The sequence below is a fragment of the Modicisalibacter sp. 'Wilcox' genome, assembly GCF_010993675.1.
Taxonomy (GTDB): Bacteria; Pseudomonadota; Gammaproteobacteria; order Pseudomonadales; family Halomonadaceae; genus Modicisalibacter; species Modicisalibacter tunisiensis.
The window spans coordinates 1-57,671 of sequence record NZ_WNXF01000011.1 but is presented as its reverse complement, the minus strand read 5'-3'; the positions used below and the strand labels follow the sequence as shown (position 1 = coordinate 57,671).

At 69.1% G+C, this 57,671-nt stretch carries 46 protein-coding genes and 2 tRNA genes (1 of these 48 running past the window's edge); 10 read left to right on the top strand and 38 right to left on the bottom strand.

The genetic code is table 11. The features are described from left to right. Window positions 1-539: the start of a patatin-like phospholipase family protein gene (locus tag G7A98_RS11230; RefSeq protein ID WP_163649766.1), read on the bottom strand. The gene continues 616 nt to the left of window position 1, outside the view; the window shows 539 of its 1,155 coding nt (coding positions 1-539); it begins with the start codon at window positions 537-539; the stop codon falls past the left edge of the window. Between the two features lie 282 nt (window positions 540-821). On the opposite strand from G7A98_RS11230, the gene G7A98_RS11225 reads away from it, so the two are divergent. Genes G7A98_RS11225 through G7A98_RS11215 form a run of 3 tightly spaced genes read left to right on the top strand, consistent with a single transcriptional unit; the run spans window position 822 to window position 3,794 of the window. Then, window positions 822-1,775: an HlyD family efflux transporter periplasmic adaptor subunit gene (locus G7A98_RS11225; protein WP_205596260.1), complete on the top strand. Its 954-nt coding sequence runs from the start codon at window positions 822-824 to the stop codon at window positions 1,773-1,775. After that, complete coding sequence (locus G7A98_RS11220; RefSeq protein ID WP_205596259.1) at window positions 1,765-2,706, top strand: ABC transporter ATP-binding protein; 942 nt, start codon at window positions 1,765-1,767, stop codon at window positions 2,704-2,706. Before G7A98_RS11225 ends, G7A98_RS11220 begins: the two co-directional genes overlap by 11 nt. Beyond that, window positions 2,703-3,794 (top strand): ABC transporter permease, encoded by a 1,092-nt coding sequence (locus G7A98_RS11215; RefSeq protein WP_163649764.1) that lies wholly within the window; start codon window positions 2,703-2,705, stop codon window positions 3,792-3,794. Before G7A98_RS11220 ends, G7A98_RS11215 begins: the two co-directional genes overlap by 4 nt. Window positions 3,795-3,976: 182 nt before the next feature. Here G7A98_RS11215 and G7A98_RS11210 read toward each other — a convergent pair whose 3' ends face one another. The 13 genes from G7A98_RS11210 to ccmA form a co-directional block, all read right to left on the bottom strand. After that, window positions 3,977-4,243, bottom strand: a complete 267-nt coding sequence (locus G7A98_RS11210; protein ID WP_163649763.1) for a YheU family protein — start codon at window positions 4,241-4,243, stop codon at window positions 3,977-3,979. Continuing rightward, window positions 4,240-6,291, bottom strand: a complete 2,052-nt coding sequence (gene ligA, locus G7A98_RS11205; RefSeq protein ID WP_163649762.1) for an NAD-dependent DNA ligase LigA — start codon at window positions 6,289-6,291, stop codon at window positions 4,240-4,242. Before ligA ends, G7A98_RS11210 begins: the two co-directional genes overlap by 4 nt. Window positions 6,292-6,435: 144 nt before the next feature. Further along, the gene (locus G7A98_RS11200) at window positions 6,436-7,683 is read right to left on the bottom strand and encodes a cell division protein ZipA C-terminal FtsZ-binding domain-containing protein (RefSeq protein WP_163649761.1); all 1,248 of its coding nucleotides are present in this window, start codon (window positions 7,681-7,683) and stop codon (window positions 6,436-6,438) included. Between the two features lie 187 nt (window positions 7,684-7,870). Continuing rightward, entirely contained in the window at window positions 7,871-11,365 is a 3,495-nt protein-coding gene (smc, locus tag G7A98_RS11195) for a chromosome segregation protein SMC (protein ID WP_163649760.1), read from the bottom strand. Between the two features lie 93 nt (window positions 11,366-11,458). After that, window positions 11,459-12,697, bottom strand: a complete 1,239-nt coding sequence (gene ccmI / locus G7A98_RS11190; protein WP_163649759.1) for a c-type cytochrome biogenesis protein CcmI — start codon at window positions 12,695-12,697, stop codon at window positions 11,459-11,461. Further along, window positions 12,694-13,167, bottom strand: a complete 474-nt coding sequence (locus G7A98_RS11185; RefSeq protein ID WP_163649758.1) for a cytochrome c-type biogenesis protein — start codon at window positions 13,165-13,167, stop codon at window positions 12,694-12,696. The genes ccmI and G7A98_RS11185 overlap by 4 nt, the downstream gene beginning before the upstream one ends. Next, complete coding sequence (locus tag G7A98_RS11180) at window positions 13,152-13,685, bottom strand: DsbE family thiol:disulfide interchange protein (RefSeq protein WP_163649757.1); 534 nt, start codon at window positions 13,683-13,685, stop codon at window positions 13,152-13,154. Before G7A98_RS11180 ends, G7A98_RS11185 begins: the two co-directional genes overlap by 16 nt. Beyond that, a complete protein-coding gene (locus G7A98_RS11175) occupies window positions 13,682-15,664 on the bottom strand; it encodes a heme lyase CcmF/NrfE family subunit (protein WP_163649756.1) in 1,983 nt (660 codons plus the stop codon). The genes G7A98_RS11180 and G7A98_RS11175 overlap by 4 nt, the downstream gene beginning before the upstream one ends. Window positions 15,665-15,678: 14 nt before the next feature. Then, a complete protein-coding gene (gene ccmE / locus G7A98_RS11170; protein WP_163649755.1) occupies window positions 15,679-16,134 on the bottom strand; it encodes a cytochrome c maturation protein CcmE in 456 nt (151 codons plus the stop codon). Further along, window positions 16,131-16,358, bottom strand: coding sequence for a heme exporter protein CcmD (gene ccmD / locus G7A98_RS11165; protein WP_163649754.1), 228 nt, complete (start codon window positions 16,356-16,358; stop codon window positions 16,131-16,133). The genes ccmE and ccmD overlap by 4 nt, the downstream gene beginning before the upstream one ends. A 237-nt stretch (window positions 16,359-16,595) precedes the next feature. Beyond that, window positions 16,596-17,327 (bottom strand): heme ABC transporter permease, encoded by a 732-nt coding sequence (locus G7A98_RS11160; protein ID WP_163649753.1) that lies wholly within the window; start codon window positions 17,325-17,327, stop codon window positions 16,596-16,598. Window positions 17,328-17,339: 12 nt separating this feature from the next. Then, entirely contained in the window at window positions 17,340-18,038 is a 699-nt protein-coding gene (gene ccmB, locus G7A98_RS11155; protein ID WP_163649752.1) for a heme exporter protein CcmB, read from the bottom strand. Beyond that, window positions 18,038-18,670, bottom strand: a complete 633-nt coding sequence (ccmA, locus tag G7A98_RS11150; RefSeq protein WP_163649751.1) for a cytochrome c biogenesis heme-transporting ATPase CcmA — start codon at window positions 18,668-18,670, stop codon at window positions 18,038-18,040. Before ccmA ends, ccmB begins: the two co-directional genes overlap by 1 nt. Before the next feature lie 173 nt (window positions 18,671-18,843). Between ccmA and G7A98_RS11145 the strand changes: the two genes are divergently transcribed. The 3 genes from G7A98_RS11145 (at window position 18,844) to G7A98_RS11135 (ending at window position 21,051) form a co-directional block, all read left to right on the top strand. Continuing rightward, window positions 18,844-19,317, top strand: coding sequence for a LexA family transcriptional regulator (locus G7A98_RS11145; protein WP_163649750.1), 474 nt, complete (start codon window positions 18,844-18,846; stop codon window positions 19,315-19,317). Then, the gene (locus G7A98_RS11140) at window positions 19,317-19,937 is read left to right on the top strand and encodes a YigZ family protein (protein WP_163649749.1); all 621 of its coding nucleotides are present in this window, start codon (window positions 19,317-19,319) and stop codon (window positions 19,935-19,937) included. The genes G7A98_RS11145 and G7A98_RS11140 overlap by 1 nt, the downstream gene beginning before the upstream one ends. A 136-nt stretch (window positions 19,938-20,073) precedes the next feature. After that, window positions 20,074-21,051, top strand: coding sequence for a tRNA-dihydrouridine synthase (locus G7A98_RS11135; RefSeq protein WP_163649833.1), 978 nt, complete (start codon window positions 20,074-20,076; stop codon window positions 21,049-21,051). A 210-nt stretch (window positions 21,052-21,261) separates the two neighbouring features. Here G7A98_RS11135 and G7A98_RS11130 read toward each other — a convergent pair. From G7A98_RS11130 to G7A98_RS11095, 8 genes are all read right to left on the bottom strand, one after another. Then, window positions 21,262-21,338, bottom strand: a tRNA-Arg gene (locus tag G7A98_RS11130). Between the two features lie 24 nt (window positions 21,339-21,362). Continuing rightward, a tRNA-Ser gene (locus tag G7A98_RS11125) sits at window positions 21,363-21,455 on the bottom strand. A 177-nt stretch (window positions 21,456-21,632) separates the two neighbouring features. Beyond that, window positions 21,633-21,830: a carbon storage regulator CsrA gene (csrA, locus tag G7A98_RS11120; protein ID WP_163649748.1), complete on the bottom strand. Its 198-nt coding sequence runs from the start codon at window positions 21,828-21,830 to the stop codon at window positions 21,633-21,635. Window positions 21,831-22,043: 213 nt separating this feature from the next. Then, complete coding sequence (locus G7A98_RS11115) at window positions 22,044-23,294, bottom strand: aspartate kinase (protein WP_163649747.1); 1,251 nt, start codon at window positions 23,292-23,294, stop codon at window positions 22,044-22,046. Between the two features lie 114 nt (window positions 23,295-23,408). After that, window positions 23,409-26,018, bottom strand: a complete 2,610-nt coding sequence (alaS, locus tag G7A98_RS11110) for an alanine--tRNA ligase (RefSeq protein WP_163649746.1) — start codon at window positions 26,016-26,018, stop codon at window positions 23,409-23,411. A gap of 282 nt (window positions 26,019-26,300) precedes the next feature. Then, a complete protein-coding gene (locus tag G7A98_RS11105) occupies window positions 26,301-26,759 on the bottom strand; it encodes a regulatory protein RecX (RefSeq protein WP_163649745.1) in 459 nt (152 codons plus the stop codon). 9 nt (window positions 26,760-26,768) lie between these two features. Then, a complete protein-coding gene (gene recA, locus G7A98_RS11100; RefSeq protein WP_163649744.1) occupies window positions 26,769-27,836 on the bottom strand; it encodes a recombinase RecA in 1,068 nt (355 codons plus the stop codon). Between the two features lie 120 nt (window positions 27,837-27,956). Further along, window positions 27,957-28,481, bottom strand: a complete 525-nt coding sequence (locus tag G7A98_RS11095; protein WP_163649832.1) for a CinA family protein — start codon at window positions 28,479-28,481, stop codon at window positions 27,957-27,959. Between the two features lie 179 nt (window positions 28,482-28,660). Between G7A98_RS11095 and mutS the strand changes: the two genes are divergently transcribed. Both mutS and fdxA read left to right on the top strand, forming a co-directional pair. After that, window positions 28,661-31,249 carry a DNA mismatch repair protein MutS gene (gene mutS / locus G7A98_RS11090; protein WP_163649743.1) on the top strand — a complete coding sequence of 863 codons (2,589 nt, stop codon included), beginning with the start codon at window positions 28,661-28,663 and terminating at the stop codon, window positions 31,247-31,249. Window positions 31,250-31,442: 193 nt separating this feature from the next. Then, a complete protein-coding gene (gene fdxA / locus G7A98_RS11085) occupies window positions 31,443-31,766 on the top strand; it encodes a ferredoxin FdxA (protein WP_163649742.1) in 324 nt (107 codons plus the stop codon). Window positions 31,767-32,254: 488 nt separating this feature from the next. On the opposite strand, the gene eno is transcribed toward fdxA, so the two are convergent. From eno to pilM, 13 genes are all read right to left on the bottom strand, one after another. Next, complete coding sequence (gene eno, locus G7A98_RS11080; RefSeq protein ID WP_163649741.1) at window positions 32,255-33,550, bottom strand: phosphopyruvate hydratase; 1,296 nt, start codon at window positions 33,548-33,550, stop codon at window positions 32,255-32,257. Between the two features lie 77 nt (window positions 33,551-33,627). Beyond that, window positions 33,628-34,482: a 3-deoxy-8-phosphooctulonate synthase gene (gene kdsA / locus G7A98_RS11075; protein ID WP_163649740.1), complete on the bottom strand. Its 855-nt coding sequence runs from the start codon at window positions 34,480-34,482 to the stop codon at window positions 33,628-33,630. 7 nt (window positions 34,483-34,489) lie between these two features. After that, on the bottom strand, window positions 34,490-36,145 hold the full coding sequence (locus G7A98_RS11070; RefSeq protein ID WP_163649739.1) for a CTP synthase: 1,656 nt from the start codon (window positions 36,143-36,145) through the stop codon (window positions 34,490-34,492). A 124-nt stretch (window positions 36,146-36,269) separates the two neighbouring features. Continuing rightward, window positions 36,270-36,818, bottom strand: a complete 549-nt coding sequence (locus G7A98_RS11065) for a cupin domain-containing protein (protein ID WP_163649738.1) — start codon at window positions 36,816-36,818, stop codon at window positions 36,270-36,272. A gap of 141 nt (window positions 36,819-36,959) precedes the next feature. Beyond that, the gene (locus G7A98_RS11060) at window positions 36,960-38,378 is read right to left on the bottom strand and encodes an FAD-dependent oxidoreductase (RefSeq protein ID WP_163649737.1); all 1,419 of its coding nucleotides are present in this window, start codon (window positions 38,376-38,378) and stop codon (window positions 36,960-36,962) included. 38 nt (window positions 38,379-38,416) lie between these two features. Continuing rightward, window positions 38,417-42,868, bottom strand: coding sequence for a glutamate synthase large subunit (gltB, locus tag G7A98_RS11055; protein ID WP_163649736.1), 4,452 nt, complete (start codon window positions 42,866-42,868; stop codon window positions 38,417-38,419). Window positions 42,869-43,279: 411 nt separating this feature from the next. Next, complete coding sequence (gene aroB, locus G7A98_RS11050) at window positions 43,280-44,389, bottom strand: 3-dehydroquinate synthase (protein ID WP_163649735.1); 1,110 nt, start codon at window positions 44,387-44,389, stop codon at window positions 43,280-43,282. Between the two features lie 4 nt (window positions 44,390-44,393). After that, window positions 44,394-44,936: a shikimate kinase AroK gene (aroK, locus tag G7A98_RS11045; protein WP_163649734.1), complete on the bottom strand. Its 543-nt coding sequence runs from the start codon at window positions 44,934-44,936 to the stop codon at window positions 44,394-44,396. Next, the gene (locus G7A98_RS11040; protein ID WP_163649733.1) at window positions 44,936-46,969 is read right to left on the bottom strand and encodes a type IV pilus secretin PilQ family protein; all 2,034 of its coding nucleotides are present in this window, start codon (window positions 46,967-46,969) and stop codon (window positions 44,936-44,938) included. The genes aroK and G7A98_RS11040 overlap by 1 nt, the downstream gene beginning before the upstream one ends. Next, window positions 46,966-47,556: a pilus assembly protein PilP gene (locus G7A98_RS11035; protein WP_163649732.1), complete on the bottom strand. Its 591-nt coding sequence runs from the start codon at window positions 47,554-47,556 to the stop codon at window positions 46,966-46,968. The genes G7A98_RS11040 and G7A98_RS11035 overlap by 4 nt, the downstream gene beginning before the upstream one ends. Beyond that, window positions 47,553-48,197, bottom strand: a complete 645-nt coding sequence (pilO, locus tag G7A98_RS11030; protein ID WP_163649731.1) for a type 4a pilus biogenesis protein PilO — start codon at window positions 48,195-48,197, stop codon at window positions 47,553-47,555. The genes G7A98_RS11035 and pilO overlap by 4 nt, the downstream gene beginning before the upstream one ends. Continuing rightward, window positions 48,194-48,775 (bottom strand): PilN domain-containing protein, encoded by a 582-nt coding sequence (locus tag G7A98_RS11025; RefSeq protein ID WP_163649730.1) that lies wholly within the window; start codon window positions 48,773-48,775, stop codon window positions 48,194-48,196. The genes pilO and G7A98_RS11025 overlap by 4 nt, the downstream gene beginning before the upstream one ends. Further along, window positions 48,772-49,872: a type IV pilus assembly protein PilM gene (gene pilM, locus G7A98_RS11020; protein ID WP_163649729.1), complete on the bottom strand. Its 1,101-nt coding sequence runs from the start codon at window positions 49,870-49,872 to the stop codon at window positions 48,772-48,774. Before pilM ends, G7A98_RS11025 begins: the two co-directional genes overlap by 4 nt. Window positions 49,873-50,061: 189 nt before the next feature. Here pilM and G7A98_RS11015 point away from each other — a divergent pair, with 189 nt between their 5' ends. Together G7A98_RS11015 and G7A98_RS11010 are read left to right on the top strand one after the other, a co-directional pair. Further along, the gene (locus G7A98_RS11015; protein ID WP_163649728.1) at window positions 50,062-52,593 is read left to right on the top strand and encodes a penicillin-binding protein 1A; all 2,532 of its coding nucleotides are present in this window, start codon (window positions 50,062-50,064) and stop codon (window positions 52,591-52,593) included. Between the two features lie 105 nt (window positions 52,594-52,698). Continuing rightward, a complete protein-coding gene (locus G7A98_RS11010; RefSeq protein WP_163649727.1) occupies window positions 52,699-53,469 on the top strand; it encodes a DUF481 domain-containing protein in 771 nt (256 codons plus the stop codon). Between the two features lie 62 nt (window positions 53,470-53,531). On the opposite strand, the gene G7A98_RS11005 is transcribed toward G7A98_RS11010, so the two are convergent. The 3 genes from G7A98_RS11005 to G7A98_RS10995 form a co-directional block, all read right to left on the bottom strand. Then, window positions 53,532-54,800, bottom strand: coding sequence for a malic enzyme-like NAD(P)-binding protein (locus tag G7A98_RS11005; RefSeq protein ID WP_163649726.1), 1,269 nt, complete (start codon window positions 54,798-54,800; stop codon window positions 53,532-53,534). A gap of 189 nt (window positions 54,801-54,989) precedes the next feature. Next, complete coding sequence (locus G7A98_RS11000) at window positions 54,990-56,153, bottom strand: toxic anion resistance protein (protein ID WP_163649725.1); 1,164 nt, start codon at window positions 56,151-56,153, stop codon at window positions 54,990-54,992. Between the two features lie 43 nt (window positions 56,154-56,196). After that, window positions 56,197-57,141: a cobyrinic acid a,c-diamide synthase gene (locus G7A98_RS10995; RefSeq protein WP_163649724.1), complete on the bottom strand. Its 945-nt coding sequence runs from the start codon at window positions 57,139-57,141 to the stop codon at window positions 56,197-56,199. Window positions 57,142-57,671 lie beyond the last annotated feature (530 nt).

Sequence of the window (57,671 nt, the reverse complement as noted above, 5' to 3'; positions counted from 1 at the left end):
ATCACGTGGCGGGCCGAGAGCGGCTCGTCGTGACTGTCGAAGTAGCGCATCGTGCCGCGGCTGATGTTGACCGCACCGACGCTCAGCCGCTTGCCGTCCTGAAGGTTGCGGGTACCGAGCCGCTCGAAGTCGACCAGCGTCTCCAGGGTCCGCTCGAGCGGGGCGACGTCGTAGAAGCTCGGCGGCGTGCCCCACCAGTTGTGGGTCAGCGGGAGCTCCCAGAGCGGACGCGGATGAAAGAATCCCGGCACACCGGTGGTCAGCGCCAGGAACTTGGCCAACTCGGTCTCGTAGTGCTCGAGCGCCGCGCCGCGGCTCGACGACGGCTGGGCGACACGGGTCCAGAAGTCCTCCAGCCGGGCGAGCACGTCGCGACGGTGGTTGCCGGCGATCAGCGCGGCGTTGATGGCCCCGATCGAGGTGCCCACCACCCAGTCGGGCTCGATGTCGGCTTCGCTGAGCGCCTGATAGACACCCGCCTGATAGGCCCCCAGGGCACCACCGCCCTGCAGGACCAGGATGTTCATGGGTCGTGCCATTTCACCCCCTGCAGCCCTTGGCGAGAGACTCTCGGCTCGAGAGACACCTCGAATCGACCCCGCGACTCGCGATGCGTTCCGTCACGGCGACGGTTTCTGCCCTTCACTCTAGGAAGTCGTGTATTGCGCTGCAACATGCAAGCCCGGTGCCGGGCCCGGCCTTCCCGCGTGATTGGCGTCAAGACCGCGGGGGCGCGGCTGGGGTAGAGTCGCCCCATGCACACGCCCATTGCTCGTCGTTCCTGTCCGCTTTCCCGCCACCGGCCGCGCACGAGCCGGGACGTGTGGCGCCTCGTCCGGGTCGGCCTCACCCTGCTTCTCCTTGCCGGCTGCGGCGAGGCGACACCGGGTGTGCCCGGCACCCTGGAATGGGATCGCATCACCCGGGTGGCGGAAGTCTCGGAGCCCGTGCAGCGCTGGCTGGTGACGGAAGGCGAGCGGGTGACGGCCGGCCAGCCACTGCTGACGCTGGACCCGCGGCGCCTGGACGCCCGCCTGGCGCAGGCCCGCGGTCAGCTCGACGAGGCGCGTGCCGCCCTGGCGGAAGCCCGGCAGGGCCCGCGCCGCGAGACGATCGCCGCGGCCCGGGCGGATCTCGCCCGCGCCAGGGCCGCACAGACACTGGCCGAGAGCGACTATCAGCGCAGTCAGCGCCTGTTCCAGCGCCGGGCGCTGGCCTCGGCCGAGCTGGATCAGGCGCTGGCGCTACGCGACCAGCGCCGGGCCGAGGCCGACGCCCTTGCCGCCCGGCTCGAGGAGCTGCTCCGCGGCGAGCGGCCGGAACGCATCGCCGCCGCCGCCGCCGCGGTGGACGCCGCGCAGGCTCATGTCGACGACATGCAGATCGACCGTGACCGCCTAGTGGTCACCGCGCCCCGCGACGGCCGGGTCGACGACCTGCCCTTTCGCCCCGGCGACCAGCCGCCGGCGGGCGCCCCCCTGGTCAGCCTGCTGGTGGGCGAGGCCCCCTACGCGCGCTTCTACGTGCCCGCCGACCGGCGCGCGACGCTCGCCGTGGGCGACCCGGTCACGGTGCACGTCACGGGCATCGCGCGCCCCTTCGCCGCCCGCGTGGAGCGCCTGGCCCGCGAGCCGGCCTTCACGCCCTACTATGCCCTGGCGGGCGACGACGCCAGCCGCCTGGTCTACCTTGCCCGGGCGCGCCTGACCGATACGGCGGCAGAGCGGCTGGTGGCGGGCCTGCCGGTCCGCGTGGAGCTCGACGGTGAGCGCTGAGACGGTGATCCGCACCCGCGGCCTGAGCAAGCGCTTCGGCGCGACCCTGGCCGTCGACGATCTATCGCTGGAGGTGACGCGCGGCGAGGTCTACGGCTTCCTGGGGCCCAACGGTTCCGGCAAGTCGACCACGCTGCGCATGCTCTGCGGCCTGCTGACCCCCAGTGCCGGCGAGATCACGGTCCTCGGCCACGCCCTGCCCGGTGCGGCGGAACGGCTCAAGCGAGAGCTGGGCTACATGACCCAGCGCTTTGCGCTGTATCGCGACCTGACGGTGCTCGAGAACCTGCGCTTCCTGGCGGCGCTGCACGACCTGCCGACGGCGGGCCTCGGACGGCGTCTCGATGCCCTGATGGCACGCTACACGCTGGGCGAGCTGCGCCACCGCCTGGCCGGCACCCTGAGCGGCGGCCAGCAGCAGCGCCTGGCGCTGGCCGCCACGGTCATGCACGCCCCGGCGCTGCTGCTGCTCGACGAGCCCACCAGCGCCGTCGACCCGCAGTCGCGGCGCGACTTCTGGGAGGCGCTGTTCGAGCTGGCCGACGCCGGCACCACGCTGCTGGTCTCGACCCATTACATGGACGAGGCGGAACGCTGCACGCGGCTGGCGATTCTCGATCACGGCCGCCTGGTCGCCGACGGCAGCCCCCGGGCGCTGATGGAGGCCCTGCCGGAAAGCCCGCTGCGCGTGGTCACCGACCGGCCGCGCCAGGCCCAGCAACGGCTGCTGGCACTGCCCGAGGTGATCGCGGTGGCGCAGATCGGCACCGCCCTGCGCGTGCTGGTGGTGCCCGGCACCGCCCCCGAGACCCTGACCCGGGCGCTGAAGCAGGCCGGCCTGAGCGCGAGCGCCCGGGCCGACACGCCGAGCCTCGAGGACGTGTTCGTCGCCGCCACCCGCCGCGCACCGGCCACTGGGGCGGCGCCGTGAGCCTGCGCCGCCTTCTCGCAGTGATCGTCAAGGAGCTGCGCCAGCTGCGCCGCGACCGGCTGACCTTCGCGATGATCGTGGGGATTCCGGTGATGCAGCTGATTCTGTTCGGCTACGCCATCAACCTCGATGTGCGCGGGCTGGATGCGGCGGTCGTCGATCAGGCCGGCACGGCCCACTCCCGCGAAATCATCGACGCGATCGGCGCCAGCCAGGTGCTCGACCTGCGCTACCGGGTCGCCACGCCCCGGGCCGCCGAGGCGCTGCTGCGCGCGGGGCGCATCAGCGCCGCCCTGGTGGTGCCCGCCGATCTCGAGGTGCGCCTGGCCCGCGGCGACCGGCCGGCGCTGCAGCTGGTGGTGGACGGGGCCGACCAGGTGGTGCAGGCCGCCGCCCGCCAGCTGGCCCGTTTCCCGGTGGCCGGCGACGCCGGCTGGACGCGGCGGGTCGATCCCGTGGAAGTGGTCAACTACTACAATCCGGAACGGCGGGCGCCGATCAACACCGTGCCGGGGCTGATCGGCGTCATCCTGACCATGACGCTGGTGATGTTCACCGCCATCGCCCTGGTCCGCGAGCGCGAGAACGGCAACCTGGAACTGCTGATCGCCACGCCCCTGTCACGCTGGGAACTGACCCTGGGCAAGGTCGTGCCCTTCATCGCCATCGGTCTCGTGCAGGTCACCCTGGTGCTGCTGCTCGGCGGCGTGCTGTTCGCGGTGCCGATCCGCGGCTCGCTGGGCGATCTCTACCTGGCGGCGCTGGTGTTCATCGTCGCCAACCTGGCGCTGGGCATCTTCCTGTCGACGCTGGCGCGCAGCCAGTTCCAGGCCATGCAGCTGGCGGTGTTCACCTTCCTGCCGCAGATACTGCTCTCGGGCTTCATGTTCCCCTTCGCCGGCATGCCCCGGGCGGCCCGCTGGGTAGCCGAGCTGCTGCCGCTGACCCACTTCCTGCGGCTGATTCGCGGCATCATGCTGCGCGGCGCCGGCCTCGCCGAACTGTGGCCGTCGCTGGCGGCGCTCGGCGTGTTCACCCTGCTGATGCTGGGGCTGACCGTGTCACGGCTGCGCAAGCGGCTGGATTGAACGGCAGCCGGCAAGGAGCGAGGGTCGGTCTGGTGGCGGGAGCGACGTCAGTCGCGATGTCTTGTCCCCGGGCCACCACCATCGGGGATGAATCCCCTCCCACAGCCCCTCCATCAAGCCAGCCGACAGGGTCAGGCTGCCGGTGGGAGCGACTTCAGTCGCGATATAGCCCGCCGCCGAGTCTAGCCTTCCTCGTCGTCGGCCAGGTCGCGGCCGAAGCGACGCCACTGGGCCAGCGTCATCACCTCGGTGGTCTCGGTGCGCAGGTCGTGGGCGATGACCAGCTCGCCGCGCTCCAGCTGGCGCCGGAGCTCGACCACCCAGCCGCGCATGCCCTCGCCGGTGTCGGTGGTGTCGTAGCCCTGCCGGGTGACGAACGCCTCGAGCAGGGCGTCCAGCGTCTCGCCCGGCAGCAGGCGATGGGGCACTTCGACGAAACGTCCGCTCATGGTTCCTCCCCGTTTTCCCAGGCGGCGAGGCGCGTCAGAAAGGTCGCCTCGTCGAGCACCTCGACGCCCAGTTCCTCGGCCTTCCTGAGCTTGCTACCGGCGGCCTCGCCGGCCACCAGCGCCGCGGTCTTCTTCGACACGCTGCCGGCGACCTTCGCGCCCAGCGCCTGCAGGCGCGCCTTGCCCTCGTCGCGGGTCATGCTCTCCAGGGTGCCGGTAAGCACCCAGGTCTGCCCGGCCAGCGGCGTGGGCCGGGCCTCGACCTCGGCCTCCTCCCAGTGCACGCCGGCGTCGATCAGCGCCTGGATCGTCTCGCGATTGTGGGGCTGGCGGAAGAAGGTGTGCACATGGGCGGCGACGATGGGACCGACGTCCTCGACCGCCTCCAGTGACTCGCGGTCCGCCGCCATCAGCGCTTCGAGGGTGCCGAAGTGGCGGGCCAGGCCGGCGGCGGTGGCCTCGCCCACCTCGCGGATGCCCAGCGCGAAGATGAAGCGCGGCAGCGTCGTCGCCTTGGCCTTCTCCAGGGCGGCGACCAGGTTCTCCGAGGATTTCCGGCCCATGCGCGGCAGTTCGGCCAGCGCCTCGGCCTCGAGGTCGAACAGGGCCGCCGGGGTCTCGACCCAGTCGCGCTCGACCAGCGCCTCGATCAGCTTCTCGCCCAGGCCCTCGATGTCCAGCGCGCGGCGCGAGGCGAAATGCTTGAGCGCCTCCTTGCGCTGGGCGGCGCAGTAGAGCCCGCCCGAACAGCGCGCCACGGCCTCGCCGTCGAACCGCTCGATCTGCGAGTCGCACACCGGGCAGCGCTCGGGGAAGACGATCTCCCGGGCGTCGGCGGGATGCTCGCTCTCGATCACCCGCACCACCTGGGGAATCACGTCGCCGGCGCGGCGGATGGCCACGGTGTCCCCGATCCTCACGCCCAGGCGGGCGATCTCGTCGGCATTGTGCAGGGTGGCGTTGGACACCGTGACCCCGGCCACGCTGACCGGCTCGAGGCGCGCCACCGGGGTGATGGCCCCGGTGCGGCCGACCTGGAACTCGACGTCGTTGAGCCGCGTGGTCTGCTCCTGGGCGGGGAACTTGAAGGCGATCGCCCAGCGCGGGGCGCGGGCGACGAAGCCCAGTTCGCGCTGCCGGCGCAGGTCGTCGACCTTGATCACCGCGCCGTCGATGTCGTAGCCCAGCCCGTCGCGCAGCTCGCCGAGCCGTCGGCAGTAGTCGATGACGCCGCCGGCGCCCCGGACCACCTCGAGCCGGTCGTTGACCCGGAAGCCCCAGTCACGCAGCTGCGCCATCTGCTCGCTGTGGGTGGGAGTCTCGATATCGGCGAGGCTGACTGCCTGCTGCACGAGCTGGTAGGCGGTGAACTCCAGCGGCCGGGTGGCGGTGATGCGCGGGTCGAGCTGGCGCAGGCTGCCGGCGGCGGCGTTGCGCGGATTGGCGAATACCTTGTCGCCCGCTTCCCGCGCCCGGTCGTTCATCGCCTCGAAGGCATCGTGGCGCATGGTGACCTCGCCGCGCACTTCCAGCCGCTCGGGCCAGCCCCGGCCACGCAGCTTCAGCGGGATCGACCTGAGTGTGCGCAGGTTGGAGGTGATGCCCTCGCCGGTGCGGCCGTCGCCGCGGGTGACCCCGGTGGTCAGCTCGCCGTGTTCGTAGACCAGCGACACCGCCGCGCCGTCGAGCTTGGGCTCGCAGCAGAACGCCAGGTCGTCGGCGTCGGCCTCCAGGCGGTCGGCGGCTCGCCTGACGAAGGCCGCCAGCTCCGCCTCGTCGAAGGCGTTGTCCAGCGACAGCATGGGCACCGCATGACGGACCTCCGGAAAGCCCTCGGCGGGCCTGGCCCCGACCCGCTGGGTGGGCGAATCGGGGGTCACCAGCTCGGGGTGCGCGGCCTCGATCGCCTGCAGGCGGCGCAGCTTGCGATCATAGTCGGCATCGGTCAGCTCCGGCGCGTCGAGCACGTAGTAACGGTAGTTGGCGTCGTCGAGTTCGGTGCGCAGGCGCGCCGCCTCGTCAAGGATATGCTGGTCAGGCTGGGTCATGCGTTCCTGGGTCCCGGTCGAAGCCGAAGGGCTAGAAGCCCCATCGTGAAGGGGGTCTATCAGCAACGAGCCCCGTGATCGCTCACAGGGCTCGTGGCCTTTCTTTCAACTTGCAGCTTAACGCTCAGGTTACAGCTTAACCGCTCAGGTGGCCTGGGAACGATGCAGCCGGTGGCGGCGCTCGAACTCCTGCACCTGCTGGCGGGCGAACTCCACGGTCTGGGCGGTCATCACGCTGTGGTTCTCGTCCTTGAGCTCGCCACCGAGGTTGCGCACCACCACCATCGCCGTCTCGACCATCGCCTCGAAGGCGGCGGCGGAGTCCCGGGCGCCGGGCAGCGGCATCAGGAAGGTGATGCCGGGCGTGGCGTAGTCGTCCATCGTCTCGAGCGCGAAGGTGCCGGGCTTGACCACGTCGACCATGGCGAACTGCAGTGCGCTGTCGGCCTCTTCCGTCTCGTTGCGCAGGAAGATGCCCATGTCGCTGTAGCGCAGCCCGCAGGCCAGCATCAGCCGCAGCAGGTCGGTGCCGGCGAAGCCCTCGTCGTCGCGGGCCATCACGCTGATGACGATGACATCCTCGGCACGGCCCAGGGCCTCCCGGGCCCGCTGGGCGCTCACCGGGTGACGGCGCGCCTTCTCGACCACCGGGTGCGGCGTGACCACGTCGTCGCGCAGCGGGGCGTCCTCGGCGGCTTCGCTGGCGGCCGCCGGCGTCTCGGGCGCGGAGGACGCGACCTCGGCTTCGGGGGCCGGCTCGCGCTCGGGAATTGCCTCGGGCATCTCGAAGGCCGGCTCGTCGGCGGCAGCCTCGTGGGCCTCGTCATCCCGCTCGCGACGCTGGAACACGCGCTTCATGGAACGCGACAGGCCACCGGCCACATCGAACCCGCCACGCGGGGCCCGTGCCTCATCCTCGCCGTCCGCCGGCTCGGCGGCACGCGTCGGCGCGGCGTCGCGATGCGGCGCATCCTCCCGCTCGGCATGCAGGGGCATGGACACCGACGGCGCGTCGGCCGTCTCCGCGTCGCGCCGGGCCCGCGGGGTCTGGGCCGGCCGTTCGGCGTCAGCCTCGCGGGCGCCGGCGGCCTCGCGCTTCATGCGCGCGAACACCCGCGACGGCCCCGGGTGCTCCTGGCGCTCGAGGTCGGGCTTGGGCTCGACGGTCGTCTTCGATGCCGGACTGACGACCCTTGCCCCTCCATTGGGCAGCTCCCAGTTGACTTCGGCCCGGCGTGCGGCCTCTTCGGGGTCCACGATGTCCCGGTCGTCGTCCTCGACTTCATCGAGCCGGGGGACCTTGCGCTGGCGCTGCAGGCGGCGCACGCCATCGACGACGATGATCGCCACCAGAACCAGCCCCAGGATGATCAACCACTCTCTTAGTTCCATGGGTCGTCTTGCCTGTTTGGTAAGGCGCAATGCCTAGGTATTCACCTCGTCACTAGCATAGCGCGATTGACAAAAAAAAGGCCACTTGCACGGGAAAGTCAAGACTTCCCCGTGGCCTGCGCAATCGCCCTTCATTTCCCTGCCGGCGAAACACGATTGTCGAACGCCGGGGGCCGGATCATTGGCGTCACGCCTCGGCCAGTTCGGCGGCTTCCTCGACACCGACCGCCACCAGCCGCGACACCCCCGGCTCCTGCATGGTGACCCCCATCAGCCGATCGGCGGCCTCCATGGCGATCTTGTTGTGCGTTATGTAGATGAACTGCACGCTCTCGGCCATGTCCCTGACCAGTCTGGCATAACGGCCGACATTGGCGTCGTCCAGCGGCGCATCGACCTCGTCGAGCATGCAGAACGGCGCCGGATTCAGCTGGAAGATCGCGAACACCAGCGACAGCGCCGTCAGCGCCTTTTCCCCGCCGGAGAGCAGGTGAATGGTGCTGTTTTTCTTGCCCGGCGGGCGCGCCATGATCGCCACGCCCGTCTCCAGCAAATCCTCGCCGGTCAGCGTCAACCACGCCGTTCCGCCGCCGAAAACCCGCGGAAAAAGTTCGCCGAAACCGGCGTTGACCCGTTCGAAGGTTTCCTTGAAACGGGTGCGGGTTTCCTGGTCGATCTTGCGGATCGCCCGCTCCAGGGTCTCCAGCGCCTCGCCGAGCTCGGCATGCTGCGCCTCGAGATAGTCGCGCCGCTCGGCCTGCTGGTCGTATTCCTCGATGGCGGCGAGATTGATGGCGCCCAGCCGGCGAATCCGCTCGCCCACCGTCTCGAGCCGGTTCTGCCAGGCCGATTCGGTGGCGTCGGGATCGAGCGCGGCCTCCAGATCGGCGGCCCGATGCCCCAGTTCACTCAGCGCCTCGTCCTGGGCGTCGGCCTTGAGCTTGAGCGCCTGCACCTGCATGCGCCCCTCTTCCAGCCGCTGACGGATGCCCTCCAGGTTGCGCTCGTGCTGCTGGCGGGCCAGCTCGGTCTCGCGCAGCGTCTCGCCGAGCTGCGCGGCCTCGTCGCGGCAGGCGTTGAGCGCACGCTCCTCGCGGGTGCGGCGGTCGAGGAGTTCCTCGAGCTGCTCGCGCTCCTCGTCCTGCGGTTCGCGCAGCGTCTCGCGGCCGGCTTCCAGCTCGGCACACTTTTCCTCGAGCCGGGTGCGGGTCTCGTCGCCCCGACCGCGCTGCTCGAGCAACCCGGCGCGTTCGGTACGCAGCCGCTGGTCCTCGAGCGCCAGCTGCTGTGAGCGCTCCTGCAGGGGACGCAGCTGGGCACGGCGCCCCGCCAGCGCCTCCTGGGCCTCGCGGCGGCGCCGGTCGAGCGCCTCGCGCCGCTCGCTGCCGGCCTCGAGCGCTTCCATGGCCGCCTGCCAGCGCTCCCGGGCGCTCTCCAGCTCGAGCGCCTGTGTCTCGCGCTGCTCCTGAAGACCCGCGATCTCCTCGGCGAGTTCCCCATGTCGCCCCTCGACGTGGGACAGTTTAGTTCCCAGATTCGCCTCGGCCAGTGCCGTCTGCTGGCGCTGCTCGGTCAGTTCGCGCTCGCCGACGCGCACCTGCTCCAGGGCCTGCTCGAGCTCGGCGTCCCGGGCCTGCAACGCCTCGAGGCGCTGCGCGCAGGTCTCGAGCCGCGCGGCGACCGCCTCGAGTTCCTCGCCCGCCGCCTCGCGGCGCTGGCGCTGGGCGATCACTCCGGCCTCGCCGTCCTCGAGGCCGAGACGCCGTGCCCAGCCATGGCCCAGCCACAGGCCGTCGGCGGTGATCACGCTCTCGTCGGGGGCCAGCGCGGGCAGGCGGGCCCAGGCGGCCTCCGGATCGTCGGCACAGTGCACCCGCGCCAGCAGCGCGCCGGCCACGCCGGCGCCCCCCGTCTTCTCGGCCAGGGTGCCCGGTGGCGGGCTCCCGGCGTCGGCGGCGATCAGCGCGAGCTCGCCACTCTCCAGCCCGCGGGCGAGAGCCTCGCGGGGCAGCTCGGGCAGCAGTCGCGCGTGCAGCCAGGCCCCCAGCACCCAGGCGACCAGCCGCTCCCAGCCCGGCGCGACCTGCAACCGCTCGGCCAGGCGCGGCGCCCGCTCGAGCCCTTCCCGGGCCAGCCAGTCGTTCAGCGCGGCGTCCTGGTCGTCGAGGCCGGCGGCGATCAGGGCGTCCAGCGAGGCGATCTCGCCCTGCAGGCGGCTGCGGCTCTCGCGCTGGGTCTCGCGCTCGGCCTCGGCCGCGCGCAGCGCCTCTCGACCCGCGTCACGCTCGGCCTGCAGGGCATCGCTCCGGGCCTCCAGTGCCTCGAGCTCGAGGTCGATGTCGGCCAGTCGTTCGGCGAGTTCCTCGCGACGCTCGCGCAGCGCGGCATCGTCGGGCAGCTCGGCCAGCTGCTGGCGGCGGCGCTCGATCTCGCGGCTCCGGGCCTCGAGCGCCTGCTCGTGATGGCGCACGCTGTCCTGGGCACGCTCGGCCTCGTGGGCGGCCTGGCTGTCGCGCTCCTGAAAGTCCTGCCATTCCGCCTGGGCGGCCTCGTTGGCGGCCTCGGCTTCCTCCAGGGCGGCTTCCAGCTCGGCCAGCGACTCGGCCACCGTCTCCTGCTCGGGCCCCAGGGTCTCCAGCCGTTCGTCGAGCTGGCTCAGCCGCTCGCCGTCGGACTCGCCGAGGCGGTCCAGCTCGGCCAGCTCGCGCCGTGCCGACTCGATCTCGCGAACCAGCTGCTGCTCCTGGTGGCGGGCGTGCTCGAGGCGCTGCTCGAGCCGGGCGATGGCCGCGCCGGTCTCGTAGAAGCGCGCCTGATGGCCCTCGAGCTGCTCGGCCAGGCGATCGTGCTCAAGGCGCGCCTCCTCCAGGCGGGTCTCGCACTCGCGCTGGCCGAGGATCTCGCGCTCGACCTGGGTCTCGAGCTCGCGCACGCGGGATTCCTGCTCGGTCTGCTGCGCACGCAGGGCACGACCGCGCAGCAGCGCCAGCTCGCCCTTGAGGCGATGCTCCTCCTGCTTGAGAGTCTGGTAACGGCGCGCCGCCTCGGCCTGGCGCTTCAAGCGCTCGAGCTGCTTGTCGAGCTCCTCGCGGATGTCGTCGAGGCGTTCGAGGTTCTCCTGGGTGCGGCGCATGCGATTCTCGGTCTCGCGGCGGCGCTCCTTGTACTTGGAGATGCCGGCGGCCTCCTCGAGCGTCGAGCGCAGCTCCTCGGGACGCGCCTCGATCAGCCGCGAGATCATGCCCTGGCCGATGATCGCGTAGGAGCGCGGCCCCAGCCCGGTGCCCAGGAACAGGTCGGCGATGTCGCGGCGACGGCACTTCTGGCCGTTGAAGAAGTAGGTGGACTGGCTGTCGCGGTTGACCTGGCGCTTGACGGCGATCTCGGCGTACTGGGCGTAGGGCCCGCCCATGCTGCCGTCGCGGTTGTCGAAGAGCAGTTCGATGGAGGCCTGGCCGACCGGCTTGCGCCCGGTGGAGCCGTTGAAGATGACGTCGGTCATCGACTCGCCGCGCAGGGTCTTGGCCGAGGACTCGCCCATCACCCAGCGCACCGCATCGATGACGTTGGACTTGCCGCAGCCGTTGGGGCCGACGATCGCCGTCATGTTGCCGTCGAAGGGCACGGTCACGGGGTCGACGAACGACTTGAAGCCGGCCAGCTTGATCGATTTGAGACGCATGCGCTGCGGGAGGCCCTCGTTGCCAACGGTCGAAGTTGGCCAGAGTCTACCCAACCGACCGGCACGGCCCAAGCGCTGATCGTGCGCGAGCGCTCACTCGACGACGTGGTCGATGCGCAGGGCCTGCACGGGCGTGTCATCCGCCAGCGTCACCGGCCCCAGCCGGCCGACCAGGTCGCCGGGCCGAGGGGCGGCCTGCCCCTGCTGCGAGACCCGCCCCACCAGGCGTACCCGGTCGACCGCGGAGAGGCGCGCACGGGACGTCATGGCGTCCGCATCGTCGAGGGTGACGGTACGCGGCAGGTCCGCCACCCGCAGCCGTTCGACGGCCAGCGGCGGCAGCTTGCCGTCGACATCGCGCGCGACCACGAACACGCTGGCGTCGGGCGCGACACGCTCGCGTAGATTGTCGGCCAGGCTGACACGGACCCGCAGGCTCGCGGTGCTGCCGCTGCCCTCGCCTGCCCGGCCCGACTCCCCCTGACGCTGCCGGGCGATGGCGATGCCGCGCTGGAGCGCCGCCACCGCGGCCTCGTCGTCATAGCCGGCGCTGGCCCGTCGCCAGTAGTCGATGGCCTGGTCGTAGTGCTGCCGGTCGAAGGCCGCCACGCCGAGCAGGCCCAGCACGATCGGCTGGCGCGGGTCCCGGGACAGGGTCTCGTCGATCAGCGACTGGACCTCGTCGGTCAGGGTGCGCCCGGCGGCGAAGAACTCGAGCTGTGCCAGGCGGGCCAGCAGCTCGGGACGCCGCGACGTCAGCGCGATGGCCCGGCGCAGGCTGGCGATCGCCTTGTCGAGCCGCCCGGCATCGCGATAGAGCGGCGCCAGCGTCAGCCACACCTTGGGGTTGCCGGGCTGGCGCTCGGCCTGGGTCTCCAGGCGCGCGACGAGCTCGGCGGGCGTGGCGCCGGGCGCATGGCGCACCGACTGGATGGCCGTGTACAGCGCCAGGTCGCCCACGGCGCCCTCCTCGCGATAGAGTCCCAGGCTGCCCGCCACCAGCCCCGCGGCCAGGACGAACACCAGCCACCGTCCGCTGCGTGGCGAACGCCGAGGCGAACGCCAGCGCGGCGATGCGCTCTCGCCGGTGTCGTCGAGCAGGCCGCGCTCGAGCGCCAGACGCTCCTCGGCGTAGCGCTCGGCATCCAGTTCGTCGCGCTGTCGGGCCGCATCGAGCCGCGCCAGGCGCCGGCGATAGGCCGCCACGTTCTCGGCCGTGTGGGCGGGGTCGTCGACAGGCGCCCGCTCGAAGCGGGCCCGCCACAGCGGCCGGCACACCAGCCACACCGCCGGCAGCAGCATCAGGCTCAGCAGCAGCCACAGCACGATCATGAGCGGTCCTCGCGGTCGAGCAGCGCATCCAGCCGCCGGCGCTCCGCGGCATCGAGCGCTCGGGGCGCCGTCCGGCGCCGCACCCGCCAGGCCAGGATTACGCCGCCCAGCCCCACCAGCAGGAAGGGCCCGCCCCACAGCAGCCAGGTCCGCGGCGACAGGCGCGGGCGGTAGAGCACATATTCACCGAAGCGCTGCACGAGAAAATCCTGGATCTCGCGATCGCTGCGCCCGGCCTCGAGCATCGCGGCGACGCGTTCGCGCATGTCCGCGGCGATCGGCGAGGCGGAGGCGGCGATGGTCTCGTTCTGGCACTTGGGGCAGCGCAGCTGGTGGGTCAGCGTCGTGTAGCGCCGGGCGAGCTGCGGATCGTCGAAGTCGCGCACCTCGATGGTCGCCGCCGCGGCCACGCCCAGCAACACCGTCAGCAGCCCCGCCAGCAACACCGTCCGGATCAGTCGTCGCGCCATCGTTGCACCCGGGGCAGGATTTCCTGCTCGACATTCTCGGGCCGGATAGCACCCGTGTGGTGATAGCGAATGATGCCGTCGCGGTCGACCAGGAAGCTCTCCGGCGCGCCATAGACGCCGAGATCGAAGCCCAGGGTCCCGTCCGGGTCGAACAGGTTGACGGCAAAGGGATCGCCCAGCGTGTCCAGGAACTCCGTGGCCGCTTCCCGGGTGTCCTTGTAGTCGACCCCCACCAGCCTCACGCCCTGCTCGGCGAGCGCCATCAGCTGCGGCATCTCCTCGCGGCAGGTCGGGCACCAGGCGCCCCAGACGTTGACCAGGGTCACCTTGCCCGCCAGCAGCGAGGCATCATGGCGAACGTCCGGGTCGGCGACGGTCGCCAGCGAGAAGGCCGGAAATTCACGACCGATCAGCGCCGACTCGCGGCCGACAGGATCGTGGTTCAGCCCACGGTAGAGAAAGACCGCCAGCCCCGCGAACAGCACCAGCGGAACCAGCAGCAGCAGACGTCGCGTCATGATGTCACCCCCTCGTCGTTGCACCGTTGCGCCCCGCGGCCGCGACGATAGCGGCGATCGGCCACCGCCAGCACGCCCCCGGCGGCCATCAGCGCCGCGCCCAGCCACAGCCAGCGCACGAACGGCTTGTACTGAATACGTAGAGCCCAGGCCCCATCCCCCAGGTCCTCGCCCATCGCCACGTACAGATCCCGCAGCAGGCCCGGGCGCAGGGCGACGTCGGTCATCGGCATGCGCCGCGCCAGGTAGAGACGCTTCTCGGGATGCAGGGTGAACCGCCTCTCGCCGTCGCGACTGACGTCGAGGGTCGCGACATCGGCGACGAAGTTGGGCCCGCGCCGCTTGTCCAGCGAGCGCAGGGCGAAGGTGTAACCGGCGAGCTGGACCCGGTCGCCGACCGCCATTCGCACGTTGCGTTCCACGTTGTAGTTCGAGACCACCGTCACTCCGACGATGGTCACCGCCAGCCCCAGATGCCCGAGCTGCATGCCCCAGTAGGCCGGTGCCAGCCGCCGCAGTCCGGCACCCGGCGAGCGGGCGTGGCGCAGCTTGTCGAACAGGTCGCGGGCCAGCGACAGCACCAGCCACAGGGCCAGCAGCAGCCCCAGCGACACCCCGGGATTCCAGCGGCCGTGATAGACGAGCGGCGCCAGCGCGGCGAGCACCACCGCACCCAGCGCCGCCCCGGCCAGCCGCCGCCACAGCTCGCGAGCCGGCATGCGCTTCCAGCGCGCCACCGGCCCCAGCCCCATGAACAGGCACAGCAGTGCCGTCAGCGGCACGAACAGGGCGTTGAAGTACGGCGGACCGACGCTGACCTTGCCCAGCCCCAGGGCGTCGAGAATCAGCGGGTAGAGCGTGCCCAGCAGCACCGTGACGGTCATCACCACCAGCAGGATGTTGTTGACCAGCAGCAGCGCATCGCGGGACAGCCAGCCGACGGTGACGGCCTGGGAGACCCGCGGCGCACGCAGGGCGAACAGGGTCAGCGCGCCGCCCACGGTCAGCCCCAGCAGGATCAGGATGAAGGCGCCGCGTGTCGGGTCGTTGGCGAAGGCGTGCACCGAGGTCAGCACCCCGGAGCGCACCAGGAAGGTGCCCAGCAGCGACAGCGAGAAGGTGAAGATCGCCAGCAGCACCGTCCAGCTCTTGAAGCTGCCGCGCTTCTCGGTCACCGCCAGCGAATGCAGCAGCGCGGTACCCGCCAGCCAGGGCAGCAGCGAGGCGTTCTCCACCGGGTCCCAGAACCACCAGCCGCCCCAGCCCAGCTCGTAGTAGGCCCACCAGCTGCCCAGCGCGATGCCCACGGTGAGAAACGCCCAGGCGACGTTGGTCCAGGGGCGCGCCCAGCGGGTCCAGGCAGCATCGATGCGGCCCTCGAGCAGTGCGGCAATGGCGAAGGCGAAGACCACCGAGAAGCCCACGTAGCCCATGTAGAGCATCGGCGGGTGGATGATCAGGCCGACATCCTGGAGCAGCGGGTTGAGGTCGGCGCCCTCGCCGGGGACGTTGGGCAACAGCCGCGTGAAGGGATTGGAGGTGAGCAGCACGAACAGCAAAAAGCCGCTGCCGACCAGCCCCATCACGCCCAGCACGCGCGCCATCAGGGCCGCGGGCAGGCGCCGGGACAGTCCCGCCACGGCGCATCCCCAGCCGGCCAGCATCAGGCACCACAGCAGCATCGAGCCCTCGTGGCTGCCCCACACCGCGGTGGCCTTGTAGTACCAGGGCAACTGCGAGTTGGCGTTGTTGGCGACATAGGCGACGCTGAAGTCGTCGAGCAGGAAGCTCGCCATGAGGCTGGCGAATGCCACCAGCAGGAAGGCGAACTGGCCGAGCGCCATGGGCCGGGCGTAGGCCATCCACAGCGGACGCCGGGTCGCCGCCCCGGCCAGCGGCACCCCGGCCTGGATCAGCGCCATCATCAGCGCCAGGATCAGGGCGAAATGGCCGACTTCCGGGATGAACGGGAGAAGCATGCGACGGCTCCGGGCTACTCGGTGCGCCGATAGTCGGCGGGTGACTTGCCGGCCGCCGCGAGCGCGTCGGCGACTTCCGGCGGCATGTAGTTCTCGTCGTGCTTGGCCAGCACCTGATCGGCCTGCAGGACGCCGTCGTCGGCCAGCCTGCCGACCACCACCACGCCCTGCCCCTCGCGGAACAGGTCGGGCAGGATGCCCTGATAGGCGACCTCGAGCGAGGCCTGGAAGTCGGTCACCGTGAAGGTCACGGCCAGGCTGTCGGCATCGCGCGCCACGCTGCCCGTCTCGACCATGCCCCCGGCACGGATCTGGCGGCCGACCGGCGCCTCGCCCGCGGCGACCTGCGACGGGCTGAAGAAGAGATTGATGTTGCTGCGCAGGGCGTAGCCCAGCAGGCCGGCGGCCACGGCCGCCAGCACCATCAGCGCCAGCAGCACGCCCAGGCGGCGCCTACGCGCGGGCGTCATGGGAACCTCGTGGGACGGCCTTCCGTGGGCACGGCCTCCCGTGGGGCGGCGTCCGCCGCCGCGCGCCGCTGCCGACGGCGCAGCTCCCGCAGCCGGCGACGATGCTCGGCCACGGCCTGCAGGCCGCCGCCGACCAGCACCGCCAGGGTCACGCCCCAGGCGGGCCAGACGTAGGGGGCATAACCGCCCATGTTCAGGAATGCGTTCAGCGACTCGAAGGCCATGGTTGTCTCGCGGTGCGACCGCGCGGGTCAGGGGTGACGGCTACCGAATACCACAAGTGTATACATTTATCGGCTTTAAAGTGTATACAACCATTGTCGCCATTTTTGATCAAGCCCAGGCCGACTCGGGGCTATTGCCGATAGATGAACCATGACTCGGGCTGGGCCGACGGCGTCCTCGTCAAAGCCAACGGCGATGCCCTGCCGGCCGACCGCGGCTGGCAGCGACCGCCCCGATCAGCTCCCCAGCTCGAGCACCCAGCGCTTGCGTCCCTCGCGGCGCAGGATCTCGCTGCGCGTGCGGGTCAGCGTCAGCGCGACGAAGTAGGCGTAGAAGCCGAGCACCATCACCGCCAGCGGCAGCCACATCTCGGCGGGCATCGCCGGGCGCTGGGTCAGGGTGAAGGTGGCCGGCTGGTGCAGGGTGTTCCACCAGTCCACCGAGTACTTGATGATGGGGATGTTGATCACGCCGACCAGGGTCAGCAGCGATGCCGCCCGGGCGCCGCCGTCACGGCTGGCGAAGGCGCCGCGCAGCGCGATGACCCCCAGGTAGAGAAACAGCTGGATCAGCATCGAGGTCAGCCGCGCATCCCACACCCACCAGGTGCCCCAGGTGGGCACGCCCCACACCGAGCCGGAGAACAGCGCCACGCCGGTCATCGCCGCGCCGAACGGCGCGATCACCGTGGCCACCATGTCGGCGAGCTTGATGCGCCAGACCAGGAAGATCGCCCCGGCCACGGCCATCAGCACGAAGCATGACTGGGCGAGGATCGCCGCCGGCACGTGCACGTAGAGGATGCGAAAGCTGTCGCCCTGCTGGTAGTCGGCGGGCGCGAAGAGCAGCGCCCAGACACTGCCCGTGCCCAGCAGCAGGGCCGCCAGCGCCCACAGCCACGGCTGCCAGCGTCCGGCGATGGTGTAGAAGGTTCTGGGCGAGCCCAGACGATGAACGACGTCCCACATGAGCGTGTTACCTCACCCGTGAATACTGATTCGCAGGGCGCCGGCGATCGCCCACGGCGCCAGCATCAGCGCCAGGGCCAGCTGGGCGCCCAGCATGGCCAGTGCCGGCGCGACGTCCCCGCCCATCGCCGCGGCCTGGACGGCGCCGGACCCGAAGATCAGCACCGGAATGGTCAGCGGCAGCACCAGCAGCGACAGTAGCACGCTGCCTCGCGCCAGGCCCACGGTCAGCGCCGCCCCGATCGCCCCGATCAGGCCGAGCGTGGCACTGCCCAGCGCCAGCGAGGCCGCCAGCACGCCGTAACTGCCCGACGGCAGCGACAGCAGCAGCCCCAGCAGCGGCGCCATCAGCGCCAGGGGCAGCCCCGTCAGCAGCCAGTGCACCGCCACCTTGGCCAGCACCAGCGCCGCCAGCGGCTGGGGCGCGAGCAGCAGCTGCTCGAGGCTGCCGTCCTCGTGGTCGCTGCGGAACAGGGCGTCCAGGGAGAGCTGGGTGGCCAGCAGCGCCGCCACCCACAGCAGCCCGGGGGCGATGGCGGCGAGCTGCTCGGGCACCGGCGAGATGCCCAGCGGAAACAGCGTGATGACCAGGGCGAAGAAGGCCGGCGGATTGACCAGGTCACCGCGGCGCCGCAGCGCCACGGTCAGGTCCCGGCGCAGTGTCGCCAGCAGGGCCGGCCCCAGGCCGGCGACGGAGGTTCGGGGTTGCATCAGTCGCCCGCCTTGCTCAGGTCCACCCGGGTCAGCGCCCCGCGTGCGTGCAGTTCATGATGGGTGGTCAGCAGCACCGCGCCGCCGGCCGCCGCATGGTTCCAGAGGGCGTCCTCGAGCGCCGCCACGCCCTGACGATCGATGGCCGTGAACGGTTCGTCGAGAATCCACAGCAGGCGCGGCGAGAGCGTCAGCCGCGCCAGGGCGATGCGCCGCTGCTGCCCGGCGGAGAGCTGGGCCGCCGGCACCTCCTCGAAGCCGGCCAGCCCCAGGACCTCGAGCGCGGCCAGGCGCGCCCGGTGACTGCCGGATTCGCCGTGCAGGGCCTGATACCAGGCGAGGTTCTCGAGCGCATTCAACGCCGGCTTGATGCCCGAGGCATGGCCCAGATAGAGCAGGTTGGCGAGAAAGGCCGGACGGGCCCGGCGCAGCGACACGCCGTTCCAGTGCAGCTCGCCGGCCTGCAGCGGCAGCTGGCCGGCGAGCAGCTTGAGCAGCGAGGTCTTGCCGCTGCCGTTGGGTCCCTCGATTCGGACCACATCCCCGGGGCCGACGCCGAGATCGAGATCGCGAAACAGCCAGCGATCGTCGCGTTCGCAGGCCAGCCCCCGGGCCTCGAGACGAAATGTCACGGCGTCCTCCCGCACGAATTCGCCGGGCACTTTACCCCGAAAGCGCCGTTGGCAGCCAGCCGTGAAGCGGCGTTTGCCGCCCCTGCCGCGCTTGCTATGATGCTCTGGCCCCCGGGCATCCGCGCCAGTACCGGCGCTGGCCCGGCCCCACGTCGCAGCCGATGGAGACGGTCATGCAGTCCGCCCAGCCGCACTACCTGCAACGCCTGCCCAACCTGCCCCTCAACGACGGCGCCTGGGAGGCGGTCGACGCCACCGACCTGGTCGAGGTGCCGCTGCTCGGCCAGGTCGCCGCCGGGCTGCCGATCGAGGCCTGCCCCGATCGCGACAGCGTGTCGATTCCCGCACGCATGGTGCGCCGCAACACCTACGCCCTGCGGGTGCGCGGCAACTCGATGATCGACTGCAACATCCACGACGGCGACATCATCATCATCGAGCGCCAGGAGAGCGCCGAGAACGGCGAGACCGCCGTGGTGCTGATCAACGATCAGGAGGTCACCCTCAAGAAGCTCTACATCGAGAAACGCGGGGTGCGCCTGCAGCCGGCCAACGCCGCCATGCCGCCGATCTACCTGAAGAACGACGACATCCAGGTGCTGGGGCTGGTGATGGGCGTGATGCGCCGCTCGGAGGTCGCCGCCTGATGGCGTATCCGATTCCCGACCTCGCACCCGATGCGGTGCATCGCCACGAGATCGAGATCGAGCGCAGCCGCTTCATCGCCTGGCTGTGCCATGCCCCGGACAGCGCGGCCTTCGAGCGGCTGCTGAGCGCGGCCCGCGCGCACTACCCGGACGCCAGCCACCACTGCAGCGCCTTCATCGCCGGTCCGCCCGGCGAGCAGACGGCGATCGGCTTTTCCGACGACGGCGAGCCCGGCGGCACCGCGGGCCGCCCGATGTTCCAGGTGCTCGACGGCAGCGGCATCGGCCAGATCGGCTGCGTGGTCACCCGCTATTTCGGCGGTACCAAGCTCGGCACCGGCGGGTTGGTGCGGGCCTATTCCCGGGCGGTGCAGCAGGCGCTGGCGGACCTGCCGCTGGCGAGCTTCACGGCGCGCCGCCCGCTGCGCCTGCGCGTCGATTTCGCCGGCGAGGCCGAGGCCCGCGGCTGGTTCGACGAACGGGCCGTGCCCGTCGAGCAGGCGGACTACGCCGCCGATGGCGTGGTGCTCACCGTCGGCTGGCCCAGCGAGTCGCCCGTGGAGCTGGCCGAACTCGAGTCCCGCCTCAAGGGACGCCTGAGCCTGCTCGAGGCCCCCTGAGCCCTCCCCGGCACGGTACACTCGATGCTCCCGCCGGGCAGGCATCGCCTGCTAGACTGTCGCGCCCAGAGGTTGCGGCAGGAGGCACTCGCCGGTGCAGGCATTACGTTACCCGGGCCGGATCGGCCTGGCCCCCATGGAAGGCGTCATCGACGCCGTCACGCGCGATCTGCTCACCCGCGAGGAGGGGCTGGACTGGACGGTCACCGAATTCGTGCGCGTGGTCGACGCGCGCCTGCCGCCGCGGGTCTTCTACAAGCACTGCCCGGAACTGCGCCAGGCGCGCGTCGTCACCCCCGCCGGCATTCCCGTTCACCTTCAGCTGCTGGGTTCCGACCCGCAGGCCCTGGCCGCCAACGCCCGCCAGGCGCTCGCGCTCGGCGCCACCAGCCTCGACCTGAACTTCGGCTGCCCGGCCAAGACCGTCAATCGCCATGACGGCGGGGCCAGCCTGCTGCGCGACCCGCACCGGGTCGAGCGCGCCGTCGCCGCGGTGGCCGGCGCCGTGGAGGGCGCCATCCCGGTGACCGCCAAGATCCGCCTGGGCTTCGCCGACAAGCAGCTGGCTCTGGCCTGTGCCCGGGCGGCGGAAGACGGCGGCGCCCGCCATCTGGTGGTGCATGCGCGCACGCGCAACGAAGGCTACCGGCCGCCCGCGCACTGGGAGTGGATCGCCCGCATCCGGGCGCAACTGACGATTCCGGTGATCGCCAACGGCGACATCTGGACCCTGGCCGACTACTGGAAGGCCCGCAGCCTTTCCGGCTGCGAGGACGTGATGCTGGGCCGGGCCGTGCTCGCCGACCCACTGCTGCCACGCCGCATCCGCCACTGGCAGCGCACCGGCGAGGGTCTGCCCGCCACGCCCTGGCAGGCCCGTGCCGAGGTGCTGCACCGCTATGCCGAGCGCCAGCGTCAGCACCTGCCGGAGCGGGTCGTGGTGTCGCTGCTCAAGCAATGGCTCAACATCATGCGCGGCCGCGATGCCGAGGCGGCCCGGCGCTTCGCGACCCTGCGCCGCGAGACCCGGCTGGACGCCTTCCTCGCCGGGCTGCGGGCTCCCGGCGACGAACCGGCCCCGGAGCGGCGCGAGGCGGCCCCGCTGGCCTGCTGACGTCCGTCCGAGAGGGAACGCCGGCGCGCCGGGACGCCGGGACGCCCCGGGAGAGGCGCACAAAAAAGAGGCACGTCGACAGGAATCGACGTGCCTCGAGACGACCGCCACGGGGTAACCGGCTCGCGACGCCAGCAGGCCCCAAGCTGCCAAGGAAAACACGATGACCAACGAAATCCGCCCTCCCGGCAGGGAGGGCGGATGGGATTCTGGCGCGCCCGGGAGGATTCGAACCTCCGACCACCTGATTCGTAGTCAGGTACTCTATCCAGCTGAGCTACGGGCGCTCATTACCGTCTTCACATGTTGAATGGCGGAGAGAGAGGGATTCGAACCCTCGATAGGGCTATAAACCCTATACTCCCTTAGCAGGGGAGCGCCTTCAGCCACTCGGCCACCTCTCCCTCATCAACACGGCGCGTAGATTACCGATTTTGTTGGGCCCTGTCCACCCTGGCGGCAATTTTTTCTGTCATCGGTCCGGCGGCGGGGCAGTGCAACGGGCTCCCTGGTGCCCCGAGAAGTCGAAGATGCGGGGTAACGCCGATCATGCCGTCTGACTCGCGACTCCCCCGCTCCCGTCAGCTCTCGACCTCTCCACTGTCGCTTTCCGTCCTCTCGCGCTGAATGCGTTGATAGATTTCCTCGCGATGCACGGACACGTTCTTCGGTGCGTTGACGCCGATTCGGACCTGATTCCCCTTGACCCCCAGTACGGTGACGGTAATTTCGTCACCGATCATGAGCGTCTCGCCGACTCGGCGGGTCAGGATGAGCATGGCTGATCTCCTTTCAGACTTCTTCCAACGGGGTGCGCAACAGCTATGGTCCATAGAAGAAGCGCGGCGCTGATTATGCGCCAAACGCTCCTTGCGGGCCAACAACGCGGCCAATGAGACATCATCACCACGTTGAATGAAAGCCCTGCTACGGACCCTTGTGTATCCTTACACCCCTACAGCGTAGAACCTCTTTCGGGTCCTATGCATGGCTCACTCGCTTTCCACGCGATCCTTGTCGAGTCCGAAGGCGTCATGCAGGGCACGAACCGCCAGCTCCATGTGCTTCTCGTCGATCACCACCGAGATCTTGATTTCCGAGGTGGACACCATGCGGATGTTGACGTTCTCTTCGGCCAGCACGCGGAACATCTTGGAGGCGACACCGGCATGGGAGCGCATGCCGACCCCGACCAGCGAGACCTTGGCGATGTTGTCGTCGGCGCGCAGTTCCCCCTCGCCCAGCGCCGGGATCACCTCATTCTGGAGAATCCGCTGGGTCTGCTTGAAGTCACTCTTGGCGACGGTGAAGGTGAAGTCGGTGTAATTGCCGGTCGGCGCCACGTTCTGGACGATCATGTCCACTTCGATATTGGCATCGGCGATCGGGCCGAGAATCTTCGAGGCCACCCCCGGGATATCCGGCGTGTTGAGCAGGGTCAGCTTGGCTTCATTGGCCGTGAAGGCGATACCGGAGATCAGCGGTTCTTCCATGGAATCCTCTTCTTCATCTGAATCAGCGACGATCAGGGTGCCGGGGCCATCCTCGAAACTGGACAGCACGCGCAGCGGCACATTGTACTTGCCGGCGAACTCGACGGCGCGAATCTGCAGGACCTTGGAGCCGAGACTGGCCAGTTCGAGCATCTCCTCGACGGTGATGCGCTCGAGGCGCCGGGCCCGGGAGCAGACCCGCGGGTCGGTGGTGTAGACGCCGTCGACATCGGTGTAGATCTGGCACTCGTCGGCCTGGAGCGCCGCGGCCAGCGCCACCCCGGTGGTATCGGAGCCGCCGCGCCCGAGGGTGGTGATGTTGCCCTCCTCGTCGACGCCCTGGAAGCCGGCGACGACCACCACCTTGCCGTCGTCAAGGTCCTCGCGCATCTCGTCGGTCTCGATGCGCTGGATGCGCGCCTTGGTGTGGGCGCTGTCGGTGAGAATGCCCACCTGCGAACCGGTGTAGGAGGTCGCCGGCACGCCCAGCTTGTGCAGGGCCAGGGCCATCAACGAGATGGTGACCTGCTCGCCGGTGGAGACCAGCATGTCCATCTCGCGCGGGGTGGGCTCGTCGTTGATCTCGTTGGCCAGCCCGACCAGCCGGTTGGTCTCGCCGCTCATCGCCGAGACGACGACCACCACCTGATGGCCTTCGTCACGGAACCGCTTGACTTTCTCGGCCACGGCCTTGATGCGCTCGACCGAGCCCACCGAGGTGCCACCGAATTTCTGTACGTATAGCGCCATGAGTTGCCTATCCGTGTTGGAACATGAATGGAAAACCCTTCGCCGGCCGGAGCCTACGGCCCCGACCATGAGAAAGGGCCGGTGACATCCTGCCACGCGGCCATTGCGAAACGCTCAGCCCAGTTGCTGGGCGACCCAGTCGGGCACACCGGCCAGGGCCGACGGCAGGGCCTCGGGGCGACTGCCCCCGGCCTGGGCCATGTCGGCGCGCCCGCCGCCCTTGCCGCCGACCTGCCCGGCGACATGATTGACCAGCGCCCCGGCCTTGACCCGCCCGGTCAGGTCATCGGTGACCCCGGCGATCAGGCTGACCTTGCCGGCGTCCGCATCGGCCACGCCGAGCACCAGGATGCCGGAGCCCAGCTTGTTCTTGAGCTGATCCATGAGGGTGCGCAGCTCCTTGCCGGAGACCCCCTCGAGCTGCCTGGCCAGTACCTTGACGCCCGCCACCTCCTGGACCTCGGCAAGCACGTCGTTGCTCGCCGCGCTGGCCAGCTTGGCCTTGAGCCGCTCGAGCTCCTTCTCCATCGCCCGGTTGCGCTCGAGCAGGGCGTCGACCCGCGACTCGACCTGCTCGGGCTTGGCCCGCAGACGCTCGCCGATCCGCGCCAGGCGGGCTTCCTGCTCCCGGAAGTAGGCCAACGCGCCCTCCCCGGTGACCGCCTCGATGCGCCGCACGCCGGCGGCGATGCCGGTCTCGGCGAGGATATGGAAGGCGCCGATGTCGCCGCTGCGGGCCACGTGGGTGCCGCCGCACAGCTCGACGGAGAAGCCGTCGCTGCCGATGGTCAGCACCCGCACGTCCTCGCCGTACTTGGCCTCGAACAGCGCCGCGGCACCGCGCGCCCTGGCCTCGTCGAGCGACATGTGCTCAATGCCCGTCGCGGCATTGGCGAGGATCTCGCGATTGACGATGGCCTCCACCTCGGTGAGCTGCTCGGCGCTCAGCGCCTCGAAATGGCTGAAGTCGAAGCGCAGCCGCTCGGCGGTCACCAGCGAGCCCTTCTGCTGGACATGCTCGCCCAGCACCCGCTTGAGTGCCTCGTGGAGCAGGTGGGTGGCCGAGTGGTTGCGCATGGTCGCCGCTCGCAGCGAGGCGTCCACCCGCGGCGCGACATGACCGCCGACCTCGAGCACGCCCTCGACCATCACCCCATGGTGCAGGTGATGCCCGGCCTGCTTCTGGGTGTCGGTCACCTGGAAGCGCGCGCCGTCGGCCTCGAGATAGCCGGTGTCGCCGGCCTGCCCGCCCGACTCGCCGTAGAAGGGCGTGCGATCGAGCACCACCACGCCCGTCTGCCCGGCCTCCAGCGCCGCCAGCGCATTGCCCTCGCCATCGACCAGGGCGGTGATGCGGGCCTCGTCCTCGAGCCGGTCGTAGCCGGTGAAGGCGGTCTCGCCCTCCACCTCGATCGCCGCGCCGTAGTCGGCGCCGAACTGGCTGGCCGCCCGGGCCCGTTCGCGCTGGGCCTCGAGCTCGCGCTCGAAGCCGGCCTCGTCGAGGGTCACGCCGCGCTCGCGGCAGATGTCGGCGGTCAGGTCGAAGGGAAAGCCGTAGGTGTCGTAGAGCTTGAAGATGGTCTCGCCGGCCAGCACCTCGCCGTCGAGCTCCGCCAGCGCCGCCTCGAGCAGGCCCATGCCGTGATCGAGGGTGCGCGCGAACTGCTCCTCCTCCTTGAGCAGGACCTTCTCGATCTGCTCGCGGGCCTTGCTCAGCTCCGGATAGGCCTCGCCCATCTCGGCGTCGAGCGCCGCCACCAGCCGGTGGAAGAACGGCTCGCGGGCACCCAGCTTGTGGCCGTGGCGCACCGCGCGACGGATGATCCGGCGCAGCACGTAGCCGCGCCCCTCGTTGGAGGGCAGCACGCCATCGACGATCAGGAAGGCACAGGAGCGGATATGGTCGGCGATCACCCGCAGCGAGGGCGTGGTGATGTCATGGTGGCCGATGACGTCCGCCGCCGCCTTGAGCAGGTTGGCGAACAGGTCGATCTGGTAGTTGGAGTGCACGCCCTGCATCACCGCGGCGATGCGCTCCAGGCCCATGCCGGTGTCGATCGACGGCTTGGGCAGCGGCGTCAGGGTACCCGCGGCATCGCGATCGTACTGCATGAACACCAGGTTCCAGATCTCGATGTAGCGATCGCCGTCCTCTTCCGGGCTGCCGGGAGGGCCGCCCCACACATCGGGACCGTGATCGAAGAAGATCTCCGAGCTCGGGCCGCAGGGGCCGGTGTCGCCCATCTGCCAGAAGTTGTCCTCGTCGAGCTTCGAGAAGCGCTCGGGATCGACGCCGATCTCGTCCTTCCAGATGCGCTCGGCCTCGTCGTCGCTGACATGGACGGTGACCCACAGCTTGTCGGCCGGCAGGCCCAGACGCTCGGTGAGGAAGGTCCAGGCAAAGCGGATCGCCTCGCGCTTGAAGTAGTCGCCGAAGCTGAAGTTGCCCAGCATCTCGAAGAAGGTATGGTGGCGCGCGGTGTAGCCGACGTTGTCCAGGTCGTTGTGCTTGCCGCCGGCGCGCACGCAGCGCTGGGCCGAGGTCGCGCGGACGTAGGGGCGCGGATCGCGGCCAAGGAAGACATCCTTGAACGGCACCATGCCGGCATTGGTGAACAGCAGGGTCGGGTCGTTCTCCGGCACCAGCGAGCTCGACGGCACGATGGTGTGGCCCTGCTCCTCGAAGAAGGCCAGAAAGGCCTGTCTGATATCTGCGCTTTTCATAGCAAATCCGTGGCAATGTGCGTTAGGGCGCTGCGGCCATGGCAGTCACTCGACGCCTCGACACCGAACGTGCGCGAAGCGAGCCGGAAGATGACGGGAACAGGCCGCCCTGAGCCGTCGCAAGGCGCTCTAGTATAACGCGTTCAGCGGGGGACTAAAGACGCGGCCGTCAATGGCGGCGCAAGAGAGCACCGGTGCCGTCGCCGGGTCGGTGGGGAAAAGAGAGGAGACGGGAAAGGGGCAGGCAACCTCGGAAACCGGGTCTGCCCGCCACCGGGGGGATCAGGTCTCGCGCCAGGCATGAGCCAGGGCGTGATGGACCTGACCGGCATCGAAGCCGCGCCCGGCCAGGAAGCGCTGGCGTCGCGCCCGCTCGCGGGGCCCGTCGCCGGGCCCGTCGAAGCGCTTGGCCAGCACCTCGCAGGCCAGCGCCTGCCAGTCGCAGCCGGCCTCGTCCAGGGCCGCGCCGATCAGTTCGCCATCCACGCCGCGCCGGCCGAGTTCGGCGCGGATCTTGACCGGCCCCTGGCCGCGCTGGATGCGGCTGCGCACGAAGTGCTCGACGAAGCGCGCGTCCGACTGCAGCCCCTCCTCGGCCAGCCGGGCGAGGGCCGCCTCGACCGCCGCCGGCTCATGGCCCCTGGCGGTCAGGCGGGTGCGCAGCTCGGCGGCGGCGTACTCGCGACGCGCCAGCAGGCGGATGGCGTCGTCGCGCGGCGTGGCAAGCGAATCCGGGGTCATGACGGCCGCCTAGATGAGTTCGTCACGATCCTCGAGCGGTGCCTCGACCGCTTCGGCCTCGCCTTCCTTGGCCTTGGGTTCCGGCGTGTTGAGCAGCTGGGCGCGGATCTGGCTCTCGATCTCCTCCATCACCGCCGGGTTGTCCTCGAGGTACTGGGCGGCATTGGCCTTGCCCTGGCCGATCTTGCTGCCCTGGTAGCTGTACCAGGCGCCCGCCTTGTCGATCAGCTTGCACTGCACGCCCAGATCGACCACCTCGCCGGCATGATAGATGCCCTTGCCGTAGAGGATCTGGAACTCGGCCTGGCGGAACGGCGGCGAGACCTTGTTCTTGACCACCTTGACGCGGGTCTCGTTGCCCGTCACCTCGTCGCCCTGCTTGACCGAGCCGGTACGGCGGATGTCCAGACGCACACTGGAGTAGAACTTCAGCGCGTTGCCGCCGGTGGTGGTCTCGGGGCTGCCGAACATCACGCCGATCTTCATGCGGATCTGGTTGATGAACACCACCATGCAGTTGGCGTTCTTGATGTTGCCGGTGATCTTGCGCAGCGCCTGGGACATCAGGCGGGCCTGCAGGCCGACGTGGGAGTCGCCCATCTCGCCCTCGATCTCGGCCCGCGGCGTCAGGGCCGCCACCGAGTCGACGATGATCACGTCGACCCCGCCGGAGCGCACCAGCATGTCGCAGATCTCGAGGGCCTGCTCGCCGGTGTCCGGCTGCGAGACCAGCAGGTCGTCGATGTTGACGCCGAGCTTCTCGGCATAGCTCGGGTCGAGGGCGTGCTCGGCGTCGATGAAGGCGCAGGTCTTGCCCTGCTTCTGCGCCTCGGCGATCACCGACAGGGTCAGGGTGGTCTTGCCCGAGGACTCCGGCCCGTAGATTTCCACCACGCGACCGTAGGGCAGCCCGCCGATACCCAGCGCGATGTCCAGCCCCAGCGAGCCGGTGGAAACGGCCGGCATGGCCACCCGGGGCGCGTCGCCCATGCGCATCACGGCACCCTTGCCGAACTGGCGCTCGATCTGGGACAGCGCCGCGTTGAGCGCCTTGGTGCGATTGTCGTCCTGTGCCATGAAAGGCCTCCTGAAAACGCGTGAAAGCAGCACCGGCGACACGGGCGGAAGGGCCGCGAACCGACGCCTGCCGGACACTGTATGATTGACCAGTATTATGACGAAAAAAACCGCCTCCGCCTATCCCTCCAGCGTCCACTTCGCACCGCTTTCGGCAGCGGTCAGCGCCTCGATCAGCCCGGCCAGCGCCCGGTGCACGGCCTGCTCGCGAACGGCCCGGCGGTCGCCCGCGAAGTGGCGGCATTCACTGCGACAGGCCCGGGCGTCACCCCAGGCGAACCACACCGTGCCGACCGGCTTGTCGGTGCTGCCGCCGCCGGGGCCGGCGACGCCGCTGATCGCCACCGCCAGGTCGGCACCGCTCTCATGGCAGGCCCCGGCGACCATCGCCTCGACGGTCTCGCGGCTGACCGCGCCCCGCTCGGCGAGGGTCGCTTCCGGCACGCCCAGCAGTCGCTGCTTGGCGGCGTTGGAATAGGTGACATAGCCGGTCTCGAAGTACCCCGAGCTGCCGGCGATATCGGTGATGGCGCTGGCCACCCCGCCGCCGGTACAGGACTCGGCGGTGGTGATCATCACGCCCCGCTCCAGGCAGAGCCGCTGCAGGCGCTCGGCGAGCGCCCGGGTCGTCTGTTGCGACAGCATCCGTCCGTGATTCACCGTATCACGTCTCCCTGTGCATGAGCCGTCAGCTTAGCAGAAGCCGCCACGCCCGTGCCCCGCCCTGGCGGCCTGTGGACCCGCTCGTCGACTGCGCTAGAATGGCCGGCCACGATCGCCGTCTTCGACGGATGTGCCCACGCCACAGGGAAGCCTCCAACGCCATGCCAGACGCGGTTGCCAGCAAGTCGACCACCCACACGCCGATGATGGCCCAGTACCTGAAGATCAAGCGCGAGCACCCCGACGTGCTGCTCTTCTACCGCATGGGCGATTTCTACGAGCTGTTCTACGACGACGCCAGGCGCGCCGCGCAGCTGCTCGACATCACGCTCACCGCCCGCGGTCAGTCGGCGGGCGCGCCGATCCCCATGGCCGGCGTGCCCTATCACAGCGCCGAGGGGTATCTGGCGCGGCTGGTCAAGGCCGGCGAGTCGGTGGCCATCTGCGAGCAGATGGGCGACCCGGCGACCAGCAAGGGCCCGGTGGAGCGCCAGGTGGTGCGCATCGTCACGCCCGGCACCCTGCACGACGAGGCGCTGCTCGACGCCCGGCGCGACAACCTGCTGCTGGCCCTGCACCCGCAGGGCGAGCGCTGGGGGCTGGCCTGGCTGGAGCTTTCCAGCGGGCGTTTCAGCGTGCTGGAGGTCGACGGCGAGGCCGACCTGCTCGCCGAGATCCACCGCCTGGCCCCCGCCGAGCTGCTGGTGGCCGAAGGCCTCGAGCTGCCGCCGGCCCTCGCCGAGCGCCCGGGGCTGACGCGCCAGAGCGCCTGGCTGTTCGATCACGACTCGGCGACTCGCCTGCTGTGCGACCAGTTCGGCGTCGCCGACCTGCGCGGCTTCGGCTGCGCTCACCTGGAATGCGCGATCACCGCCGCCGGGGTGCTGGTCGACTACGCCCGCGACACCCAGCGCTCGCGCCTGCCCCACGTCACCGCGCTGGGCGTGGAGAGTCGCGACGAGTCGGTGGTCATCGACGCCGCCAGTCGCCGCAACCTGGAGATCGACACCAACCTCGGCGGCGGCAGCGAGAACACCCTGGCCAGCGTGCTCGACACCACCGCCACGGCGATGGGCTCGCGGCTGCTCAAGCGCTGGCTCAATCGTCCGCTGCGCGACCGCGACCAGGTCATCGCGCGTCAGGGCGCCGTGCAGCGCCTGCTCGACAGCGAGCGCCATCTCGACCTGCGCGAGACGCTCAAGCACATCGGCGACGTCGAGCGCATCCTCGCCCGCGTGGCGCTGCGCAGCGCTCGCCCGCGGGACCTGGCCCGCCTGCGCGATGCGCTCAACGCCCTGCCCGAGCTGCAGGCGAGCCTCGCCACGCTCGAGGAGGGCTCCGCCCTGGACGGGCTCAAGCGCCACATCCGCCCCTACCCCGAGCTGGCCGATACCCTGACGCGCGCCCTGGTCGAGAGCCCGCCGGTGGTGATCCGCGACGGAGGCGTGATCGCCGAGGGCTTCGACGCCGAACTCGACGAGCATCGCGGCCTGGCCGAGCACGCCGGCGATTATCTGGTCCGGCTGGAGACCCGCGAGCGCGAACGCACCGGGCTGGCCGGCCTCAAGGTCGGCTACAATCGGGTTCACGGCTACTACATCGAGATTCCCCGCGCCCAGGCTCGCGAGGCGCCGGCCGATTACATCCGCCGCCAGACGCTGAAGAACGCCGAGCGCTTCATCATCCCCGAGCTCAAGGAGTTCGAGGACAAGGCGTTGTCCGCCAAGTCTCGCGCCCTGGCCCGCGAGAAGCTGCTCTACGAGGGGCTGCTCGACACCCTGGGTGCCGAGCTGGACGCCCTGCAGGCCAGCGGCCGCGCCCTGGCCGCGCTCGACGTGCTGGCGGCGTTCGCCGAGCGCGCCCTGGCGCTCGATCTGGCGTGTCCGCGGCTCGCCGAGACGCCCGGCCTGACCATCCGCGGCGGACGCCATCCGGTGGTCGAGCACGTCAGTGATGCGCCCTTCGTGCCCAACGACCTGCACCTCGACCGCGAGCGCCACATGCTGGTGATTACCGGCCCCAACATGGGCGGCAAGTCGACCTACATGCGCCAGGCGGCGCTGATCGCCCTGCTCGCCCACAGCGGCAGCTTCGTGCCGGCGGACAGCGCCGAGATCGGCCCGCTGGATCGTATCTTCACGCGCATCGGCTCCAGCGACGACCTGGCCGGCGGGCGCTCGACCTTCATGGTCGAGATGACCGAGACCGCCAGCATCCTGCACAACGCCACCGCCGAGAGCCTGGTTCTGATGGACGAGATCGGCCGCGGCACCAGCACCTTCGACGGCCTGTCACTGGCCTGGGCGAGCGCCGAACATCTGGCGGGCGTGCGCGCCCTGACCCTGTTCGCCACCCATTACTTCGAGATGACCGCGCTGGCCGAGCAGATCGACGGCGTGAGCAATGTGCACCTGACCGCCGCTGAACACGGCGACGGTATCGTCTTCATGCACCGTGTCGAGGAAGGCCCGGCCAGCCAGAGCTACGGCCTGCAGGTGGCCCAGCTAGCGGGGGTGCCCGCCGCCGTGGTCGCCCGGGCCCGCGAGAAGCTCACCGGGCTGGAGCAGCAGGAGATCGACCAGAGCCAGCGCCCGATCCGGGCCGACGACACGGCGCCGGCGCCGCAGCAGCCCGACCTGTTCGCCAGCGCCCGGCATCCGCTGGTCGACGAGCTCGGTGAACTGGCGCTGGACGAGCTCTCGCCACGGCAGGCGCTCGAGCTGCTCTATCGCTGGCGCGAGCGGCTCTAGGCGGCACGGCGAGCGGGCATGACCTCATGCGCAATCGTTCGATCGCCCCGCTTGCCGCTCCCGGCGGGCCGCGACTAGAATGAGCCAACTTAGAATAGGGCCTTATAATAGCCCCGTCATTTATAACCAGCCATGACCGACTGTACCGGACATGTCGGTCGCCTCCGACCCGCCATGATCCGAGGGAGACACCATGACATTCGTCGTCACCGAAAACTGCATCAAGTGCAAATACACCGACTGCGTCGAGGTCTGTCCGGTCGACTGCTTCTACGAAGGGCCGAACTTTCTGGTGATCCACCCCGACGAATGCATCGACTGTGCACTGTGCGAGCCGGAGTGCCCGGCCGAGGCCATCTACTCCGAGGATGAACTGCCCGACGACCAGCAGGAGTTCATCGCGCTCAACGCCGAACTCGCCGAGGAGTGGCCCAACATCACCGAGAAGAAAGATCCGCCGGCCGACGCGACCGACTGGGACGGCAAGCCCGGCAAGAAGCCGCTTCTCGAGCGCTGATCGGTTCCCGCCCCGGGCCCGCCTCGGGGCGGACAGGCAACGAAAAAAGGCGGCCGCTGGCCGCCTGATCCCGAAACAATCCCTTTCGGGCAACATCCTCTGCCCGCTTCCCTCGGCCCCTTCCCTGCCCCGCATGGCGTCCTGCCAGGCGCGACGGACCGTTGTGCATCCCATGGCATTCCACCGTATCCCGCGGCGTCCTGCCTTCGCGAACCGAGTTCGCTTTCCCGTATCCCTCGGACATTTTGCCGCATCGCAGGATTGCCACAACCGGGGTAGCGGACGGCGGCAGCGCGAATGAACCGCAATCCGGACGGAATAAGCCTTAAGAACAATAAGTTAAATCACACAAGGTCCGTGGGCATGCGACATTGCCCACCCCGGCGGACAGGCCGTGTAGGAGATCGCTTACACGCGACATGGATAAGGACTGACAGGCGGGAAGCGCCGCCGGCTGGCCGGCGGCGCGGTGAGACCTGATGGAGCGTTCAGCCCTGGCCCTTGATGGCCTTGAGGCCGGGGTAGCGGGCCTTGTCACCGAGCTGCTGCTCGATCACCAGCAGGCGGTTGTACTTGGCGACACGGTCGCTGCGGCACAGCGAGCCGGTCTTGATCTGGCCGGCGGAGGTCGCCACTGCCAGGTCGGCGATGGTGGTGTCCTCGGTCTCGCCGCTGCGATGCGAGATCACCGCGGTGAAACCGGCGTCCTGGGCCATGCGGATGGCGTCGAGCGTCTCGGAGAGCGAGCCGATCTGGTTGAACTTGATCAGGATGGAATTGCCGATCTGCTCGTCGATACCGCGTTTGAGAATGCGCGTGTTGGTGACGAAGAGGTCGTCGCCGACCAGCTGCACCTTGTCGCCGAGCTTCTCGGTCAGCGCCTTCCAGCCGTCCCAGTCGGACTCGTCCATGCCGTCCTCGATGGAGACGATCGGGTAATCGTCGCACAGCCCGGCCAGGTAGTCGGCGAAGCCGGCGGCGTCGTAGGACTTGCCCTCGCCCGCCAGGTTGTACTGGCCGTCCTGATAGAACTCGCTGGAGGCACAGTCGAGCGCCAGGGTGATGTCCTTGCCCAGGGTATAACCGGCCTGCTCGACGGCCTCCTTGATCACCGCCAGGGCCTCGGCGTTGGACGCCAGGTTGGGCGCGAAGCCGCCTTCGTCGCCTACCGCGGTGGACAGGCCGCGACCCGCGAGCACCTTCTTCAGCGCATGGAAGACCTCGGCGCCCATGCGCAGCGCCTCGCGGAAGTTCGGCGCGCCCACCGGCTGGATCATGAACTCCTGGATGTCGACGTTGTTGTCGGCATGCTCGCCGCCGTTGAGGATATTCATCATCGGCACCGGCATCAGGTACTGCCCCGGCTGGCCGTAGAGCTCGGCGATGTGCGCGTACAGCGGCACGCCCTTGTCCACCGCCGCGGCGCGGGCCGCGGCCAGTGACACGGCGAGGATGGCATTGGCACCGAGGTTCGCCTTGTTGTCGGTGCCGTCGAGCTCGAGCATGGCGTTGTCCAGCGCCCGCTGGTCGCTCGCGTCCATGCCGATGAGCGCCTCGCGGATGCGGCCGTTGACCGCCTCGACCGCCTTGAGCACGCCCTTGCCCAGGTAGCGGCTCTTGTCACCGTCACGCAGCTCCAGGGCCTCGCGGGAGCCGGTGGAGGCCCCGCTCGGGGCACAGGCCACGCCGTGGGCGCCATCGTCGAGCGTCACCTCGGCCTGCACTGTCGGGTTACCCCGGGAGTCGAGGACCTCGAGGGCCTGGATATCGACAATCTTGCTCATCGTGAATCGTCCTTTGTCAGCGTTGAGAGTAGCGGTTTCACGGCTCCGCGATGGTGACCTGTCGCGCGGCAGGCGGTTCAGTCGATCGACAGCGGCGCGAATCCCTTGACCAGCTCATCGAGCGCCTTGAGCTGAGCGAGGAAGGGCTCGAGCCGGTCGAGCGGCAATGCACAGGGCCCGTCGCACTTGGCGTTGTCGGGATCGGGGTGGGCCTCGAGGAACAGCCCGGCCAGCCCCACGGCGACCCCGGCACGCGCCAGCTCGGCGACCTGGGCACGACGCCCGTCGGCGCTGTCGGCGCGACCGCCGGGTCGCTGCAGGGAGTGAGTGACGTCGAAGAACACCGGATGGCCGGTCTGCTTCATGTCACCGAAGCCCAGCATGTCGACCACCAGATTGTTGTAGCCGAAGCTCGAGCCACGCTCGCAGAGAATCACCCGATCGTTGCCGGCCTCGCGGCACTTGTTGATGATGTGGCGCATCTCGTGCGGGGCCAGGAACTGCGGCTTCTTGATATTGATCACCGCGCCGGTGCGCGCCATCGCCACCACCAGGTCAGTCTGGCGGGCCAGAAAGGCCGGCAGCTGGATGACGTCGGCAACCTCGGCCGCCGGCTCGGCCTGCCAGGGCTCATGGACGTCGGTAATCACCGGCACGCCGAAACGTGCCTTGATCTCGGCCAGCCACGCAAGGCCGGTTTCCAGCCCGGGACCGCGAAAGGAGTGGATCGAGCTGCGATTGGCCTTGTCGAAACTGGCCTTGAAGACGTAGGGCATGCCCAGCCGGCGGGTCACGTCGACATAGGTTTCGGCGACCTCGAGGGCCAGCTCGCGGGATTCCAGCACGTTCATGCCGCCGAACAGCATCAGCGGCAACGAATTGCCGGCCCTGAGGCCGGCAAATTCGAGGGTCTTCGGCGTGATGTCGGACATCGGCGCTTCAATCCTGGGTCGGGGACTGGGCGCGCTGGCGCTTGGTCTTCTGCTCCAGCGCGGCGTTGACGAAGCCGGTGAACAGCGGGTGGCCGTCGCGCGGCGTGGAGGTGAACTCCGGATGGAACTGGCAGGCCACGAACCACGGGTGTTCCGGCAGCTCGATCATCTCCACCAGGGAGTTGTCGACGCTCTTGCCGGACACCACCAGCCCGGCCTGTTCGAGCTGCTCGACGAACTGGTTGTTGACCTCGAAGCGGTGACGATGGCGCTCGGTGATCGCATCCATGCCGTAGGCCTCGCGAGCCTTCGAGCCGGCCTGAAGATGGCAGACCTGGCCGCCCAGGCGCATGGTCCCGCCGAGATCGGAGGCCTCGTCGCGCAGCTCGATCCTGCCCTCGGCGTTGACCCATTCGGTGATCAGGCCGACCACCGGGTGCCGCGTATCGTGGGTGAACTCGGTGGAGTTGGCGTCGTCCCAGCCGGCCACGTGGCGGGCGAACTCGATCACCGCCACCTGCATGCCCAGACAGATGCCGAGGTACGGCACACCGTTCTCGCGGGCATAGCGGGCGGTGGCGATCTTGCCTTCCACGCCGCGCTCGCCGAAGCCACCGGGCACCAGGATCGCGTCCTTGCCGGCCAGACGTTCGGTACCGTGGCGCTCGATGTCCTCGGAATCGATATAGTCGATGTTGACCTTGATGCGGGTCTGGATGCCGGCGTGGATCAGCGCCTCGTTGAGCGACTTGTAGGCGTCGAGCAGCTCCATGTACTTGCCGACCATGGCGATGTTGATCGACTTGAGCGGATTGAGCTTGGCGTCGAGCACGTGGATCCACTCGGCCAGATCGGCGGGACCGGCCTCGAGACGCAGCTTGTCGCAGACGATCTCGTCGAGACCGTGCTCGTGGAGCATCAGCGGGATGCGATAGATGGTGTCGGCATCCTGCAGCGGCACCACGGCGCGCTCCTCGACGTTGGTGAACAGCGCGATCTTGCGCCGCTCGCTCTCCTCGAGCTCGACCTCGCTGCGGCAGATCAGGATGTCCGGCTGGATGCCGATCGAGCGCAGCTCCTTGACGCTATGCTGGGTCGGCTTGGTCTTGGTCTCGCCGGCGGTCTTGATGTAGGGCACCAGCGTCAGGTGCATGAATAGCGCGCGGTTGGCACCGACTTCGCTGCGAATCTGGCGAATCGACTCGAGGAACGGCAGCGACTCGATGTCGCCCACCGTGCCGCCGATCTCCACCAGTGCCACGTCGAAGTCCTTGCCGCCCTCGTAGACGCGGCGCTTGATCTCGTCGGTGATGTGCGGAATCACCTGCACCGTGCCACCCAGATAGTCGCCGCGGCGCTCCTTGCGCAGCACGTGCTCGTAGACCCGGCCGGTGGTGAAGTTGTTGCCCTGGGTCATCTTGGTGCGGATGAAGCGCTCGTAATGGCCCAGGTCGAGATCGGTCTCCGCGCCGTCTTCGGTGACGAACACCTCGCCGTGCTGGAACGGGCTCATGGTGCCCGGATCGACGTTGATGTACGGATCCAGCTTGAGCATGGTGGCCTTGAGGCCACGCGCCTCGAGAATCGCCGCCAGCGAGGCCGACGCGATGCCCTTGCCGAGTGAGGACACAACGCCGCCGGTCACGAAGATATATCGTGTCATGGAGAACCTGTTGAAACGTGATCAGTATGGCCTGGAGGGACGAGGCCCGGATGGGACGCCAGAATAGCAGATTCGCCCGGCGCGCTCAATTTGCCCACGCGACCCGCCACGCCCTCCCCGGCGATCACTCCGGGGCAGGCCACCAGCGCGCCATCTCGCCGCCCAGCGGGTCGCGAGCCGGTTGCGACACCTCGGCGATGCGCGCCACCGCGGCGTCGTGCCGGGCCGGGTCGGCACCGATCAGGTCGAGCGTCGGCTGGTCCTCGGGATAGGCGGCCAGCAGCAGGAAGTCCTCGCTGGCGTCGCGCTGGCAGTGCCCGGTGCCGGCGGGCAGCACCAGCACGTCGCCGCGACGCACCTCGACGTCACGTCCCGCCTCGCCGCCCAAGCGCAGCAGCCCCCAGCCGGAGAGCACCCCGAACGCCTCGTGCGCGGTGGAATGGTAATGGTGATAGTCAAACACCTCGCCGCGCCAGCTGGCGGGCCAGCCGCTGGCGGCGAAGCGCGCACCGAAGCGGGCCGCCAGCCGTTCGCGATCGCCACCCTCCGAGCGAGGGACGCGGTGGGCGCGAAACACCAGCGTGGCCAGACGGCTGTTGGGAATCGCGCCGTCATCCGCGAAGTGAAGGCAGTCGGGAATCTCCAGTCCCAGGGCTCCCAGTGTGTCGTCCATGTCGCCGGCCTCCTGTGATCGTCGCCCCGGTCAGTGTATGCCGGGGCGACGACCACCCCCAAGCCGGCGATTCCGGGCCCATGACGACGCCGCCCCCGTCGGGACGGGGGCGGCGTGGAGGGCGGGCGGCGCGCGCCGGCGTTACACGCCGAGGTAGTCGAGGATGCCCTCGGCGGCCTGACGCCCCTCGTGGATGGCGGTGACCACCAGGTCGGAGCCACGCACCATGTCGCCACCGGCGAAGACCTTCTCGTTGCTGGTCTGGAAGGCGAAGCGGCCGCGCTCGGGCGCGGTCACCCGGCCGCGCTCGTCGATCTCGATGCCCTGCTCGGCGAACCAGGGGATGTCGCTGGGCTGGAAGCCGAAGGCGATGATCACCGCGTCGCAGGCCAGCACCTCCTCGGAGCCGGGCACCACCTCGGGGCGCTGGCGGCCGTTCTCGTCGGGCTCGCCGAGGCGGGTGCGCACCAGCTTGACGCCCTCGACCCGCTCCTCGCCGACCACCGCCACCGGCTGGCGGTTGAACAGGAAGTCCACGCCCTCCTCGCGGGCGTTGGCCACCTCGCGCTTGGAACCGGGCATGTTCTCCTCGTCGCGACGGTAGGCGCAGGTCACGCCGGTGGCGCCCTGGCGGATCGCCGTGCGGTTGCAGTCCATGGCGGTGTCGCCGCCGCCCAGCACCACCACGCGGCGGCCCTCCATCGACACGTAGTCGGCGGGGTCCGTCTCGAAGCCCAGGCAGTGGTTGACGTTGGCCACCAGGTAGTCGAGCGCCTTGTAGACACCCGGCAGGTCCTCGCCGGGGAAGCCGCCCTGCATGTACTTGTAGGTGCCCATGCCCATGAACACCGCATCGTACTGCGCGAGCAGGTCGTCGATGGCGACGTCCCTGCCGATCTCGGTGTTCAGGCGGAACTCGACGCCCATCTCCTCGAACACCGCGCGGCGGCGCTCCATGACGTGCTTCTCGAGCTTGAACTCGGGAATGCCGAAGGTCAGCAGGCCGCCGATCTCCGGGTAGCGGTCGTAGACCACCGGCTTGACGCCGTTGCGCACCAGGATGTCGGCGCAGCCCAGCCCCGCCGGGCCGGCGCCGATCACCGCCACGCGCTTGTCGGTCCAGGCCACCTTGGACATGTCCGGGCGCCAGCCCATGGCGAAGGCGGTGTCGGTGATGTACTTCTCCACCGAGCCGATGGTCACCGCGCCGAAGCCGTCGTTGAGGGTGCAGTCGCCCTCGCACAGGCGATCCTGCGGGCACACCCGGCCACACACCTCGGGCAGGGTGTTGGTCCGGTGCGAGAGCTCGGCGGCCTCGAGGATGTTGCCCTCGTTGACCAGCTTCAGCCAGTTGGGAATGTAGTTGTGGACCGGGCACTTCCACTCGCAGTACGGGTTGCCGCAGTGCAGGCAGCGATGCGCCTGGCTGGCCGCCTCGCTGGGCTTGAACGGCTCGTAGATCTCGGCGAATTCCCGGGCCCGCTTGCGCGCATCCTTCTTCTGCGGATCCTGACGGCCGACATCGATGAACTGGAAGTCGTTGTTCAGACGGTTTGCCATGGTCGTCTCTCCTCTCCTATTCGATGGAGCAGCTCACGCTACTCGGGCCGCCGGCGGGATTCGGCGAGCAGGCCGTTGAGGCTTGCCGCCTTGGGCTTGACCAGCCAGAAATGGCGGATGAACTCGGAGAAGTCGTCGAGAATCTCGCGACCGCGGGCGGAGCCGGTCTCGGCGACATACTCCTCGATCACCTCGCGCAGGTGGCGCCGGTAGGCCTCCATGGCTTCGGTATTGATGCGGTGAATCTCCACCAGCTCATGGTTGTACTTGTCGACGAAGGTGCGGTCCTGGTCGAGCACGTAGGCGAAGCCGCCGGTCATGCCCGCACCGAAGTTGACCCCGGTCTCGCCGAGCACGGCGACCAGGCCGCCGGTCATGTACTCGCAGCAGTGATCGCCGGCCCCCTCGACCACGGCATGCACGCCGGAGTTGCGCACCGCGAGGCGTTCGCCCGCGGTGCCCGCGGCGAACAGCTTGCCGCCGGTGGCGCCGTACAGGCAGGTGTTGCCGATGATCGCCGTCTCGTGGGACTTGAAGCGGCTGGCGCGGGGCGGAACGATCACCACCTTGCCGCCGTTCATGCCCTTGCCGACATAGTCGTTGGCATCCCCCTCCAGGTAGAGGTGCAGGCCGCGGGCGTTCCACACCCCGAAGCTCTGCCCCGCCACGCCGGTGAAGCGGGCGACGACCGGCGCCTCCTCGAGGCCGGCCTCGCCGTAGCGCTTGGCGATCTCGCCGGAGGCGCGGGCGCCCACGCTGCGGTCGCAGTTGGTGATGGTGAAGTCGAACTCGCCGCCGGAGCGCGCCTCGATCGCCGGCATCAGCGTCTCCAGTACCTCCTGGTTCTTGGCACCGGGATCGTGCGGCACGTTGCGGCTGACCTGACAGAACTGCGGCGCCTCGGCGGGCACGAAGTCGTTGGTCAGCAGCGGCGTCAGGTCGAGCTTGCGCTGCGCGGCGGTCTCGCCCTCGAGGATCTCGAGCAGGTCGGTGCGGCCGATCAGGTCGGTGAGCCGGCTCACGCCCAGCATGGCCATCAGCTCGCGCACTTCCTCGGCGATGAAGCGGAAGTAGTGCTTGACCATGTCGACAGTGCCACGGAAATGCTCGTCGCGCAGATACTGGTGCTGGGTGGCGACGCCGGTCGCGCAGTTGTTGAGGTGACAGATGCGCAGATACTTGCAGCCCAGCGCGACCATCGGCGCGGTGCCGAAGCCGAAGCTCTCGGCGCCGAGGATCGCCGCCTTGATGACGTCGAGGCCGGTCTTCAGGCCGCCGTCGGTCTGCAGGCGAATCTTGTCGCGCAGGCCGTTGATGCGCAGCGCCTGATGCACCTCGGGCAGGCCCAGCTCCCAGGGCGAGCCGGCGTGCTTGATCGAGGTCAGCGGGCTGGCCGCGGTGCCGCCGTCATAGCCGGAGACGGTGATCAGGTCGGCATAGGCCTTGGCCACGCCGGTGGCGATGGTGCCGATGCCCGGCTCGGAGACCAGCTTCACCGACACCTGGGCGTCCGGGTTGACCTGCTTGAGATCGAAGATCAGCTGCGCCAGGTCCTCGATCGAGTAGATGTCGTGGTGCGGCGGCGGCGAGATCAGCGTCACGCCGGGCACCGAGTAGCGCAGCCGGGCGATCAGCTCGTTGACCTTGCCGCCGGGCAGCTGGCCGCCCTCGCCGGGCTTGGCGCCCTGGGCGACCTTGATCTGCAGCACCTCGGCGTTGACCAGATAGGCCGGCGTGACGCCAAAGCGCCCGGAGGCGATCTGCTTGATCTTCGACGAGCGGATGGTGCCGTAGCGCGCCGGATCCTCGCCGCCCTCGCCGGAGTTGGAGCGCCCGCCGGTCTCGTTCATCGCCTGGGCCAGCGCCTCGTGGGCCTCCGGACTCAGCGCGCCGAGACTCATGCCGGCGCTGTCGAAGCGCGGCAGCAGGTCCTCGACCGGCTCGATGTCGTCGAGCGGCAGCGGCTCGGGGGCCGGCTTGAGGGTCAGGAGATCGCGGATGGTCGCCACCGGGCGCTCGTTGACCAGCGCCGCGAACGTCTTCCACTTGGCGTAGTCGCCCTGCTGAACCGCCTCCTGCAGCGCCTTAACGATGTCCGGGTTGTAGGCGTGGTACTCGTGGTTGTGGACGTACTTGACCAGCCCGCCCTGATGGATGCCCTTGCGCGGGATCCAGGCGTCACGGGCCAGCAGCTCCTGCTGGAGCTGCAGCTCGGCGAAGCCGGTGCCCTCGATGCGTGACATCATGCCCGGGAAGCACAGGTCCATGATCTCGGAGGACAGCCCCACCGCCTCGAACAGCTGCGAGCCGCGATAGGAGGCCAGCGTCGAGATGCCCATCTTGGAGAGGATCTTGTAGAGCCCCTTCTGCAGCCCCTTGCGATAGTTCTCGCGGGTGTCCGCCGGGTTGCCGGTGAGCTCGCCGCTGCGGTGCATGTCGGCCATCACCTGGTAGGCCAGGTAGGGATAGATCGCCGTGGCACCGACCCCGAACAGCACCGCCATCTGGTGAGCGTCGCGGGCGTAGCCGGTCTCGACGACCAGGTTGACCCGCGGGCGCAGCGCCAGGCGGCCCAGGTGATGATGCACCGCTCCGGTGGCCAGCGCCGCATGGATCGGCAGCTTGCCCTTCTCCAGCTCGGCGTCGGAGAGTACCAGCAGCACGACACCCTCGCGCACCGCCCGCTCGGCCTGTTCGCACAGCGCCAGCAGCGCCTGCTTGAGGGTCGCCTGCTCTGGGTCGTAGGACAGCGGCAGCGTCTGGCTGCGGAAGGCCGGGTCCTCCTGGGTCACCAGCGCGGTGAACTTGCGCGGCGACAGGACCGGCGTGGTCAGGATGATGCGGTTGGCATGCTCGGGCGTCGCCTCGAATACGTTGAGCTCGGCACCGATGCAGGTCTCCAGCGACATCACGATCGCCTCGCGCAGCGGGTCGATCGGCGGATTGGTGACCTGGGCGAACTTCTGCCGGAAGTGGTCGGTGAGCAACCGGCTCTGGCGCGACAGCACCGCCATCGGCGTGTCGTCGCCCATCGACCCGACCGCCTCCTGGCCACTCTCGGCGAGCGGGCGCAGCAGCTGGTCACGCTCCTCGAAGGTGACCTGGAACATCTTCTGGTGGACGTTCAGGACGTCGCGGTCGAAGGGCTGGAAGCGCGCCAGCTCGGTGAGTGCGGACTCCAGGTAGTGGGCGTGCTCCTTGAGCCAGCGCTTGTAGGGGTAGGCGGACTTGAGGCGGCTGTCGACGTCGGGGGTGTGCAGCACCTCGCCGGTCTCGGTGTCGATGCCGAGCACCTGGCCGGGGCCCACGCGGCCCTTGGCCACGACGCTCTCCGGGGCATAGTCATGCACGCCGATCTCGGAGGACAGGGTGATGTAGCCGTTGTCGGTGATCACCCAGCGCGCCGGGCGCAGGCCGTTGCGGTCGAGCATGCACACCGCGTGGCGACCGTCGGTCATCACCAGGCCGGCCGGGCCGTCCCACGGCTCCATGTGCATGGAGTTGTATTCGTAGAAGGCGCGCAGCTCGCCGTCCATGGTCTCGACGTTCTGCCAGGCCGGCGGCACCATCATGCGGATGGCGTTGTACAGATCCATGCCGCCGGTGAGCAGCACCTCGAGCATGTTGTCCATGCTCGAGGAATCGGAACCCACGGTGTTGACGATCTCGTCGAGCTCGGTGATGTCGGGCAGCAGCTCGCTGACGAAGTTTTCCTTGCGCGAGTTGGCCCAGCCGCGGTTGGCCTCGATGGTATTGATCTCGCCGTTGTGGGCGAGGAAGCGGAACGGCTGGGCCAGCGGCCAGCGCGGCGCGGTATTGGTGGAGAAGCGCTGGTGAAAGACGCAGATCGAGGTCTCCAGGCGCTCGTCGCCGAGGTCGTGATAGAAGGTCGGCAGGTCCACGGGCATCATCAGCCCCTTGTAGGACACCACCTTCGACGACAGCGAGCAGACATAGAAGTCCTCCTCGTCGCGCAGGGCTTCCTCGGCCAGGCGGCGGGCCATGAACAGGTCGACGTTGAAGGCCTGATCGAGGCGGTCGTCGCTGGGCTCGACGAAGATCTGGCGGATGCGCGGCAGACACTCCCGCGCCATCGGGCCGCAGACTTCGGGGTCGACCGGCACGTCGCGCCAGCCGCGCACGCGGACATGGCGCTTGCCGAGTTCGGCTTCCAGCGTCTCGCGAGCCCGCATCTCGCGATCATCGTCGTCGGGCAGGAAGACGCAGCCCACGGCGAAGCGCGCGCCGAGCTCGACCCCCAGCGAATCCCGCGCCAGGGCGCGCATGAAGTCGACCGGCATCTTGAACAGCAGGCCGCAGCCGTCGCCGGTCTTGCCATCGGCGGCGATGCCGCCGCGGTGCGTCATGCACGTCAACGACTCGATGGCGGTTTTCAGCAGGTCGTGGCTGGCCTGGCCCTCCATGTGCGCAATCAGGCCGAAGCCACAGTTGTCGCGGAATTCGCCAGGCTGGTGGAGACCTCTCATCATGGGCGTGCCTCGCAGTAATCCAGATCTTGTGTCCATCCAGAAAGCATGATATTTTTAAAAGTTATTTTCTTGTTATTTGGCCCGCTAAACGGGCCGCTTTCTGACGTGAAAAGGCCGACCAGAATAGCCACTCTCGCCTGCCGGCGCAATTCTCGCACCGACATTCCGCACCCATAAACCGCCGAAAAAACGCGACCTTAGCGCACAGCTTCGAAAAAACCCCAGCCCTGTCAAAGGCTTAGAATCGAATCCCGAAAACTCTGGCGCGCCTCGCTGCCAGCCGTTCTGTCGACAATCTTCCCCATGCCAATCCTGCATGAGTCATGCGAATGCTGACAGAACCCCCCGACCGACAGGCACAAAAAAACCCGCTCCAGGAGCGGGCTTGCGGTGCCGCCGGGCCGGTGCGAGTCAGGCACGCGGATAGGCGTCGATGAAGGCGGCCAGTTCGGCCGGCGGGGTCGCATCGTGCAGACAGGCATCGCCCAATGCCTGCAGCAGCACCAGGCGAATGCGATCGTCGAGATTCTTCTTGTCGAGGCGCATGCGGACGATGAACGCCTCGGCATCCATGGCCGCCGGCGCCGCCACGGGCAGCCCGGCCGCGTCGAGCACGGCCTCGACACGCGCCACGTCGTCCGCCTCGAGCCAGCCCAGCCGGTGAGACAGCGCGGCGGCCATGGCCATGCCGGCACCCACCGCCTCGCCGTGCAGCCAGACGCCGTAGCCCTGGTGCGCCTCGATGGCATGGCCGAAGGTGTGGCCCAGATTGAGCAGCGCGCGCACGCCCTGCTCGGTCTCGTCCTCGGCCACTACCTCGGCCTTGATCGCACAGCTGCGGCGGATCGCCTCGCCGAGGGCCGTGTCGTCCAGCCCGCGCAGCGCCGGCATTTGCGCCTCGAGCCAGCCGAGGAAGTCGCGATCGCGGATCAGCCCGTACTTGATCACCTCGGCCAGCCCCGCCGAGAGCTCGCGCCCGGGCAGCGTACGCAGCGTTGCAGTGTCGATCAGCACCGCCCGCGGCTGCCAGAAGGCACCGATCATGTTCTTGCCGCGCGGGTGATTGACACCGGTCTTGCCGCCCACCGAGGAGTCGACCTGGGAGAGCAGCGTGGTCGGCACCTGGATGAACGCCACGCCGCGCTGGTAGCAGGCGGCGGCGAAGCCGGTCATGTCGCCGATGACCCCGCCACCCAGCGCGACCAGCGTGCAGCGCCGATTGAAGCCGGCGGCCAGCAGGGCATCCCAGATGCGCTCCACGCTGGCCAGGGTCTTGGTCGCCTCGCCATCGGGCAGCACCACCTCGCGGACCTCGAGGTCGGCGTCGAGCCCGCGCTTGAGCGTCTCGAGATACAGCGGCGCGACCGTCTCGTTGGTGACGATCATCACCTGCCGGCCGGCCAGATGCGGGCACAACCGCCCCGGCTCACCGAGCAGGCCGGCGCCGATGTGGATCGGGTAGCGCCGCTCGCCGAGCTCGACGTTCAGGGTCCGCACGCGGGAGTCGCCGTCTTGGCTCATGGAGTCACACCTTGGTCTGCAGCGGGTCGACGAGGCGCTCGACGCGCTTGAGGATTTCATTGACCACCGAACGCGGCCCGCGCCGGTCGGTGCGGATGACCAGATCGGCGGTGGCGCGATACAGCGGATCGCGGCGCTCGAACAGCTCGGCGAGCACCGCCCGCGGGTCCTTGTTGCGCAGCAGTGGCCGGTTGCGGTCCTTGGCGGTGCGCTTGAGCTGCTGATCGACGCTGGTCTGCAGATAGATCACGGTGCCGCGCTCGCGCAGCGCCCGGCGGTTGGCCTCGTTCATGACCGCGCCGCCACCGGTGGCCAGCACGATGCCGTCGAGCCCGGTGAGCTCGTCGATCATCTGCACCTCGCGTTCGCGAAAGCCGGCCTCGCCCTCGATATCGAAGATCCAGGGGATATCCGCGCCACAGCGAGCCTGTATTTCATGGTCGCTGTCGTAGAAATCGCGCTGCAACTCGGACGCCAGAAGGCGGCCGATGGTGCTTTTGCCGGCCCCCATGGGGCCGACCAGAAAGAGATTGGGAAAACCCTGCATCAGCGAATCGCCAGATTGTCCTCGATGATCTTCGGGGTGATGAAGATCAGCAATTCTACCTTTTCATTGCTCTGTTCGGTATAGCGGAACAGCTTGCCGAGCACCGGCAGGTCACCGAGCAGGGGGGTCTTGTAGAGATTGTGCAGCTGTTCGGTGGTGAGAATGCCGCCCAGCACCACCGTTTCGCCGTTGTTGACCAGCACCTGGGTCTGGATCTGATTGGTGTCGATGGCCGGTGCGCCATTGAACTGGGTGTTGGCAACATCGTCGTTGTTGATGGTCAGATCCATGATGATGCGATCGTCGGGAGTGATCTGCGGCGTCACCTCCAGCGACAGCACCGCCTCCTTGAACTCGACGTTGGTCGCCCCGCTCGAGGTGGATTCCTGATAGGGAATTTCCTGGCCCTGCTTGATCATCGCCGGCTGCTGGTTGGCGGTGATCACCTTGGGCTGGGAGATGGTCTGGCTCTTGCCCTCGCTCTCCAGGGCCCGCAGCTCCAGATCCAGCAGCACGTCGCCGGACAGGTAACCGAAGTTGAACGACGAACCGGGGTTGGCCGCGCTGCCCAGGTCCACGGCCAGGCCACCGTAGGCACGCCCCGTGCCGGTGGTGGCGGTATTGACCACATCGTTGCCGGTGCCGGACGGCTGGTTGTTGGAGGTCACACCCCAGTTGACCCCCAGCTCCCGGGCCGCCTTGTCGCGGGCGATGACGATCCGCGCCTCGATCTGCACCTGGCGCACCGGGATATCCAGCTGATTGATGGTGTCGCGGATCTGCTCGATCTGTTCGGCGGTCTCCTGGACGATCAGGGTATTGGTGCGCTCGTCGACACTGATCCGGCCCCGCTCCGAGAGCAGGCCCAGGCCGTTGTCGCCGCGCAGCAGCGTGGCCAGCTGCGCGGCCTTGGCATAGCGTACCGGAATGTAGGCGGTGGTCAGCGGCGCCAGCGCCTGCTGTTGCTGGCGCGCCTCGAGTTCCTGGCGCTCCATGGCCGCCAGCTCGTCGGCCGGCGCCACCATCAGCACGCTGCCGACGCGCCGGCTGTCCAGCCCGTGGCTCTTGAGCACCAGGTCCAGCGCCTGATCCCAGGGCACGTCCTGCAGGTTGAGGGTCACACTACCCTGCACGCTATCGCTGGCCACCACGTTGAGCCCGGTGTACTCGCCGATGATCGACAGCACCTCGCGCACCTTGATGTCCTGGAAGTTGAGCGTGATCTTCTTGCCAGTGTAGGGGAATTGCTGCTTCTGCTGTTCGCGCTGCGCCGCCTGGCTGACCGGCCGCGCCTCGATGGTCAGCTGCCGGCCGCTCTGGGTCGACACCATGGCGTAGTCACCGCGGGTCTCGATGCGCAGCCGGGTACCGTCGCCGTCGCTGGCCGGCACCACACGCTGCATCGGCGTGCCGAAGTCGCCGACATCGAGCACCTGATTCCACTCGGCGGGCAGCTCGACCCGGCCCAGCGTCGCGACGATGTGGCCGCCTTGCTCGCTGACATCGGCCGCCACCCCCGCACGGTCGAAGCTCACCACCAGGCGGCCGGCGCCGTCCGCGCCGCGCCGGAAGTCGATATTGTCGATCGTCGGCGCTCCCGAGACCGACGTGTGCCGGGCGCTCCCGGACGAGCCACTTGCGGCGCGTCGCGCCGCGTCCCGGCCCAGCGTCAGCACCAGCGTCCTGCCCTGTTCGTGGGTGGCGTAGGGCAGCGGCTGATCGAGATTGAAGACCAGCCGCGTGCGCTCGCCCGCCGACAGGGCGACGACATGATCGACCCCTGCCATGCCCAGATCGAAGCGCCGCCGATCGAGCCGGCTGACGGTGTCCATCAGATCGATGGCCAGACGCGGCGGCGAGCCGACCCGATAGCCGCGCACCTCGGGCACCTGGTCGTCGAAGTGCAGCCGCACGTCGAGCTGGCCGTCGCTGCGCTGCTCGAACGACAGATCGGTGAGCGTCGACGCCGCCATGACCGGCAGGGCCAGCAGCACGAGGGCGGCGCTCAGCAGTCCGCGAATCAAAGCCTTCATGGGATCCTCTCGTCACCTCGCGACGCCGCCCCGCTCCGGGGCGGCGTCGTGTCGTCGTGGTTCGTGTCGCCACCGCCCAGCGACAGCGTCTGCCAGCGTTCGTCCCAGCCCTGCCCGCCGTCGGCCACCAGCTCCACCAGGCGTACCCGGCCGTCATCGATGGCGACGATGCGCCCGAAGTCCGTGCCCAGGTGCGCGCCCACGCCCAGCGAATGCACCTTGCCGGCGGGGTCGCGCACCAGAGCGACGTGGCGCTCGCCGATCGACAGGGTGCCGACCAGGGTCAGGGCGTCCAGGGGAAAGCGCTCCAGCGCCTCCTTGGGCCGCGACAGGTCCGGCGTCAGGTCGCCGCTGCCGGAGGCGGCGCTGCGGGTGTCCGGCCGCTCGGGACGGAACGGGCTGCGGGCATCCGCCTGTTCGTAGGCCACCGGACGATACTCGGGGGTGTCGGGCAGCGCCGGCAGCTTGCCGCTGGGGCGATCGCGCAGCGTGGCCAGCCTGGCGTCCAGCGCGTCGAGCCGAGCGTCGCCGCAGCCGGCCAGCGCAGCCAGCAGCACGCCCAGCAACAAAAGGCGTTGCGCCCTCATGAGCCGCCCTCCGCCGTGTCGGCCGACTCGCCCGCCTCCTGCGCCCGGTGGTTGTAGGTCTTGGCCAGCATCGAGAGCTTGAGGGTGCCCTGCTCGTCCACCGGCGTCAGGGTGAAATCGTGCAGCGTGACGATACGCGGCAGGGCAGCGACGCCGGACAGGAAGGCGGCGATACGATGGTAGTCGCCCTCCACCTGAATGGAGAACGGCTGCTCGATGTAGTAGGCCTTCTCGACCGGCGTCTGCAGGCGGATGACGTCGATGGTCAGGTGATGCTGCCGGGCGGTATCGCTGATGTCATCGAGCAGCGACGGCACCTCGGCGCCGGTAGGCAGCATCTTCAGCAACGTGTCCATGCGCGTTTCCAGGGTCTGCATCTGGCGGCGCATGGCGGGCAGGTTGGCCGCCTGGTAGGCCTTGGTCTCGTACTGCGCGAGCAGGGCGTGCTCCTGCTGCCGGGCCTGCTCGAGGCGGTCCAGCCGCGGTGCGGCCACGAAGTGATATCCCAGCCAGAACAGCACCAGCCCCACCAGCAGGCAGGTCAGCACCTGCAGCGATACCGGCCAGTTGCCCGCCTCGCGCAGGTCCAGCTCGCGCCAGTCCACCTCGCGCAGCCGCCGCCATTCCGCCGCCAGCCTCATAGGGATTCCTCCGTGTCCGCGCTCCGGGACGCCGGGCGCTTGTCCACGAGCCGCTCGTCCACGCTCAGGCTGAACGCCCGCCAGCCGTCCTCGGCGGCCTGCACTTCCGAAAGCGTCGGCACGCCGAAGACCGGGCTCGCCTCGAGCGCGCGCATCTGCGCGGACACCTGTCGGTTGGTACGCGCCTTGCCGCTCAGGCGCAGCATGTCGCCCTCGCGCTCGAGCCGGGTGTAGTAGACGCCGTCCTGCAGGCTGGCGGCGAGCTGGTTGAAGACTCGCACCGTCTGCGGCCGGCTGAACTGCAGTTGGCGGATCAGGTCGATCTGGGTCAGCATTCGCTCGCGTGTCTCGCGGAAGTCGCTCAGGGTCGAGATGTCCTGATCGAGCCGGCGTGCCTGCGCCTGAATGTAGTCGTTGCGCCGCTGCTGGCTGTCGAGGCGCTGCTGGTAGAGCGTGGCCACGCCCCAGGCACCGGCGACGGCCAGCAGCGTGACCAGCCCGAGAATCACCAGAAAGCGCCGGTTGCGACGCTCGCGGCGCGCCTCGCGCCACGGCAGCAGGTTGATCTCGATGCTCATGTCCCGGCCCTCATCGCCAGCCCGCAGGCGGTGAGCATCGCCGGCGCGTCGCTGGCCAGGGCGTGAATGTCGATGCGCGAATGGATCGCCATCCGCGCGAAGGGGTTGGCGACCTCGATGGTCAGGCCGCTGTCTTCGGCCAGACGCTCGCGCAGCCCGGGAATCACGCTCGAGCCGCCGGCCAGGATCAGCCGGCTCACGGCCGGGTGCCGGCCCGCGGTATAGTAGAGCTGCAGCGAGCGGCCGATCTGCTGGATCAGCGTCTCGATGAAGGGCGTCAGCACCTCGCCCTGATAATCCTCGGGCAGCCCGCCGCGCTTCTTGGCCAGCCCCGCCTCCTCGAAGCTCAGCCCGTAGCGGCCGCGAATCGCCTCGGTCAGCTGACGCCCGCCGAACACCGTGTCCCGGCTGAAGATGATGCGGTCGCCGCGCAGCACGTGAAAGGCGTTCATGTTGGCGCCGATGTCCACCAGGGCCACGGCGGGCTCCTCGTCCACCGCCGGCAGCTGGTGGCGCAGCTCGCCGAAGGCGCGCTCCATGGCGAAGGTCTCGACGTCCACCGCCGCCGGCTCCAGTCCCGCCTGCATCACCGCCTCGGTCAGCTGGCCGACATCCTGCTGACGACAGGCCACCAGCAGCACGTCCTGCTGGTCGCCGAACCGCTCGTTCAGCCCCAGCCGCTGGAAATCGAAGGCCACCTCATTGAACGGAAACGGAATGTGCTTGTCCGATTCCAGCTGAATGCGGGCCTCGATCTCGTCGTCGCTCAACGAGGCCGGCAGGGTCAGGGTCTTGGTGATGGCCGCGCTGGCGGGCACCGCCACCGCGACCCGCCGCGAATGGGGCTGGGCATGATCGACGGCGCGCTTGATCGCCTCGACGACATCCTCCATGCGGCGGATACGGCGCTCGACCACCGCGCCTTCGGCGAGCGGGCGCACGGCATAGCTGTCGACACGGAAGTGCTGGCGGCCCGGCCGGAGCTCGAGCAACTTCACCGTGGCCGAGGTGATATCGATACCGATCAGCCCCTTGCCGGACTGGCTCAACCCGAACAATGATGGTCCTCTGCGCGATGCGGTGATTATGGTTGTCATGCTGCAGTATCAGGCGTCTCGCCCGAGGCCACGAGACTACCTGATATACAGGCCATTTACACACGGCTCGCGGGGTCGCCCTTCAACGCTGGCCGGTCGTTCGCCGGATTCCTATAATGCGCTGCTCAAGGGATTGAACGCGCGCATCGCGGCCGACCGCCACCCGTACACCATGGATATCGCCCTTTCATGAAGCTTCTCAAACGCCTGCTGACCTCGACCCTGTGGTTCTTCGTGTCACTCGGCGCCGCCAGCCTCCTCGCCGTGATCGGCGCGGCGCTCTACTTCGCGCCCGGCCTGCCCGACGTCCACCAGCTGCAGGGCTACGAGCTTCAGACACCGCTGCGCGTCGTCACCCGGGACCACCAGCTGATCGGCGAATTCGGCGAGCAGCGCCGCCGCCCGGTCGACTACAGCGCCATCCCCCAGGACATGGTCGAGGCCTTCCTGGCCGCCGAGGACGCCAGCTTCTTCGAGCACCCCGGCGTCGATCCCAAGGGGCTCGTCCGCGCCGCACTGGAGCTCGTCACCCACGGCGGCAACATCCAGTCCGGCGGCAGCACCATCACCATGCAGGTGGCGCGCAACTACCTGCTGACGCTCGACCGCACCTTCACCCGCAAGATTCGCGAGATCCTGCTGTCGCTGCAGATGGAACAGATCCTCTCGAAGGACCAGATCTTCGAGCTCTACGTCAACAAGATCTACCTGGGCAACGGTGCCTACGGCATCGGGGCCGCCGCCAAGATCTATTACGACAAGCCGCTGGGTGAACTTACCCTGGCCGAGAAGGCGATGATCGCCGGGCTGCCCAAGGCGCCCTCCGCGCTCAATCCGCTGGCCAACCCGGAGCGCTCGCTGATCCGTCGCAACTGGATCCTCTATCGCATGCGCGAGCTGGGCTATATCGATCAGGCTGCCTATCAGCAGGCCGTGCAGGAACCGATCAGCGCACGCCAGCACGACACCCAGGTGGATGTCCAGGCGCCTTATGTCGCCGAGATGGCGCGCCAGTTCGCGGTCAACCACTTCGGCAAGGAAGACGCCTACTCCGGCGGCTACACCATCACCACTACGCTCGACGGCCGGCTGCAGCAGGATGCCCGCCAGGCACTCATCGAGGGCCTGATCGAGTACGATCGCCGCCACGGCTGGCGCGGTCCCGAACAGACCGACATCCCGCCCAGCCTGGTCGAGGCTCAGGACCAGACTCAGAAGAGCGGGCTCGAGGAGGAGCTTTCGGCCTCCCCCGAGGTCAGGAAGACCGCCCGCCAGGCGGCCCAGAGCAGTCAGGCCAAGGTCGAGGGCGTGGACGGCGACGTCAGCAACTGGCTGAAGGTGCTGCAGCGCACCCCCGCCTACGGCCCGCTGAAACCGGCCGTCGTGGTGGCCAGCGAAGGCCGCGAGATGCGCGTGCTGACCCGCGACGGCAAGGTCGAGACCATCGGCTGGGACGGCCTCAAGTGGGCGCGTGAATACCACAGCCCCAAATGGCGCGGCGACGTGCCCGCCAACGCCGGGGACATCGCCAAGCGCGGTGCGCTGGTGCGCGTCATGCAGACCGACGACGGTGACTGGCGGCTGGCCCAGCAGCCCGGCGCCGAGGCGGCGATCGTGGTGCTCGACCCGCAGACCGGAGCCATCCGCGCCCTGCAGGGCGGTTTCAGCTTCGACGCCAGCAAGTTCAACCGGGCGACCCAGGCCCAGCGCCAGGTCGGTTCCAACTTCAAGCCGTTCGTCTATCTGGCCGCCCTGCAGGAGGGCGGCATGACCGCCGCCACCATCATCAACGACGCCCCGGTGGTGATGGAGCAGTTCAGCGGCGACGACTGGCGCCCCGAGAACGCCGAGGGCGAGTTCCTCGGCCCCACCCGGCTGCGCGTCGGCCTGTACCAGTCGCGCAACCTGGTGACCATCCGCATCCTGCAGTCGCTGGGACTCGAGAAGGCCCTGACCTTCCTCGAGAACTTCGGCTTCGACAAGGCACGCCTGCCCCAGGGCCTGTCGCTGGCGCTGGGCAGCGCCTCGCTGACCCCGCTGGAGGTGGCCAACGCCTACGCGATTCTCGCCAACGGCGGCTTCAAGGTCTCGCCCTGGTACATCCAGCGGGTCAACAAGACCGATTCCGATCAGCCGATTCTCGAGACCACCCCGCAGGTCGCTTGCCGCGACTGCGCCGAGGACGCCACGCAGACACAGATCGACGGCAAGACCTACCCGCTCGCCCCGCGGGTGGTCGACCCCGATGCGCTGTACATCCTGCGCGACATCATGCGTGACGTGATCGAGAAGGGCACCGGCCGCGGCGCCCTGGACTTGAACCGCGGCGACATCGTCGGCAAGACCGGCACCACCAACGATCAGCGCGACGCCTGGTTCTCGGGCTTCAACTCGCGGCTGGAAACCACCGTCTGGGTGGGCAAGGACGACAACTCGAGCACCGGCGAGTACGGCTCCCAGGCCGCCCTGCCGATCTGGAAGAAGTTCATGGGCCCGGCGCTCAAGGGCACCCCGGAAGCCGCCCCGGAACAGCCCGAGGACATCGTCACCGCCCGCATCGATCCCCATACCGGCCAGCGTCTGCACGACGACCAGCCCGGCGGCATCGAGGAAATCTTCCGCAAGGAGAACCTGCCGGACTTCGCGCCGCGTCGCATCGACCAGCAGCTCGAGGACAGCAGCGGCGCCCAGGGCACCGGCACCTACGAAGCCATCTTCTGATACGAGGGCAACGGGCCCGTCCGGGCCCTGCCACTCTCCACCGGGGCGGCGTCGCGTTCACGCACGGCGCCACTCCGGCACAGTCGCAATTACAGGAGCCCCGACATGTCGTGGCGAACCCGCTTGTGGCGCACAGCGCTCCCGGGCGTGGGGCTGGCACTGCTGGTGGCGACGCCACCGGTACTGGCAGAGGAATCACTGTTCTACGCACCGCCCCGGCCCGGCGACGACACGCCCGAGTTCAGCGGCCAGGCCGAGCTGGGCTACACCAACCTCTCCGGCAACACCGACAGCGAGACGCTGATCGCCAAGGGGCGGCTGACCTGGATCACCGGCACGCTGACCCACACCCTGCGCGGCGAGACCCGCCAGGTGAAGGAGAACGGCAATGCCAGCGCCGAGCAGTACCTGGCGGCCGGCCGTGAACGCTACGATCTCGACGGCCCGCACTACCTGTTCGGCTTCACGCGCTGGGAAAAGGACCGCTTCAGCGGCTACGACTACCAGTTCACCACCATCATCGGCTACGGCCGGCAGCTGCTCGCGGGGCCGACCCACACGCTGTCGCTCGAGGCCGGTCCCGGCTACCGCCATGACGCACTGGCAAACGGCACCGACAAGGACCTGGCCGTGGGCTACGGCGCCCTGGACTACCAGTGGCAGTTCAGCGAAGGCTCGAACTTCCAGCAGGAACTCTCCGTCGAGGGCACCGACGCCAACGTCACCACGCGGGTGTTCTCGGCGATCACCGCCCAGCTCAATGCCCACCTGGCCCTGCGCCTCTCCCACGAGATCAAGAACAACTCCAACCCGCCCGAGGCCAGTGCCTCCGACACCGACCTGACCACCGCGGCCTCGCTGCTCTACCGCTGGTAGAAACGCCGACAGCCGGCACAGGGCCGGCTGTCGGAGGGGGCAGGCGAGGCGCCGCGGCGGGATCAGCCGTAGACGTCGGCCACGCTCTCCAGCGGATAGTGCGCCGGGTAGGAGCGCCGCGCCACGCCGGTATCCACCGCCGCCTGGGCGACCGCCGAGGAGACCCGGTCGAGCAGCCGCGCATCCAGCGGCGTGGGGATGATGTAACCGCGTCCGAACGACAGCGACTCCACCTCGTAGGCGTCGAGCACCGCCTGCGGCACCGGCTCGCGCGCCAGATCCTTGATGGCGTTCACCGCGGCGATCTTCATCGCCTCGTTGATGCAGGTCGCGCGCACATCCAGCGCCCCGCGGAAGATGAACGGGAAGCCCAGCACGTTGTTGACCTGGTTGGGATAGTCGGAACGCCCGGTGGCCATGATCACGTCGTCGCGGGTCTCATGGGCGACCTCCGGATGGATCTCCGGATCGGGGTTGGAGCAGGCGAAGACCACCGGATTGGCGGCCATCCGGCGCAGCTGATCGGGCGAGAGCAGGTTGGGGCCGGACAGGCCGACGAACACGTCGGCGCCGTCGATCGCCTCGTCCAGGGTGCGCTTGTCGGTCTCGGTGGCGAACATCGCCTTGTACTGGTTGAGATCGTCACGGCCGCTGTGGATTACGCCCTTGCGGTCGAGCATGAAGATGTTCTCGGCCTTCGCCCCGCAGGAGACCAGCAGCTTCATGCAGGCGATGGCCGCCGAGCCGGCGCCCAGGCAGACGATCCGCGCCTCCTCCAGCGACTTGCCGGCGATGTCCAGCGCATTGAGCATGCCCGCCGCGGTGACGATGGCGGTGCCGTGCTGGTCGTCGTGGAACACCGGGATGTTGCACTGCTCGATCAGCGCGCGCTCGATCTCGAAGCATTCCGGCGCCTTGATGTCCTCGAGGTTGATGCCGCCCCAGGTGTCGGCGATGCGCGTCACGGTGTCGATGAACGCCTGCGGGCTCTCGGCGTCGACCTCGATGTCCACCGAGTTGATGCCGGCGAAGCGCTTGAACAGCACCCCCTTGCCCTCCATGACCGGCTTGCTGGCCAGCGGCCCCAGATTGCCCAGGCCGAGAATCGCGCTGCCGTCGGAGATGACCGCCACCAGGTTGCCCTTGCCGGTGTAGCGGTAGGCGTTCTCGGGGTCCCTGGCGATTTCGCGGCACGGCTCCGCCACGCCCGGGCTGTAGGCCATGGCGAGGTGCTTGGCGGAGTCGGTCGGCTTGGTGATCTCGACGGACAGCTTTCCGGGGATCGGTTGGGCGTGATAGTCAAGCGCCGCTTGCTTCTTGGCGTCGGTCATGCTCGGTATCCGGTCGGTCATGGGATGTGCCGGCCAGAATATAGAAAAAAGTCTAATCGAACAACTCGACTCAACTTGCTGTTATGGAAGGGATTTAATCAACAGTTTGAAATAGTTTCCAGTTATTCGAAAAGCATTATACCTGGTCCGTCAGGCATAATGCGAAGCTTATCCCGGTCCGGCGAACGCCTACGCCGTCGCATCGGGCGACTGCCGATTGCCCTGCTCGTGGCGGGCGATGGCCGCATCCCCCTGCTGCGCCAGGGCCTCGAGCCGATCGATCTGCGTATCGAGCCGCGGCAGCGCCTCGCGCCGGTAGCGGGCGACATCGTCGAGCGCCGCCATCACGTCGCTGAAGGCCTCCGTCAGCGCCTGCTGGTCGAGCATCGCCGACGAGGCGCGGGTCTGGATCTCCACGCCCTGGCTGCGCAGCGCCCGGGCGGTGCCGGCTATCATCGACGAGGTGGCGCTGTTGAGCGCCTCGACGCGGTCCAGCACCAGGCGCTGGTTGGCCAGCGCCAGCGCCACGGTGACCGCCACGTTGAGGGCGGCGACGGTGACATTGATGGCCCGGTCGACGCCGCGCATCAGCTCGCGGTTGTTGCGGATCACCACCTCCAGCGCCAGCACCCCCTGCTGGCTCACCGCGCGCTGCTGCTGCAGGTCGACCAGCCGCTGGCGCAGCGGAAACAGCAGCTCCTCCTCGATGAAGGCCCGCTGCGGGTCGGCCTCGTCCAGCGCCAGGCTTCGCCGCTCGAGGCGTTCGTCGATCAGCCGCCCCAGCGCGACCTGTTGGTCGAGCTGCCCGAGGGTCTCGCGCAGCGCCGTCTGGTCGTCGGAGAGGGTCAGGTTGTCGCGCCGCAGCATGTCGCGCCCGCCCTCCAGGTCGTGGATGATGGCGTCGAGCGCCTGCTGGGCGTTCTCGAACTTCTGGAAGTAGCGGGTCAGCCGGCTGCCCACGCCGGGCAGCCGCGCCATCAGCTTGTCCCAGCGCCCGCCGCCCAGCGAATGGTGCTGCGGATCCAGCGCCGTCATGCGCTCGCGCAACTGCAGCAGCGACGCGGCCACCGGGCCGCCCTCGTCGCCCTGATGGGCCAGCCGGCGCAGCGGCGTCTTGAGCATCTCGCTCTGGTGCGCCGCCTGGCGCTGCAGCTCGAGCCCCAGGGCGTCGATCGCCTCGCGCTGGCCCGCCGCACCGCTTTCCGGGGTCATCAGCGCCTCGACGAAGGCCTCGGCCTCGGCGGCGAGCCGATCGTCGGCCGCCGACGCCTCGTCGGGCGCGAAGCGGCTTTCCAGCGTCTCGATCGCGGGCAGGGCCAGCGGACGGTCATCGGGCTGACGCGCATCGGTCATGGCGAAACTCCTTGGCGAGGGAACAGGGGCCGAAGGCGCGGCGTCATTGTGCGCCGCGCCCGTAACGCGCCGCCCCGGCGGCGAAGCGGCGCAGCTCGTTCAGTGCCCGGTCGGCGGCCACCGAGGCCTGCGGGCGCTGCGTCTCCACGCGGGCCAGCGCCACGGCGGCATCGTCGAGCGCGGTCAGCGCCGACTCGTTGCGGGCGGCCAGCTCGCGCAGGTGGCGCTCGGTCTGCTCGAGCAGCTCCAGGCGACGCTTGAGGGCCAGCCGCTCGGCCACCGACAGATGCACGCTCTCCTCGCTCAGGCGCCGCCGCACGAACTCGCCGTCGACCTCGGCCACGCCCCGCGCCTGCGAGGCCATGGCGGTGAGGTTGTCCACCGCGCCCAGCGACACCTCGCGGACCAGCGAACGGGCGCGATGAAAGGTCAGCTCCTCGGCGGCGAAGCGCTCGCCCAGCACCGCCAGCACATGCCGATAGCGGCTGTAGAGCCGGTCGGCCTGGACGGCGAAGTCGTCGCGGCCGGCGGTCTGCAGCTGCCGCTTGGCGTCGGCCAGTGCCAGCACCAGGTCGTCGGCATCGGACGGCGGGTGGTCGGGGTCGAGGGTCTGCACGCCCTTCTCGTGGGCCTGGCGGGCCTGCTCGGCGCGCCGATTCGCCGCCTCGGCCGCCTCCCGCGCTGCCCGCCGGCGCTCCCGGCGGCGAGCCAGCCAGCCGCGCCAGCGGCGCTCCAGCGGCAGCTCGACGGCGATCGCCCCCAGCCCGGCCAGCCAGCCGAGCAGCGACGGGCCGAAGCCGCCCCACAGCGAGGTCAGCCAGATCAGAAAGGCGATGAACGGCACCAGCAGCCAGTAGCGCAGGATCACCTGCAGGCGGTTGGGATGGGGCTCCGCCAGCGCCAGGCGCGGCTCGACCATGCCGATCAGAAACCAGGGTAGACAGGTCACGAACAGCCCGTAGGCCAGACCTTGAAGAAATGCCAGCATACGCCGCGGGCCCGCCGAAAAGGGAAGGAATCCTGATTGTAGAGGAAGCGTCTGGTCGCAATAAAGCCGCCCGGCGTCGTCCGTGAGCCTATCGCAGCCAGTTGTGATCTCCCGGTAGAATCATCCGGAGCCTAGCCGTGGGCGCAACTTCAGTCGCTATGGCCCCGCCACCGGACCCCGCCGTCGGGGATGAATCCCCTCCCACAAGGTGGTGACCGATTGCACCGGAGAACCGGCCTTTTGTGGGAGTGGCTTCAGTCGCGATGCACCCGCCACCGGACCCGCCGTCGGGGATGAATCCCCTCCCACAAGGTGGTGCCCGATTGCACCGGAGAATCGGCCCTTTTGTGGGAGCGACTTCAGTCGCGATGCACCTGCCACCGGACCCCGCCGTCGGGGATGAACCCCCTCCCACAAGGTGGCGCCCGCTTGCACCGGAGAACCGGCCCTTTTGTGGGAGATTCTATGTTGCCCGTCAAGCCTTGATGGGGCTTGGAGGGCGATATCCCGTCTCATGCTTCATCAGTGAA

Coding starts and splice junctions, on each gene's coding strand:
- pilM (WP_163649729.1), bottom strand. CDS start 49,872: ATGACAACCATAATCACCGCATCGCGCAGAGGACCATCATTGTTCGGG.
- G7A98_RS11160 (WP_163649753.1), bottom strand. CDS start 17,327: ATGTGGGACGTCGTTCATCGTCTGGGCTCGCCCAGAACCTTCTACACC.
- G7A98_RS11060 (WP_163649737.1), bottom strand. CDS start 38,378: ATGGCAAACCGTCTGAACAACGACTTCCAGTTCATCGATGTCGGCCGT.
- ccmD (WP_163649754.1), bottom strand. CDS start 16,358: ATGGCCTTCGAGTCGCTGAACGCATTCCTGAACATGGGCGGTTATGCC.
- G7A98_RS11180 (WP_163649757.1), bottom strand. CDS start 13,685: ATGACGCGACGTCTGCTGCTGCTGGTTCCGCTGGTGCTGTTCGCGGGG.
- G7A98_RS11025 (WP_163649730.1), bottom strand. CDS start 48,775: ATGAGCATCGAGATCAACCTGCTGCCGTGGCGCGAGGCGCGCCGCGAG.
- pilO (WP_163649731.1), bottom strand. CDS start 48,197: ATGAGGCTGGCGGCGGAATGGCGGCGGCTGCGCGAGGTGGACTGGCGC.
- G7A98_RS11040 (WP_163649733.1), bottom strand. CDS start 46,969: ATGAAGGCTTTGATTCGCGGACTGCTGAGCGCCGCCCTCGTGCTGCTG.
- G7A98_RS11200 (WP_163649761.1), bottom strand. CDS start 7,683: ATGGAACTAAGAGAGTGGTTGATCATCCTGGGGCTGGTTCTGGTGGCG.
- G7A98_RS11210 (WP_163649763.1), bottom strand. CDS start 4,243: ATGAGCGGACGTTTCGTCGAAGTGCCCCATCGCCTGCTGCCGGGCGAG.
- G7A98_RS10995 (WP_163649724.1), bottom strand. CDS start 57,141: ATGCTGGCATTTCTTCAAGGTCTGGCCTACGGGCTGTTCGTGACCTGT.
- gltB (WP_163649736.1), bottom strand. CDS start 42,868: ATGATGAGAGGTCTCCACCAGCCTGGCGAATTCCGCGACAACTGTGGC.
- ccmI (WP_163649759.1), bottom strand. CDS start 12,697: ATGATCGTGCTGTGGCTGCTGCTGAGCCTGATGCTGCTGCCGGCGGTG.
- kdsA (WP_163649740.1), bottom strand. CDS start 34,482: ATGTCCGACATCACGCCGAAGACCCTCGAATTTGCCGGCCTCAGGGCC.
- alaS (WP_163649746.1), bottom strand. CDS start 26,018: ATGAAAAGCGCAGATATCAGACAGGCCTTTCTGGCCTTCTTCGAGGAG.
- G7A98_RS11095 (WP_163649832.1), bottom strand. CDS start 28,481: ATGCTGTCGCAACAGACGACCCGGGCGCTCGCCGAGCGCCTGCAGCGG.
- G7A98_RS11015 (WP_163649728.1), top strand. CDS start 50,062: ATGAAGCTTCTCAAACGCCTGCTGACCTCGACCCTGTGGTTCTTCGTG.
- G7A98_RS11185 (WP_163649758.1), bottom strand. CDS start 13,167: ATGGCGCGACGACTGATCCGGACGGTGTTGCTGGCGGGGCTGCTGACG.
- G7A98_RS11140 (WP_163649749.1), top strand. CDS start 19,317: ATGGCGTATCCGATTCCCGACCTCGCACCCGATGCGGTGCATCGCCAC.
- csrA (WP_163649748.1), bottom strand. CDS start 21,830: ATGCTCATCCTGACCCGCCGAGTCGGCGAGACGCTCATGATCGGTGAC.
- ligA (WP_163649762.1), bottom strand. CDS start 6,291: ATGACCCAGCCTGACCAGCATATCCTTGACGAGGCGGCGCGCCTGCGC.
- aroB (WP_163649735.1), bottom strand. CDS start 44,389: ATGAGCCAAGACGGCGACTCCCGCGTGCGGACCCTGAACGTCGAGCTC.
- recA (WP_163649744.1), bottom strand. CDS start 27,836: ATGGCACAGGACGACAATCGCACCAAGGCGCTCAACGCGGCGCTGTCC.
- G7A98_RS11175 (WP_163649756.1), bottom strand. CDS start 15,664: ATGCTTCTCCCGTTCATCCCGGAAGTCGGCCATTTCGCCCTGATCCTG.
- G7A98_RS11035 (WP_163649732.1), bottom strand. CDS start 47,556: ATGAGGGCGCAACGCCTTTTGTTGCTGGGCGTGCTGCTGGCTGCGCTG.
- ccmE (WP_163649755.1), bottom strand. CDS start 16,134: ATGACGCCCGCGCGTAGGCGCCGCCTGGGCGTGCTGCTGGCGCTGATG.
- G7A98_RS11005 (WP_163649726.1), bottom strand. CDS start 54,800: ATGACCGACGCCAAGAAGCAAGCGGCGCTTGACTATCACGCCCAACCG.
- G7A98_RS11070 (WP_163649739.1), bottom strand. CDS start 36,145: ATGACACGATATATCTTCGTGACCGGCGGCGTTGTGTCCTCACTCGGC.
- aroK (WP_163649734.1), bottom strand. CDS start 44,936: ATGCAGGGTTTTCCCAATCTCTTTCTGGTCGGCCCCATGGGGGCCGGC.
- eno (WP_163649741.1), bottom strand. CDS start 33,550: ATGAGCAAGATTGTCGATATCCAGGCCCTCGAGGTCCTCGACTCCCGG.
- G7A98_RS11010 (WP_163649727.1), top strand. CDS start 52,699: ATGTCGTGGCGAACCCGCTTGTGGCGCACAGCGCTCCCGGGCGTGGGG.
- G7A98_RS11105 (WP_163649745.1), bottom strand. CDS start 26,759: ATGACCCCGGATTCGCTTGCCACGCCGCGCGACGACGCCATCCGCCTG.
- G7A98_RS11000 (WP_163649725.1), bottom strand. CDS start 56,153: ATGACCGATGCGCGTCAGCCCGATGACCGTCCGCTGGCCCTGCCCGCG.
- G7A98_RS11145 (WP_163649750.1), top strand. CDS start 18,844: ATGCAGTCCGCCCAGCCGCACTACCTGCAACGCCTGCCCAACCTGCCC.
- G7A98_RS11115 (WP_163649747.1), bottom strand. CDS start 23,294: ATGGCGCTATACGTACAGAAATTCGGTGGCACCTCGGTGGGCTCGGTC.
- ccmB (WP_163649752.1), bottom strand. CDS start 18,038: ATGCAACCCCGAACCTCCGTCGCCGGCCTGGGGCCGGCCCTGCTGGCG.
- mutS (WP_163649743.1), top strand. CDS start 28,661: ATGCCAGACGCGGTTGCCAGCAAGTCGACCACCCACACGCCGATGATG.
- fdxA (WP_163649742.1), top strand. CDS start 31,443: ATGACATTCGTCGTCACCGAAAACTGCATCAAGTGCAAATACACCGAC.
- smc (WP_163649760.1), bottom strand. CDS start 11,365: ATGCGTCTCAAATCGATCAAGCTGGCCGGCTTCAAGTCGTTCGTCGAC.
- G7A98_RS11065 (WP_163649738.1), bottom strand. CDS start 36,818: ATGGACGACACACTGGGAGCCCTGGGACTGGAGATTCCCGACTGCCTT.
- G7A98_RS11135 (WP_163649833.1), top strand. CDS start 20,074: ATGGAAGGCGTCATCGACGCCGTCACGCGCGATCTGCTCACCCGCGAG.